Annotated in this window: 51 protein-coding genes, 1 other RNA gene and 1 pseudogene (2 of these 53 cut by a window edge); 29 read left to right on the forward strand and 24 right to left on the reverse strand. The window is 71.8% G+C overall.

The features are described from left to right. A protein-coding gene (locus ACBJ32_RS15795) for a DUF6351 family protein (RefSeq protein WP_375127336.1) crosses the window boundary here: on the forward strand, positions 1–1,415 show its 3' portion. Its footprint begins 742 nt before the window's first position; only the last 1,415 of its 2,157 coding nucleotides appear in the window; its start codon lies off the left edge, out of view; the stop codon is at positions 1,413–1,415. Positions 1,416–1,466: 51 nt separating this feature from the next. On the opposite strand, the gene ACBJ32_RS15800 is transcribed toward ACBJ32_RS15795, so the two are convergent. Further along, entirely contained in the window at positions 1,467–2,696 is a 1,230-nt protein-coding gene (locus tag ACBJ32_RS15800) for an MFS transporter (protein ID WP_375127337.1), read from the reverse strand. Between the two features lie 57 nt (positions 2,697–2,753). Here ACBJ32_RS15800 and ACBJ32_RS15805 point away from each other — a divergent pair, with 57 nt between their 5' ends. Further along, positions 2,754–3,272: an ArsR/SmtB family transcription factor gene (locus tag ACBJ32_RS15805; protein ID WP_375127338.1), complete on the forward strand. Its 519-nt coding sequence runs from the start codon at positions 2,754–2,756 to the stop codon at positions 3,270–3,272. 34 nt (positions 3,273–3,306) lie between these two features. Here the strand turns inward: ACBJ32_RS15805 and valS are convergent, their stop codons facing one another. Then, positions 3,307–5,820, reverse strand: a complete 2,514-nt coding sequence (gene valS / locus ACBJ32_RS15810; protein ID WP_375127339.1) for a valine--tRNA ligase — start codon at positions 5,818–5,820, stop codon at positions 3,307–3,309. Between the two features lie 78 nt (positions 5,821–5,898). Here valS and ACBJ32_RS15815 point away from each other — a divergent pair, with 78 nt between their 5' ends. Next, entirely contained in the window at positions 5,899–6,183 is a 285-nt protein-coding gene (locus tag ACBJ32_RS15815) for a DUF4235 domain-containing protein (protein WP_357868393.1), read from the forward strand. On the opposite strand, the gene ACBJ32_RS15820 is transcribed toward ACBJ32_RS15815, so the two are convergent. From ACBJ32_RS15820 to ACBJ32_RS15830, 3 genes are read right to left on the reverse strand one after another with little or no spacing between them, the layout of a single operon-like run. Next, a complete protein-coding gene (locus ACBJ32_RS15820) occupies positions 6,116–7,549 on the reverse strand; it encodes a trehalose-6-phosphate synthase (protein ID WP_357868390.1) in 1,434 nt (477 codons plus the stop codon). The two genes, ACBJ32_RS15815 and ACBJ32_RS15820, sit on opposite strands and share 68 nt — an antisense overlap. An 18-nt stretch (positions 7,550–7,567) precedes the next feature. Then, positions 7,568–9,103, reverse strand: a complete 1,536-nt coding sequence (locus ACBJ32_RS15825; protein WP_375127340.1) for an FAD-dependent monooxygenase — start codon at positions 9,101–9,103, stop codon at positions 7,568–7,570. Continuing rightward, positions 9,100–10,047, reverse strand: coding sequence for an MBL fold metallo-hydrolase (locus tag ACBJ32_RS15830; protein WP_375127341.1), 948 nt, complete (start codon positions 10,045–10,047; stop codon positions 9,100–9,102). Before ACBJ32_RS15830 ends, ACBJ32_RS15825 begins: the two co-directional genes overlap by 4 nt. A gap of 179 nt (positions 10,048–10,226) precedes the next feature. Between ACBJ32_RS15830 and paaI the strand changes: the two genes are divergently transcribed. Genes paaI through ACBJ32_RS15845 form a run of 3 tightly spaced genes read left to right on the forward strand, consistent with a single transcriptional unit; the run spans position 10,227 to position 12,494 of the window. Further along, entirely contained in the window at positions 10,227–10,595 is a 369-nt protein-coding gene (gene paaI / locus ACBJ32_RS15835; RefSeq protein ID WP_375127762.1) for a hydroxyphenylacetyl-CoA thioesterase PaaI, read from the forward strand. Further along, the gene (paaK, locus tag ACBJ32_RS15840) at positions 10,592–11,887 is read left to right on the forward strand and encodes a phenylacetate--CoA ligase PaaK (protein WP_375127343.1); all 1,296 of its coding nucleotides are present in this window, start codon (positions 10,592–10,594) and stop codon (positions 11,885–11,887) included. Before paaI ends, paaK begins: the two co-directional genes overlap by 4 nt. A 4-nt stretch (positions 11,888–11,891) precedes the next feature. Beyond that, on the forward strand, positions 11,892–12,494 hold the full coding sequence (locus ACBJ32_RS15845; RefSeq protein ID WP_375127344.1) for a TetR/AcrR family transcriptional regulator: 603 nt from the start codon (positions 11,892–11,894) through the stop codon (positions 12,492–12,494). Here ACBJ32_RS15845 and ACBJ32_RS15850 read toward each other — a convergent pair. From ACBJ32_RS15850 to ACBJ32_RS15865, 4 genes are all read right to left on the reverse strand, one after another. Further along, positions 12,491–13,297, reverse strand: a complete 807-nt coding sequence (locus ACBJ32_RS15850) for a hypothetical protein (protein ID WP_375127345.1) — start codon at positions 13,295–13,297, stop codon at positions 12,491–12,493. The two genes, ACBJ32_RS15845 and ACBJ32_RS15850, sit on opposite strands and share 4 nt — an antisense overlap. A gap of 79 nt (positions 13,298–13,376) precedes the next feature. Beyond that, positions 13,377–13,676: a DUF4193 domain-containing protein gene (locus ACBJ32_RS15855; RefSeq protein ID WP_020542847.1), complete on the reverse strand. Its 300-nt coding sequence runs from the start codon at positions 13,674–13,676 to the stop codon at positions 13,377–13,379. A gap of 310 nt (positions 13,677–13,986) precedes the next feature. Then, positions 13,987–15,252: a sensor histidine kinase gene (locus ACBJ32_RS15860; RefSeq protein ID WP_375127763.1), complete on the reverse strand. Its 1,266-nt coding sequence runs from the start codon at positions 15,250–15,252 to the stop codon at positions 13,987–13,989. Positions 15,253–15,290: 38 nt separating this feature from the next. Then, positions 15,291–15,944 (reverse strand): response regulator transcription factor, encoded by a 654-nt coding sequence (locus ACBJ32_RS15865; protein WP_375127346.1) that lies wholly within the window; start codon positions 15,942–15,944, stop codon positions 15,291–15,293. 233 nt (positions 15,945–16,177) lie between these two features. On the opposite strand from ACBJ32_RS15865, the gene ACBJ32_RS15870 reads away from it, so the two are divergent. Continuing rightward, complete coding sequence (locus ACBJ32_RS15870; RefSeq protein WP_181449058.1) at positions 16,178–16,342, forward strand: hypothetical protein; 165 nt, start codon at positions 16,178–16,180, stop codon at positions 16,340–16,342. Positions 16,343–16,390: 48 nt separating this feature from the next. On the opposite strand, the gene ACBJ32_RS15875 is transcribed toward ACBJ32_RS15870, so the two are convergent. Both ACBJ32_RS15875 and ACBJ32_RS15880 read right to left on the reverse strand, forming a co-directional pair. Further along, positions 16,391–17,179 (reverse strand): inositol monophosphatase family protein, encoded by a 789-nt coding sequence (locus ACBJ32_RS15875; protein ID WP_357868373.1) that lies wholly within the window; start codon positions 17,177–17,179, stop codon positions 16,391–16,393. Beyond that, positions 17,179–19,200 carry an alpha/beta fold hydrolase gene (locus tag ACBJ32_RS15880; RefSeq protein ID WP_375127347.1) on the reverse strand — a complete coding sequence of 674 codons (2,022 nt, stop codon included), beginning with the start codon at positions 19,198–19,200 and terminating at the stop codon, positions 17,179–17,181. The genes ACBJ32_RS15875 and ACBJ32_RS15880 overlap by 1 nt, the downstream gene beginning before the upstream one ends. 11 nt (positions 19,201–19,211) lie before the next feature. Here ACBJ32_RS15880 and ACBJ32_RS15885 point away from each other — a divergent pair, with 11 nt between their 5' ends. Continuing rightward, positions 19,212–20,162: a ferrochelatase gene (locus ACBJ32_RS15885; protein WP_375127348.1), complete on the forward strand. Its 951-nt coding sequence runs from the start codon at positions 19,212–19,214 to the stop codon at positions 20,160–20,162. Here ACBJ32_RS15885 and ACBJ32_RS15890 read toward each other — a convergent pair. After that, positions 20,153–21,346, reverse strand: coding sequence for a lytic transglycosylase domain-containing protein (locus ACBJ32_RS15890; protein ID WP_375127349.1), 1,194 nt, complete (start codon positions 21,344–21,346; stop codon positions 20,153–20,155). The two genes, ACBJ32_RS15885 and ACBJ32_RS15890, sit on opposite strands and share 10 nt — an antisense overlap. A 91-nt stretch (positions 21,347–21,437) precedes the next feature. Here ACBJ32_RS15890 and ACBJ32_RS15895 point away from each other — a divergent pair, with 91 nt between their 5' ends. The 3 genes from ACBJ32_RS15895 to ACBJ32_RS15905 all read left to right on the forward strand — a co-directional run bounded on the left by ACBJ32_RS15895 (position 21,438) and on the right by ACBJ32_RS15905 (position 24,743). Further along, positions 21,438–22,640: an MFS transporter gene (locus ACBJ32_RS15895; RefSeq protein WP_375127350.1), complete on the forward strand. Its 1,203-nt coding sequence runs from the start codon at positions 21,438–21,440 to the stop codon at positions 22,638–22,640. A 150-nt stretch (positions 22,641–22,790) separates the two neighbouring features. Continuing rightward, on the forward strand, positions 22,791–23,417 hold the full coding sequence (locus tag ACBJ32_RS15900; protein WP_357868361.1) for a polysaccharide deacetylase family protein: 627 nt from the start codon (positions 22,791–22,793) through the stop codon (positions 23,415–23,417). 45 nt (positions 23,418–23,462) lie between these two features. Then, entirely contained in the window at positions 23,463–24,743 is a 1,281-nt protein-coding gene (locus tag ACBJ32_RS15905) for a D-arabinono-1,4-lactone oxidase (protein ID WP_375127351.1), read from the forward strand. On the opposite strand, the gene ACBJ32_RS15910 is transcribed toward ACBJ32_RS15905, so the two are convergent. Next, positions 24,740–25,540: a hypothetical protein gene (locus ACBJ32_RS15910; protein ID WP_375127352.1), complete on the reverse strand. Its 801-nt coding sequence runs from the start codon at positions 25,538–25,540 to the stop codon at positions 24,740–24,742. The two genes, ACBJ32_RS15905 and ACBJ32_RS15910, sit on opposite strands and share 4 nt — an antisense overlap. Before the next feature lie 113 nt (positions 25,541–25,653). Here ACBJ32_RS15910 and ACBJ32_RS15915 point away from each other — a divergent pair, with 113 nt between their 5' ends. Together ACBJ32_RS15915 and sepH are read left to right on the forward strand one after the other, a co-directional pair. Then, positions 25,654–26,601, forward strand: a complete 948-nt coding sequence (locus ACBJ32_RS15915; RefSeq protein WP_375127353.1) for a S8 family serine peptidase — start codon at positions 25,654–25,656, stop codon at positions 26,599–26,601. Positions 26,602–26,761: 160 nt separating this feature from the next. Continuing rightward, positions 26,762–29,557: a septation protein SepH gene (gene sepH, locus ACBJ32_RS15920; RefSeq protein WP_375127354.1), complete on the forward strand. Its 2,796-nt coding sequence runs from the start codon at positions 26,762–26,764 to the stop codon at positions 29,555–29,557. A gap of 143 nt (positions 29,558–29,700) precedes the next feature. On the opposite strand, the gene ACBJ32_RS15925 is transcribed toward sepH, so the two are convergent. Both ACBJ32_RS15925 and ACBJ32_RS15930 read right to left on the reverse strand, forming a co-directional pair. After that, entirely contained in the window at positions 29,701–31,164 is a 1,464-nt protein-coding gene (locus tag ACBJ32_RS15925) for a PH domain-containing protein (RefSeq protein ID WP_375127355.1), read from the reverse strand. Positions 31,165–31,508: 344 nt separating this feature from the next. After that, entirely contained in the window at positions 31,509–32,021 is a 513-nt protein-coding gene (locus tag ACBJ32_RS15930; protein ID WP_357869650.1) for a PH domain-containing protein, read from the reverse strand. A gap of 657 nt (positions 32,022–32,678) precedes the next feature. Here ACBJ32_RS15930 and ACBJ32_RS15935 point away from each other — a divergent pair. The 4 genes from ACBJ32_RS15935 to ACBJ32_RS15950 all read left to right on the forward strand — a co-directional run bounded on the left by ACBJ32_RS15935 (position 32,679) and on the right by ACBJ32_RS15950 (position 38,218). Further along, positions 32,679–33,218, forward strand: a complete 540-nt coding sequence (locus ACBJ32_RS15935; RefSeq protein ID WP_375127356.1) for a YbhB/YbcL family Raf kinase inhibitor-like protein — start codon at positions 32,679–32,681, stop codon at positions 33,216–33,218. 184 nt (positions 33,219–33,402) lie between these two features. Continuing rightward, a complete protein-coding gene (locus ACBJ32_RS15940; RefSeq protein WP_375127357.1) occupies positions 33,403–34,887 on the forward strand; it encodes a hypothetical protein in 1,485 nt (494 codons plus the stop codon). 105 nt (positions 34,888–34,992) lie between these two features. Further along, the gene (locus ACBJ32_RS15945) at positions 34,993–37,200 is read left to right on the forward strand and encodes a SulP family inorganic anion transporter (protein ID WP_375127358.1); all 2,208 of its coding nucleotides are present in this window, start codon (positions 34,993–34,995) and stop codon (positions 37,198–37,200) included. Between the two features lie 4 nt (positions 37,201–37,204). Continuing rightward, positions 37,205–38,218 (forward strand): NAD-dependent epimerase/dehydratase family protein, encoded by a 1,014-nt coding sequence (locus ACBJ32_RS15950; RefSeq protein ID WP_375127359.1) that lies wholly within the window; start codon positions 37,205–37,207, stop codon positions 38,216–38,218. 251 nt (positions 38,219–38,469) lie between these two features. On the opposite strand, the gene ACBJ32_RS15955 is transcribed toward ACBJ32_RS15950, so the two are convergent. Both ACBJ32_RS15955 and ACBJ32_RS15960 read right to left on the reverse strand, forming a co-directional pair. After that, on the reverse strand, positions 38,470–38,604 hold the full coding sequence (locus tag ACBJ32_RS15955) for a hypothetical protein (RefSeq protein WP_375127360.1): 135 nt from the start codon (positions 38,602–38,604) through the stop codon (positions 38,470–38,472). A gap of 19 nt (positions 38,605–38,623) precedes the next feature. Next, positions 38,624–39,064 (reverse strand): hypothetical protein, encoded by a 441-nt coding sequence (locus tag ACBJ32_RS15960; RefSeq protein WP_375127361.1) that lies wholly within the window; start codon positions 39,062–39,064, stop codon positions 38,624–38,626. A gap of 506 nt (positions 39,065–39,570) precedes the next feature. Here ACBJ32_RS15960 and ACBJ32_RS15965 point away from each other — a divergent pair. The 3 genes from ACBJ32_RS15965 (at position 39,571) to ACBJ32_RS15975 (ending at position 41,574) form a co-directional block, all read left to right on the forward strand. Continuing rightward, a complete protein-coding gene (locus ACBJ32_RS15965; RefSeq protein ID WP_375127362.1) occupies positions 39,571–40,377 on the forward strand; it encodes a serine hydrolase in 807 nt (268 codons plus the stop codon). Positions 40,378–40,422: 45 nt separating this feature from the next. Next, positions 40,423–41,058 (forward strand): class I SAM-dependent methyltransferase, encoded by a 636-nt coding sequence (locus tag ACBJ32_RS15970; RefSeq protein WP_375127363.1) that lies wholly within the window; start codon positions 40,423–40,425, stop codon positions 41,056–41,058. A 327-nt stretch (positions 41,059–41,385) separates the two neighbouring features. Next, positions 41,386–41,574 (forward strand): hypothetical protein, encoded by a 189-nt coding sequence (locus ACBJ32_RS15975; RefSeq protein WP_225267930.1) that lies wholly within the window; start codon positions 41,386–41,388, stop codon positions 41,572–41,574. Between the two features lie 99 nt (positions 41,575–41,673). Here the strand turns inward: ACBJ32_RS15975 and rnpB are convergent. From rnpB to ACBJ32_RS15995, 4 genes are all read right to left on the reverse strand, one after another. Further along, an RNA gene (gene rnpB / locus ACBJ32_RS15980) (RNase P RNA component class A) lies at positions 41,674–42,065 on the reverse strand. Positions 42,066–42,212: 147 nt separating this feature from the next. After that, a complete protein-coding gene (locus ACBJ32_RS15985) occupies positions 42,213–43,529 on the reverse strand; it encodes a bifunctional RNase H/acid phosphatase (RefSeq protein WP_375127364.1) in 1,317 nt (438 codons plus the stop codon). After that, positions 43,526–44,266, reverse strand: a complete 741-nt coding sequence (locus ACBJ32_RS15990; RefSeq protein ID WP_357868262.1) for a C4-type zinc ribbon domain-containing protein — start codon at positions 44,264–44,266, stop codon at positions 43,526–43,528. Before ACBJ32_RS15990 ends, ACBJ32_RS15985 begins: the two co-directional genes overlap by 4 nt. 2 nt (positions 44,267–44,268) lie before the next feature. Continuing rightward, positions 44,269–45,069: a Nif3-like dinuclear metal center hexameric protein gene (locus ACBJ32_RS15995; RefSeq protein WP_375127365.1), complete on the reverse strand. Its 801-nt coding sequence runs from the start codon at positions 45,067–45,069 to the stop codon at positions 44,269–44,271. Between the two features lie 121 nt (positions 45,070–45,190). Between ACBJ32_RS15995 and ACBJ32_RS16000 the strand changes: the two genes are divergently transcribed. From ACBJ32_RS16000 to ACBJ32_RS16010, 3 genes are all read left to right on the forward strand, one after another. Continuing rightward, positions 45,191–46,639, forward strand: coding sequence for a flavin-containing monooxygenase (locus ACBJ32_RS16000; RefSeq protein WP_375127366.1), 1,449 nt, complete (start codon positions 45,191–45,193; stop codon positions 46,637–46,639). Positions 46,640–46,871: 232 nt separating this feature from the next. Next, the gene (locus tag ACBJ32_RS16005; protein WP_375127367.1) at positions 46,872–47,900 is read left to right on the forward strand and encodes a dipeptidase; all 1,029 of its coding nucleotides are present in this window, start codon (positions 46,872–46,874) and stop codon (positions 47,898–47,900) included. A gap of 181 nt (positions 47,901–48,081) precedes the next feature. Further along, on the forward strand, positions 48,082–49,176 hold the full coding sequence (locus ACBJ32_RS16010) for a M20 family metallopeptidase (protein ID WP_375127368.1): 1,095 nt from the start codon (positions 48,082–48,084) through the stop codon (positions 49,174–49,176). A 155-nt stretch (positions 49,177–49,331) separates the two neighbouring features. Here the strand turns inward: ACBJ32_RS16010 and ACBJ32_RS16015 are convergent, their stop codons facing one another. Together ACBJ32_RS16015 and ACBJ32_RS16020 are read right to left on the reverse strand one after the other, a co-directional pair. Then, on the reverse strand, positions 49,332–49,523 hold the full coding sequence (locus ACBJ32_RS16015; RefSeq protein WP_375127369.1) for a hypothetical protein: 192 nt from the start codon (positions 49,521–49,523) through the stop codon (positions 49,332–49,334). After that, positions 49,513–50,496: a helix-turn-helix transcriptional regulator gene (locus ACBJ32_RS16020; RefSeq protein ID WP_375127370.1), complete on the reverse strand. Its 984-nt coding sequence runs from the start codon at positions 50,494–50,496 to the stop codon at positions 49,513–49,515. Before ACBJ32_RS16020 ends, ACBJ32_RS16015 begins: the two co-directional genes overlap by 11 nt. Positions 50,497–50,618: 122 nt before the next feature. Here ACBJ32_RS16020 and ACBJ32_RS16025 point away from each other — a divergent pair, with 122 nt between their 5' ends. Beyond that, entirely contained in the window at positions 50,619–51,167 is a 549-nt protein-coding gene (locus ACBJ32_RS16025) for a DinB family protein (RefSeq protein WP_375127371.1), read from the forward strand. 151 nt (positions 51,168–51,318) lie between these two features. Here the strand turns inward: ACBJ32_RS16025 and ACBJ32_RS16030 are convergent, their stop codons facing one another. Beyond that, positions 51,319–51,717 (reverse strand): SSI family serine proteinase inhibitor, encoded by a 399-nt coding sequence (locus tag ACBJ32_RS16030; RefSeq protein WP_375127372.1) that lies wholly within the window; start codon positions 51,715–51,717, stop codon positions 51,319–51,321. A gap of 179 nt (positions 51,718–51,896) precedes the next feature. Between ACBJ32_RS16030 and ACBJ32_RS16035 the strand changes: the two genes are divergently transcribed. The 5 genes and pseudogenes from ACBJ32_RS16035 to ACBJ32_RS16055 form a co-directional block, all read left to right on the forward strand. Continuing rightward, positions 51,897–52,670: a GNAT family N-acetyltransferase gene (locus ACBJ32_RS16035; RefSeq protein ID WP_375127373.1), complete on the forward strand. Its 774-nt coding sequence runs from the start codon at positions 51,897–51,899 to the stop codon at positions 52,668–52,670. 65 nt (positions 52,671–52,735) lie between these two features. Continuing rightward, the gene (locus tag ACBJ32_RS16040; RefSeq protein ID WP_357868236.1) at positions 52,736–54,169 is read left to right on the forward strand and encodes an Nramp family divalent metal transporter; all 1,434 of its coding nucleotides are present in this window, start codon (positions 52,736–52,738) and stop codon (positions 54,167–54,169) included. 34 nt (positions 54,170–54,203) lie between these two features. Beyond that, positions 54,204–55,118: pseudogene (locus ACBJ32_RS16045) on the forward strand (zinc-binding dehydrogenase); the annotation flags it as partial. Between the two features lie 15 nt (positions 55,119–55,133). Further along, positions 55,134–56,042, forward strand: coding sequence for an NADP-dependent oxidoreductase (locus tag ACBJ32_RS16050; RefSeq protein ID WP_375127764.1), 909 nt, complete (start codon positions 55,134–55,136; stop codon positions 56,040–56,042). 17 nt (positions 56,043–56,059) lie between these two features. Then, on the forward strand, positions 56,060–56,247 hold the 5' portion of the coding sequence (locus tag ACBJ32_RS16055; RefSeq protein WP_375127374.1) for a helix-turn-helix transcriptional regulator. Its footprint extends 769 nt past the window's final position; 188 of the gene's 957 nt are visible here — the first part of the coding sequence; it begins with the start codon at positions 56,060–56,062; the stop codon falls past the right edge of the window.

A 56,247-nucleotide genomic window follows, 5' to 3' on the forward strand; every position in this document is an offset into this window, starting at 1 on the left:
ACGGCCTGGGCCAGGGCTACGCGATCCTGCACTCGTCGGGCACCCGTACCTCGACCCACTACAACCTGATCCTGGGCGGCGAGACGGCCCTGATGGTCAAGGAGCGCTTCGTCGAGCAGCACGGCCTGCCGCTCTACACGGTCGGCGTCGGCGGCTCCGGCGGCGCCATCCAGCAGTACATCTACGCCCAGAACCACGGCGACCGGGTGATCGACGCCGCGATCCCGCAGTACTCGTACCCGGACATGGTCACCCAGACCATCCACGTGGGCGACTGCGAGCTGCTCGAACGCTACATGGACGCCCATCCCCGCTGGGCGCGGTGGGACGAGCGCACGGCCCTGATCGGCATGAACGCCAGCGACACGGTCGTCAACCCGACCACCGGCAGGCCGGGCTCCGACGAGTGCGTCAGCGGCTGGCGCGGCCTGACCCCGCTGACCATGAACCCGCTGTGGACGAACAACGACGACCCCGAGTGGCAGCGTATGGACCCGCCGGGCGTCAAGGACACCGTCCAGTGGACGCACTGGGACGACCTGCGCAAGGTGTACGGGGTGGACGAGCACGGCTACGCCCGTTCGACGTGGGACAACGTGGGCGTCCAGTACGGGCTGGAGGCGCTGACCGGCGGCGTGATCACCCCGGAGGAGTTCCTCGACCTGAACGCCGAGGCGGGCTCGTGGAAGGAGGCGGCCGACATGGTGCGGGAGGGCTGCCCGTTCGTGCCGTCCGCCTGCCCGGCCGACTTCGACCCGTGGAGCGCCCGCAACGCTAACCTGAGCGGCGATCCCGCCCCGAGGCGCACCGGCGACCCGGAGGCGATCAGGAACGTGCGGAGCAGCGGCCTGGTGTTCGGCGGCGACGTCGACCTGCCGGTCATCGACTGGCGGCACTACCTGGAGGAGCAGCTCGACATGCACAACGCGCACCAGTCGTTCGCCTCCAGGAAGCGCATGCTGGACCACGACGGCCGGGCCGGGAACCAGGTCATCTGGTTCACCGACGCCCGTCCTGACGGGCCGAGGTCCGACCAGACGCCCGAGGCGCTGCGGGTGATCGACGCCTGGATGGCGAATATCCGGAAATATCCGGCGCGCGGCGTCGCCGGGAACAGGCCGCCCCAGGCCGTGGACCGCTGCTTCGCCACGGACGGCACCGAGCTCGCCGCCGGCCCGCACGTCTGGGACGGCATCCTCGACCGCCGCGCCCCCGGCCCGTGCACCCAGCGCTTCCCGCTCTACGGGACCTCGCGCACGGTGGCGGGCGGCCCGATCGAGGGCGGCGTCCACAAGTGCCGCCTGCAGCCGGTCGAGCGGGCCGTCGCCAGGGGCCTGTACGGCTCGTGGCGCCCGACCTCCGAGGAGCAGGCCAGGCTGAAGCAGATCTTCCCGACGGGTGTCTGCGACTACTGAAAGCCGTCGCCCGCCCGGGCCACGGCTGGCGCGCCGCCACCCGCCGGGCGGCTACTGACGGTCCTCCAGCACAGGCAGCTCGCGCATCGTCCGCATGGGCGAGCTGAACACCCACAGGAACGCCAGGCAGGCCCCGACGCCGGCGACCACCAGCGTGTTCCTGATGCCGATCACCTCGCCCAGCACGCCGCCGAGCACCCCGCCCAGCGGCATCGTCCCCCACACGAGGAAGCGCATGGTGGCGTTCATCCGGCCGAGCAGCTCCTCAGGCGTGGCGGCCTGGCGGAAGCTGAGCTGGGTGACGTTGTAGACGACCACGCCCGCCCCCGCGAAGAACTCGTACCCGACGACCAGCCCGAGCCGCCAGTCGGCCTGCACCCACGGCAGCAGGAACGTCAGCGGCGCGGGGATCGCGATGGCCAGCCACATCGTCGGCCCCTGCCCCAGCCACCGGGCCAGCCGCGCGTTGAGCACCGCGCCCACGATGCCGCCGAGCCCGCCCGCGGCCATGAGCAGCCCGATCGTGCCCGCGCCCACGTCCAGCTCCCCGGCCAGCAACAGCAGCAGCATGGGGTGGGCGATCGCGGAGAACAGGTTCGCGGTGCCCGTGCAGCCGGCGATGCGGCGCAGCAGCGGGTGCCCGAACACGAACCTGACGCCCTCGCCGATCTCCTTGCCCAGATGCGCGCGGGGCCGCTCCTGGCGCGTCTCCCGCTTGCGGATGGTGCCCAGGCACAGCGCCGACCAGGCGAATCCGGCCACGGTGATGACCAGCGCGAACGGCGCGGTGAGGAACTGGATCAGGTAGCCGCCCACGCTCGGCCCGCCGAGCTGCGCCACCGTTCGCACGATCTCCAGCGTGGAGTTGCCCTCGACCAGCCGCTCGCGCCCGACGAGGTGCGGCAGGTAGCTCTGGTACGCGGCGTCGAAGAACACGGTGAACACGCCGAGCACCAGCGCCACGGCGTAGAGCTGGTAGATCGTCAGCACGTCCAGCCACCAGGCGAGCGGCACGGAGGCCAGCGCCAGCGCCCGCGCCCAGTCGCTGACCACCATCACCATGCGCTTGCGCCGCCGGTCCACGATCGCGCCCGCGGGCAGCCCGATCACTACGAACGCCAGCGTCTCGCACGCGGTCAGCAGCCCCAGCTCGAACGGCGAGACGTGCAGCGCGGTCACCGCCACCAGGGGCAGGGCCAGGAACAGGAGCTGGGTGCCGACCTGGCTGGCGGTGTCCGCCAGGAACAGCCCCCGGAAGTCGTGCTCGCGTAAGAGGCTCACCAGCCGAACCTCTCATAACCGATTGGCGAATTTCAACCGGTTGTAGGGTGACCTGCCATGGGCACCAGACGCCGCCCCGCGACCGAGGCCGAGGCCCGCGCGCTGGCCTCCGCCATCCGGCTGCGCATCCTGCGCCTCTGCCTGGACCAGGCGCTGACGAACAAGGAGATCGCCGACCGGCTCGGCGCGAACCCCGCCACGACCCTGCACCACGTCCGCAAGCTGGTGCACACCGGGTTCCTGGTGGCCGAGCCGAGCAGGCCCGGCCCGCGCGGCTCGACCGAGATCCCCTACCGGGCCACCGGCAAGTCGTGGGAGATGGACGTCCGCGAGAGCGGCGTGGCCGGCGGCAGAGCCGCCATGCTCGACGCCTTCCTGGAGGAGATCAGGCTGGTGGACGTCGAGGAGGGCAGCTTCACCAGGCTCGGGCTCAGGCTCACGCCGCAGGGCCATGCCGAGCTGCTCGAACGGCTGCATGAGGTGTTCGACGACTTCGCGCGACGGCAGCCGCCGCCGGGCGGCGAGGCGTACTCGCTGTTCGTCGCCCTCCACAGAGACGTGTCCAGAGACGCGTGATGCCGGGCGCGCGTGCGCCCGGCATCACGACGGGTCAGCCGAGGTGGACCTCGACCTTGAGCGTGTCACCGTAGTCGAGCACGAACTCCTCGACGTTGCCCGCCGCGCACAGGTCGTCCTGCGCCTGCCGCACCAGCTCCACGTCCGGCGCCCACACGGTCAGCCGCGACACCTCGGCCCGCATCGACTGCTTGGCCTCGGACTTGGCCTTGCGCACCTGCCCGAGCACCTCCGAGGCCACGGCCAGCACGGCCGGGTCACCCGCGCCGCGCTCGGCGGCAGGCCAGGAGGCGCGGTGCACGGAACCCTCGCGCCACCACGACCACACCTCCTCGGTCACGAACGGCAGGAACGGCGCGAACAGCCGCAGCAGCACGTCCAGCGCCTGCCGCAGCGCCGCGTGCGCCGAGGCGGAGGCGGCGCCGGACTCGTACGCCCTGGCCTTGACGAGCTCCACGTAGTCATCGCAGAACGCCCAGAAGAACCGCTCCACGGCCTCGATGGCCCGCGTGTGGTCGAAGGCCTCGAACGCCTCCGTGGCCTCGCGCACGGCGTCGGACAGCGCCGCCAGCATGGCCAGGTCGAGCGGCTCGGTCACCTCGGCGGCGGACTCCTCGGCGGCCAGCCCCAGCACGAACTTCGAGGCGTTCAGGATCTTGATGGCCAGCCGCCGCCCGACCTTGAGCTGCCCGGCGTCGAAGGCGGTGTCGACGCCGTAGCGGCCGTTGGCCGCCCAGTAGCGCACCGCGTCGGAGCCGTGCTGCTCCAGCAGGTCGATCGGGGTGACGACGTTGCCCTTGGACTTGGACATCTTCTTGCGGTCGGGGTCGAGGATCCACCCCGAGATCGCCGCGTCGCTCCACGGCAGCGTGCCGAACTCGCAGTGCGACCTGACCACGGTCGAGAACAGCCAGGTACGGATGATCTCGTGGCTCTGCGCCCGCAGGTCGGCGGGGAAGACGCGCCGGAACAGCTCGTCGTCGCTGCCCCACCGGCCGGCGATCTGCGGGGTCAGCGACGAGGTGGCCCAGGTGTCCATGACGTCGGGGTCGGCCATGAACCCGCCGGGCACGCCGCGCTGCTCCTCGGTGTAACCGGGCGGCACGTCGGAGGACGGGTCGACCGGCAGCATGTCCTCGGTGGGCAGGATCGGCGCGTCGTGGACGGGCTGCCCGGTCTCGTCGATCGGGTACCACACCGGGAACGGCACGCCGAAGAAGCGCTGCCGCGAGATCAGCCAGTCGCCGGTGAGCCCCTCGACCCAGTTGTCGTAGCGCACCCGCATGTGCGGCGGGTGCCAGGTGAGCTCCCGCCCGCGCGCCAGCAGCCGCTCCCGCAGCTCTTCGTCGCGCCCGCCGTTGCGGATGTACCACTGACGGGTGGTGACGATCTCGAGGGGCTTGTCGCCCCTCTCGTAGAACTTTACCGTGCGCTGCACGGGCCGGGGCTCGCCCTCCAGGTCGCCGGACTCGCGCAGCAGCTCCACGATGCGCTCGCGGGCGCTGTGCACGGTCTTGCCGGCCAGCTCCTTGTACGGCTCCGCCTCCACGCCCTCGGGCGGCTCGGGCAGCAGCCGCCCGTCCCAGCCGATGACCGGCCGGGTCGGCAGGTGCAGCTCCCGCCACCAGGTGACGTCGGTGATGTCGCCGAAGGTGCAGATCATCGCGATGCCGGTGCCCTTGTCCGGCTCGGCCAGGCGGTGGGCCAGCACCGGCACCTCGGCCCCGAACAGCGGCGTCAGCACCGAGGTGCCGAACAGCTCCTTGTAGCGCTCGTCGTCGGGATGCGCGACCAGCGCCACGCAGGCGGGAATCAGCTCGGGCCGGGTCGTCTCGATCCAGACCGGGCCCTTCTCGCCGTAGAAGGAGATCTTGTGGAAGGCGCCGGGCCACTCCCGGTCCTCCAGCTCGGCCTGGGCCACGGCGGTGCGGAAGCTGACGTCCCACAGGGTCGGCGCCTCGGCGAGGTAGGCCTCGCCGCGCAGCAGGTTGCGCAGGAACGCCCGCTGCGAGACCGCCCGCGACTCGTCGCTGATCGTGGTGTAGAGCAGCGACCAGTCCACCGACAGGCCGATGCGCCGCCACATCTCCTCGAACGCCTGCTCGTCGACGGCGGTCAGCTTGTGGCACAGCTCCACGAAGTTGCGCCGGGAGATGGAGATCTCCCGCTTGCCCGGCTTGTCCGGCGGCACGAAGTCGGGGTCGTACGGCAGCGACGGGTCGCAGCGCACGCCGTAGACGTTCTGCACGCGGCGCTCGGTCGGCAGGCCGTTGTCGTCCCAGCCGATCGGGTAGAACACCGACTTGCCGAGCATCCGCTGGTAGCGGGCCATGATGTCGGTGTGCGTGTAGGAGAAGGCATGGCCGACGTGCAGGGAGCCGGACACGGTGGGCGGCGGCGTGTCGATGGAGTAGACCCGCTCGCGCGGCGCCGACCGGTCGAAGCGGTAGGTGCCCTCTTCCTCCCAGCGAGCTACCCATACCTGCTCCAAGCCGTCAAGAGTCGGCTTTTGGGGCATGGATGGACGGCGTAGTCGCTGTTGAGTCATGCCTCCTTATGGTACGGCTTCGCAGGCCCGGCAGGCGTTAGAGACTAGTGTTCGTTACAAAGGGGAAGGGAGATCGACATGACGGAGGACAAGCCCGATATCGCCTGGCGAGTCGTCGGCGGCCTGGTGGGGTTGGTGACGGCATGGGCGGCCAGGAAGATCCTCGGGTTCGCCTGGAAGAAGGCGACCGGCAAGGAGCCGCCCATCGACACCGACTCGCCCGAGGTCAGCATGGGCGAGGCGATCGGTTACGCCGTCGTCATGGGGGTCGGTATGTCGGTGGCGCAGATCGTGGTCAACCGGACCGCCAAGAAGCGCTACGACGCGTGGAAGTCACTGAAGCAGGTGACTCCAGGGCAGTGAGGAACTCGCTCGCCCAGCGGTCCACGTCGTAGGTGGCGACCCGGCGGCGCATCGTGCGCATCCGCCGGGCCAGCTCGTGCGGCGTGGCCCGCATGGCCGCCAGCATCTGCCGCTTGACGTCCTCCACGTCGTACGGGTTGACCAGGTACGCCTGCCGCAGCTCGTCGGCGGCCCCGGCGAACTCGCTGAGCACGAGCGCCCCATGCAGGTCGTGGTGGCAGGAGATGTACTCCTTGGCCACCAGGTTCATCCCGTCGCGCAGGGGCGTGACGACCATGACGTCGGCGGCCAGGTAGAGCGCGGCCAGCTCGTCGTGGCCGTACGACTGGTGGAAGTACCACACCGGCTGGTAGCCGAGCTGCGCGTGCTCGCCGTTGATCCGGCCGACCTGCAGCTCGATGTCGTCGCGCAGCTTCCTGTACTCGTCCACCCGCTCCCTGCTCGGCGTGGCGATCTGCACGAACACGGCCTCGCCCGGCTGCAGCCGCCCGTCCTTGAGCAGCTCGCCGAACCCTTCCAGGCGCTGCCCGATGCCCTTGGTGTAGTCGAGCCGGTCCACGCCCAGCAGCACGTGCTCGGGGTCGCCCAGCTCGACCCTGATCTCCTTGGCCCGGTCCACGATGCGCGGCTCGCGGACGAGCGAGTCGAGCTGCGCGAAGTCCACGGAGATCGGGAACGCCTGCGTGGTCACGACGCGGTCGTCGAGGAAGATCTCGTTCCCCTTGTACGGCAGCCCGAGCAGCCGCCGGCACAGCCTGCGGAAGTTCGAGGCCCCGCCCGGGAGCTGGAAGCCCACCAGGTCGGCCCCGAGCAGCCCTTCGACCAGCTCCTTGCGCCACGGCAGCCGCCAGAACAGCTCCGTCGGCGGGAACGGGATGTGCAGGAAGAACCCGATCCGCAGGTCGGGGCGGAGCTTGCGGAGCATCGCGGGCACGAGCTGGAGCTGGTAGTCCTGCACCCACACGACCGCGCCCTCCTCGGCCGCCTCGGCGGCGGCCTCGGCGAAGCGCTGGTTGACGCTGCGGTAGGTCTCCCACATCTCCCTGTCGAACACCGGCGTCGCGACCACGTCGTGGTAGAGCGGCCACAGGGTGGCGTTGGAGAAACCCTCGTAGTAGAGCTCGACCTCACGGGCGGACAGCGGGATCGGGATGAGGCTCATCCCGTCCTGTTCGAACGGCTCGAGCTTCTCGTCGGGCGCCCCGTGCCAGCCGGCCCAGGCTCCGTGACGGCGCTGCATCACCGGCGCGATCGCGGTGACGAGGCCGCCAGGACTCCTGCGCCACGAAGCCGTTCCGTCAGGCTCGATCGTGCGATCGACCGGCAACCGGTTCGCGACGATCAGAAACGAGCTACGGCCACTCAACGCAGTCCTCCTATGGGGTCATGTGTCAGGAAAGCCGCCAAGCGCACGGCTAACGGCGGCCACCACCGACTCCGGCCCCGCATGGGGGATGATCGCGGCGATGTGGGAATCGGGCCTGATGAGCCATGCCTCATCCGGCCCGGCGCCGAGCCTCTCAGCGAGCGAGCCAGTCCCATCCATCTCCGCGAGCCCGCGTACGGCGAGCGGCGCCGGTATCACCTTGCCCAGGACCTGCACAAACAAACTCGAATCACACATATCGCCCAGCATGACGAGGAATCCATCCCGGGTGTACTCGCGCAGCCTGCCCCCCGGCAGCGGCAGATCGGGCAGGATCACGCCGGGCGCGGGCGTGCACAGCGCCCCCTTCGGCGGCCGGCCCAGGAAGGGCCGGGCCGGCTCCGGCGTGGTCAGCGGCGAGTCCACGTACCAGAACGGCTCGGCGAACCGCCCCGAGTCCACCTCCTCGATCCGCCCGCCCTCCAGCGCCGCGCGCCTGCGCATCCGCTCCTCGACGGTCCTGGGGGCGAGGAAGCGCATGGTGGCGGCGGTGATCTCCAGGTTCTCCAGCGCGGCGGCGTGCCGCTCGGCATGGTAGGACTCCAGCAGCTCGGGCCCCGCCCAGCCGTTGAGCGCGAAGGCCAGCTTCCAGGCCGCGTTCTCGGCGTCCGGCACGCCCGAGTTCAGCCCTCGCGCCCCGAACGGGGCCACCAGATGGGCGCAGTCACCCGCCAGGAGGACCCGCCCGACCCGCATGCGGGAGGCGATGCGCGAGTGGAAGCGGTACGTGCTGTGCCACAGCAGCTCGTACGGCCGATCCCCAATGATTTGCCGGATTTTCCGCGATATTTCAACATCCGTTGGGATAAAGTCCGGCGCGATCTGCCAGTCGATCCGGTACGTGCCCCCGGGGCAGGGATGGATGAGCACCTGGCGGCCCGGGTTCCAGACGGGGTCGAAGTAGAAGCGCCGCTCGCTCTCCCAGCCGGGCAGGTCCGCCTTGATGTCGCAGATCAGGAACTGGTCCTCGAACGTCTCCCCGGAGAACGACACCCCCAGCGACGCCCGGATCCCCTGCGCCCTGGCCCCCGCGCAGACCAGCACGTACGGCGCGCGCAGCAACCGCTGACCGCAGTGCACCGTCACCCCCGAGGCGTCCTGGCTCAGCCCCGTGACCTCGTGGCCCCAGCGCACCTCGATGAGCGGCTGCCCGGCGATGGCCTCGTCGAGGATCTGCTCGGTGCGGGTCTGGGAGATGTTCACGCACGGCGGCAGCGGCCCCTCGCGCTCGAACGTCCAGGAGAACAGCTCGCGGTCGCGGTAGTAGGTGCGGGCCGTGGTCCAGGCCAGCCCCTCCTCGGCCACCTTGCCCGCCCCCGCGGCGGCCCAGACGTCGAGCACGTCGCGCTGCTGGCAGATGGACTTCGACCCGCCGCGCCCCCGCCCCTGCCGCTGGTCCAGCACCAGCACCTGCACACCCCACCGGGCCAGCAGCAGCGCGGCGCTCTGCCCGACCGGCCCGGCCCCGACCACGATGACCTGCGGCTCGCTCATGACTGCAGCTCGTCCCACACCTGACGGTCGCGCTCGGCGGTCCAGACGCGCGGGCGCTCGACGCCGTGCAGCTCGTCCCAGAGCCTGGAGACGTTGAACGGCAGGCAGTGCTCGAAGATCGGCCAGCGGCCGTAGCGGGGCTCCAGGGCGCGGTGCGTGCGCTCGAACGCCTCCTTCAGCGACCCGGCCCCGCCCACCTCGCGCAGCATCACGGCCAGGAAGTCGCGCGTCTGCCCGATGGCCGCCTCGACGCCCGCCTTGCCCCTGGCGACCGCGCCCCTGCCGCCGACCAGGGTCTCGGCGCCGAACGAGGCGACCCGGTCGAGGGTGCCCGAGGACCAGTCGCGGTGGAAGGCGTCGCCGGTGTAGAGGGCGGCCTGCGACTCGACGAGGTCGCCGGCGAACAGGATCCGGTGCTTCGGCAACCACGCCACCAGGTCGCCCTCGGTGTGGCCGCGCCCGCAGTACTGCAGCACCAGGTCGCCGCGCCCGCCGCCGAGGTCGATCGTGAAGCGGTCGCCGAACGTGGCCGTCGGCCAGGTCAGGCCGGGGATCGAGCCGGGGTCCTTGAACAGGCGGGGCATCCTGGCGTACTCGCTGGCCCAGTCCTGCTCGCCGCGCTCGGCGATCAGCTCGCGGGTCTTCTCGTGCGTCACGATCACGTCCGCGCCGAACGCCGACGCGCCCAGCACGCGCACCGCGTGGTAGTGCGACAGCACCAGGTACCGGATCGGCTTGGCGGTGTGCTCGCGCAGCCTGGCCAGCCACTCGCGGGCGGCCACCGGGGTGGCCAGCGCCTCGAAGCAGACGAGGAAGTCCTCGCCCTCGATCGCGCCCACGTTCGGGTCGCCCTCGGCGGTGAGCGCGTACACGCCCTCCGCGAGCACCTCCAGTGTCTGTTCCTTCTCGCCGAGATCCGCCGACGAGGCGAACGGTCTGGCCATCGCTTCTCCTCCCGCTCAGACGCCGGAGCCGGCCCGCGGGCGGCTCCGTCACAGGCATACCCCGCGGTGCTGCTCGAACCGGCGGCTCGCCCTCTTGACAGGGAAGTCAGGACGGTGATTTGTTTACCGAACATTCGGTCAGTTGACAAGGGAGATCTGCGTTGGAGAGCGCGCGCCGCATGATGGCCGCCGACACCGCCTCCGCCGCCCTGGGCATCGAGCTGGCTGAGCTGGGCGAGGGCCGGGCGGTGTGCCGCATGACCGTGACCCGCCAGATGATCAACGGCCACGACCTGTGTCACGGCGGGTACGTGTTCCTGCTGGCCGACACGGCGTTCGCGTGCGCGTGCAACACGGACGGCCCCGTCACGGTGGCGGCGGGCGCGGAGATCGCGTTCGTGTCCCCGGCGCGGGCGGGGGACGTGCTGGAGGCCGAGGCGGCCGAGCGCACCCGCTACGGGCGCAGCGGCATCTACGACGTCACCGTGCGGCGTCCCGACGGTCAGGTGGTCGCGGAGTTCCGCGGCCGGAGCCGGGAGTTGAAGTGAGACTTGGCGATCCCCCCGCCGCGCACGAGCTCGACCCGATCGAGCGCGTGTCCCGCGACGAGCTCATGGCGCTCCAGCTCGAACGCCTGCGCCGAACCCTGCGCCGCGCCTACGAGAACGTCCCGCTCTACCGGGACAAGTTCGACCGGGCGGGCGTGCACCCGAGCGACTGCAAGGAGCTCGGTGACCTGGCGAAGTTCCCCTTCACCACCAAGCAGGACCTGCGCGAGTCCTACCCGTTCGGCATGTTCGCGGTGCCGCGCGAGCATGTCGTGCGCGTCCACGCCTCCAGCGGCACCACCGGGCAGCCCACCGTGGTCGGCTACACCAGGAACGACATCGACGTCTGGGCGGAGGTCGTGGCCCGCTCGATCCGCGCCTCCGGCGGGCGGCCCGGCGACATCGTGCACGTCGCCTACGGCTACGGCCTGTTCACCGGCGGCCTGGGAGCGCACTACGGGGCCGAGCGGCTGGGCTGCACGGTGGTGCCCGTCTCCGGCGGGATGACGCCCCGGCAGGTGCGGCTCATCCACGACCTCCGGCCCGACGTGATCATGGTGACGCCGTCGTACATGCTGGCCCTGCTGGACGAGTTCGCCGCCCAGGGCCTCGACCCGCGCGAGTCGTCGCTGCGCGTCGGCATCTTCGGCGCCGAGCCGTGGACCGAGAAGATGCGCGCGGAGATCGAGGACCGCTTCGACCTGCACGCCGTGGACATCTACGGGCTGTCGGAGGTGATGGGCCCCGGCGTGGCCAACGAGTGCGTCGAGACCAAGGACGGGCTGCACATCTGGGAGGACCACTTCTACCCGGAGACCGTCGATCCGTTCACCGGCGAGCCCGCCCCCGAGGGCGAGCTGGTCTTCACCAGCCTCACCAAGGAGGCCATGCCGGTCATCCGCTACCGCACCCGCGACCTGACCCGGCTGCTGCCCGGCACCGCGAGGCCGGCCTTCCGGCGCATGGAGAAGGTGACCGGGCGTACCGACGACATGATCATCCTGCGGGGCGTGAACGTGTTCCCGACCCAGATCGAGGAGCTGGTGCTGGGCGTCGAGGGCCTGTCGCCGCACTTCCAGCTCCACCTGACCCGCCCGGAGCGGCTCGACGTGATGACGGTCAAGGTCGAGGCGCGCCCGGGCTTCTCCGGCCGGGTGGAGGCGGGCGAGGCGCTGCGCAAGGCGGTCAAGGACACCGTGGGCGTCAGCGTCGAGATCGACGTCGTGGACCCGGAGACGCTGGAGCGGTCGGTCGGCAAGCTCAGGCGCGTCATCGACAGGCGGGGCGGCTGACACCGTGGTCACCCGGAACCCCGCTCGTCCGGGCAGGCGCGGCCACGACCCCGAGTCGGTGCTGTCCATCGCCGTCAGCGTGTTCAACGAGCGCGGCTACGACGGGACCAGCATGGAGGACCTCGCCAGGGCGCTCGGGGTCACCAAGTCGGCCATCTACCACCACGTGCCGGGCAAGGAGCAGCTCCTCGCCCGCGCGCTGGACCGGGCGCTGGACGGGCTGTTCGAGATGGTGACCGACCCGCGCGCCGCCTCGGGGGCCGCGATCGACCGGCTGGAGTGGGTCGTGCGGCAGAGCGTGCGCATCCTCGTCGGCCGGCTGCCGTACGTGACGTTGCTGTTGCGGGTGCGCGGGAACAGCGTGACGGAGCAGGCGGCGCTGGAGCGGCGGCGGGAGTTCGACCGCTTCGTCAGCCGCCTGGTCAAGGAGGCGGCGGCGGAGGGCGGCATCCGCGCCGACGTGGACCCGGCCCTGGTGACGCGCCTGCTGTTCGGCACGATCAACTCGATCACGGAGTGGTACCAGCCGTCGCGCGGCGCCTCGGCGGACGACCTGGCGGACACGCTGCTCACCATCACCTTCGACGGCCTGCGCTCGGACGCCTAAGGGCTGAGCTCGTCGCGGCCCGGGTCCTGGGGCAGCGAGGGACGCTTGACCCGCAGATCGTTGCGGATGGCCTCGCCCAGTTTCTTGGTGGCCATGCGATTGAGCGCGCCCCCGGCGACGGCGCCGGTCAGGAACGGCCCGAAGGTGGTCAGATGCCGCCCCAGCGTCCGCATGAGACGGTTGCGCAGAGCGGTCTTGGTGGCGGCTCCCAGGGCCAGGGAGACGGACGCGGGCGCGAGGGGGTCGATGCCGCGCTGTTTGGCCCAGGCGGCGGTGAACGCGATGGCACGCTGGGTTCCGGACCCCTGGACGTGCACGCCGTAGACCTCGTGCAGCTCGGCCAGCAGCTTGACCTCGATGGCGGCGACGACGATGGTCTCGGCGACGAGCTGGGCGGGGGCGGAGAGCAGGAGGGGTGGCGCGGCGAACTCGGCCGCTGCCAGTGCTCCGCCGATGGCGCCGACCGTCATCGTGGCCTTCTGCGCGGTGCGCACCAGGTCGTCGGCGAGCTCCTCGCCGGTCAGGCCATGATGATGTTCGGCAAGGGTGTGCAGATCCCTGATCGGGATGCGCGGCGCGATGTTGAGGAAGACGTCGGCCAGCCAGCGGCCCCGGCCCGCGCCGGTCTCCCGTGCCTTCTTGGCCCCGGCGGACAGCGCCCGGGCTAGTCGGCCGAGCAGCCTGCGCCGCTCGGCCGGCTCGAGTTCACCGGGAGCGGTGAGCCTGCCAACGAGCTCGCCGACCTCACGATCGGGGTCGGCGATCTCACTGCCTGGTTGCTGGTCTTTCTCTGGTACGGCCACGCGGTGCCTCCGTGTCTCTTGGTCGCGATCGCCCAGGGTGTGCGGTTCCTGCCCGCCCCGGGCTCCTTCGCTCCAGGAATTAGGCGGCGCACTCCCGGCAGACCTGCTGGCCGTTCTTCTCGGAGGCCAGCTGGCTGCGGTGATGCACCAGGAAGCAGCGCGAGCAGGTGAACTCGTCGGCCTGACGGGGGATCACCCGCAGGGAGAGCTCTTCGTTCGACAGGTCCGCACCGGGCAGCTCGAGAGACTCGGCCAGGTCGGTCTCGTCGATGTCGATGCTGCCAGACGACTTGTCGGTGCGCCGCGCCTGCAGCTCCTGGAGGCTGTCCTCCCCCAGGTCGTCGTCTGTCTTGCGCGGGCTGTCGTAGTCGGTAGCCATTGTGCTTACTCCATCCCCCTCATCCATATGTGTTCGCGCTCATCGCGCGTCTTCTAACGTCCGGGAAGCCCATCTTGTGCCCGTTCCGTCGGGGAGATTTCCCATCGGTACCCCGCGGAAACGGACAACGAACCTCCCAACACGTCAGGGCCTGCTGCCGACGGCAATGGTTAGCCAAATATGGCGAAACCCACAGCCTTGGCGTCATGCACCACCGTGTTCGACGGCACATCCAACCACATGTGCGGCGTGGATGAGACGCCCCCCGTGACTCAACACGCGCACGAACGCGCCACGGCGGCACAGCCGTTCATCGCCTCGGAAGCCGAATGGTCACGACCAGCCCTCCACCATCGCGCGGCACGGCGGCCACATTCCCGCCGTGCGCCTGCACCACCGCACGGACGATGGACAGCCCCAGACCCGATCCCTTGGCCGATTCCACGCGGTCCGCGTGGAGCCTCCTGAACGGCTCGAACAGGCTGTTCACCTCGTACGCCGGCACATGCTGTCCTGTGTTGGCCACCTGAACAACCAAGGCACCGTCCGCCATTCCCGTTCGGATCCAGACTTTTCCGTTTTCGGGAATGTTGTACTTGACGGCGTTCTCCACCAGGTTGCTGACAGAGCGTTCCAGCAGCACGGGATCGCCTGTGGTAGGCGCGCTGACCAGTTCGGTGGAGACGGTTACGCCGTGCTCCTCGGCGAAGGGCGCGAGCTGTTCCACGGCTGTCTGGGCGACTTCCATGACGTCGAGGGGTTTGCGCACGGCGAGTTCGCGTTCGCTCCTGGCGAGCAGCAGCAGCCCTTCGATGAGCTTCTCGTTGCGCGCGTTGACCTCGAGCAGGGTACGGCCGAGCGCCTTGAGGTCCTGCGACGCCTCCGGGTCCGACAGGGCGATCTCCAGGACCGTCCTGTTGATGGTGAGGGGGGTGCGCAGCTCGTGGGAGGCGTTGGCCACGAACCTGCGCTGGGTGTCGAAGGCGACGTTGAGGCGGGTGAGCATGGCGTCGAAGGTGTCGGCCAGCTCCTTCAGCTCGTCGTTGGGGCCTTCCAGGGCGATGCGCTGGTGGGCGAGGGTGCTCTCCGACAGCTTCTTGGCCGTGGCTGTCATCTGCGCCACGGGCCGCAGCGCCCGGTCGGCGACGAAGTAGCCGATGATCAGCGCCAGAATGCCGACGCCCACCAGCGCCATCACGGAGCTGGTGAGCAGAGCGTCCCTGGCGTTCTGCACCGCCAGCTTCTGGAAGCTGTTCATGTAGTCCTGGAACTGCGCGTCCACGGTGGGCGGCAGGTTGGTCTCGAAAATGGGCCATGCCGCGCTGATGGCGTTGCCGACGATGGCGTAGACGGAGAACAGCAGCGCGGCGGCCGCCGCGAAGACCAGCGCGCTGTAGGTGATCGTCAGCCGCCAGCGGATGCTCACCTTGCCGGGAAGCTCCTTCACACGATCCATGGTGGAGCGCGGAGCCATCGTCTGCGCCGGCGGGGGCGGGCCGTCCCAGGCGGGCGGCCCGCTGGGCGGCGGGGCCTCCTGCACGCGCGTCGCCTTCCTCGCGGAGTGCGGGCTGATCATCGGATGCGTCGGCCCCGCCTCACGCTCTGGCCGTTCACTCACAACTTGTACCCAACCCCGGGCACAGTCTCGATCACCTGAGGCTCACCCAGCTTCTTCCGCAGCGTCATCATGGTCACGCGGACCACGTTCGTGAAGGGATCGATGTTCTCGTCCCACGCCTTGTCCAGCAGGTCCTCCTGGCTGACCACGGCGCCTTCGGCCCGCATCAGCTCCTCGAGCACCGCGAACTCCTTCTTGGTCAGCACGACCTCCCTGCCGTCGCGCTCCACCAGCCGCTTGCCGGGGTCGAGCTTGATCCCGGACCGCTCCAGCACGGGCGGCAGGGCGGGCGCGGAGCGGCGGCCGAGCGCGCGCACCCTGGCGACCAGCTCGATGAACACGAACGGCTTGGCCAGGTAGTCGTCGGCCCCCAGACCGAGCCCCTCCACCTTGTCGTCCACGTCGCCGGAGGCGGTCAGCATGAGGATCCGCGAGGCCGTACGCTGCTCGACCAGCCGCCTGCACACCTCGTCGCCGTGCACCACCGGCAGGTCGCGGTCCAGCACGATCACGTCGTAGTCGATGTAGGAGGTCCGCTCCAGGGCGCCGCCACCGTCGTAGGCGACGTCCACCGCCATGGCCTCGCGCCGCAGCCCCGTCGCGATCGCGTCAGCGAGCACCCGCTCATCCTCTACAACCAGCACGCGCACGCCGGTACACCTCTCTCCGATTCTGGGCACTCATTCTGCCCACAGGCTCGATAAGCGCACGGTAAGGCATGTTCAGGGCTCGGTGACCCCGGCGTGAGGCAGAGCGGCGCGAAATTCATGTTTCGGAGGGCGACAGGCCGGGGTATGCCTGCGGGACACCCCTTGCCCGGTCTTCGTCCGGCAACGGGAGACTTCGCCCCCTGCACGAGTCGAACCCCCAGAGAGTAGGTGAGATGGGCGAGTTCACGACCACGATCGAACACCGCCTCGACCAGGCTTACAAGGGCCTTCGGGAGGCCCGTAGCGCCGGCGACGACTACCTCGCCGACACCCTCACCGCCGAGATCGAGGACCTGCGCCGCCTGGCCGACGATCACGGCATCCCGTTGCCCCGCTAGCCCGTGCGAAACGGCCGGAGCCGGCGCTCCGGCCGTTTCGCCCCCAGATCAGGAGTCGCGTGCCGGGTTCAGCGGCGCCAGCAGGTCATGCAGCTCCTCGAACAGCCCCTGAGCCGCGCACAACGCGTAGTCAGGGCTGGCCGGCCGCCCGTTCAGCCCGCCGAACCTGGCGCCGGACTCGGTCGCCACCAGGCCCGCCGCGGCATAGTCCCACGGGTTGATGCCGCGCTCGTAGTAGGCGTCCACCCGTCCCGCCGCCAGCGAGCACAGGTCGACGGCGCACGATCCGCCCCGCCGGATGTCACGGACGCGGGGCAGCACCTGGGCGACCACCTCGCCCTGCACCGCGCGCCGGGCCTTGGAGTAGCCGAAGCCGGTCGCCACCAGCGCCTGGGCCAGCGGCACCCCCGTGTTGCAGCGCAGCCGCGAACCGCCCAGCCAGGCGCCCTCGCCGCGCGCCGCGGTGAAGACCTCGCCCCGCGACGGCACGTTGACGACGCCGGCCACGACCTCGCCGCGTACCTCGACGGCGATCGACACCGCCCAGTCCGGCAGGCCGTACAGGAAGTTGACGGTGCCGTCGACGGGGTCCACGATCCAGCGCACGTCGGACTCGCCGGGATCCTCGCCGCCCTCCTCGCCGAGGATGCGGTCGCCGGGCCTGGCGGCCAGGATGCGCTCGCGGATGAGCTCCTCCGACTCCTTGTCCAGCGCGGTGACCACGTCGGTGGGGCTGGACTTGGTCTCGATCTCGCCGGACATCGTGGGCCGCTTGGCCAGCAGCATGTCGCCGGCCTCGCGGGCGATGTCCTCGGCGAGCCTCAGGAAGTCCGTCATCACGCCACCGAGTCCGGGCGCTTCCACTCCTGGCCGAGCACGTGCTGGCCGAGGAAGGCCAGGACGGTCTCGTACCAGGCGACGATGTTGCCGGGCTTGAGTATCCAGTGGTTCTCGTCGGGGAAGTACAGGAACTTCGCGTCCACCTCGGTACGCCGCAGGTCCCACCACAGCCGCAGCGCCTCGCCGATCGGCACCCGGTAGTCCTTGTCGCCGTGGATGACGAGCATCGGGGTGGTGATCCGGTCGAGGGCGTTGTGCGGCGACAGCAGCGAGTAGCGCTCGCCGCCGGGCAGGCCGAACTCGCGCTGCCAGTACATCGCGGCGTCGGTGGTGCCGGCGAACTGGTCGAGGTTCCACAGCGAGGCGTGGGTGACGATGGCCTTGTAGCGGTCGGTGTGGCCGGCGAGCCAGTTGGCCATGTAACCGCCGAACGAGCCGCCCATCGCGGCGACGCGCTCGCTGTCGATGTCGTCCCTGGCCAGGGTGGCGTCCACGATCGCGTCGAGGTCGGCCTGGGTGCGCGGGCCCCAGTCGCCCCAGCCGCGGTCGATCATCTCCTGGCCGTAGCCGGTGGACATGCAGGGGTCGGGCATGAGCACGGCGTACCCGTGCTGGGCCAGGATCCACGACTGCCAGCGCCACTGCCAGTCGTTCCAGGAGCCGAGCGGGCCGCCGTGGATGAACAGCACGAACGGCGCGGGGCTGGCGGCGGAGGCGCCTTCCGGCAGGGCCAGCCAGCCGCGGATCGTGGTGCCGTCGTCGGCGGTGGCGGTGACCTCGGTGAGCGTGCCGGTCACCTCGGGCCGCGGCGCGGGCGAGAGCAGGTCGGCGATCTCGCCGGTGGCGGCGTCGATCCTCGCCGGGGCGGGGGCGAGGTTGACGGCGCTGCGCAGGGCGTAGATCCAGCGGCCGTCGGGCGACGGGTTGAGGCCGAGGTAGGAGGCGTCGTCCTGGGTGAGCCTGGCCGGCTCGCCGTCCAGCGGGACGCGGAAGACCGGGCGGCGGCCCTGGTGGTCGGCCGCGATGTAGACGGCCGAGGAGTCCGGCGCCCAGTCGATGTCCGAGGGCCACAGGTCCGGTGCGTAGGCGCGGCCCTGACCGGTGGCGAGGTCGGCGATCCACAGCTCGCTGTGGGCCGAGACGTCCAGCCCGGTGAGCCTGTCGCGCGAGCAGGCCAGCTTGGTGCCGTCGGGGGAGATCGCCAGCGGCCCGGTGAAGTCGTAGGCCTCGTCGGACAGCAGCACGCGCCGCTCGCCGGTGGCCACGTCGATGGTGACCAGCTCGGTGCGCGACTCGCCCTTCGGCAGGTACACGCGCCAGGTGCTGATCACGGTGGTGCCGTCGGGGGTCAGCTCGAATCCGCCCTCGCGCAGCGCGTCGCCGGCGTCGGGGGTCAGGTCGCGCACGTCCTCCAGGCGGTCGGCGCCGAGCCTGGCCGCGAACAGCCTGGGCCGGCCCGGCCCGAGGTCGTGGTCCCAGTAGCGGACGGGGTAGCCCTCGTGCAGGATCGCGCTGATGCCGGCCTCCTTGCGGGCCTTGCGCTTCTCCTCGTCGGCCGACTCCTCGCCGTCGAGCACGTCGGAGACGAACACCACCACGTCGCCGGCCGTCCGCACGCCGCCGATGCCGCCGGGCCTGGTGGCCACCTGGCGGGCCTCGCCGCCCGCCCGGGGCAGCAGCCACAGCGCGGGCACCTCCTCGCCGGGGTCCTTGACGGTCGGGTCGGGGCGGGCGGAGGTGAACAGCACGTCGCCCGCGTCGGTGAAGACCGCGGCGGACTCGCCCTTGGCCGAGCGCGTCAGCCGGTACGGCTCGCCGTCCAGCGGGACGGCCCAGAGCGCGGTGCCGAACGACTTGCCGTCGGGATTGAGGGACTGAACGGTCGAGATCAACCTGGAGCCATCAGGCGAAAGCCGTAGAGAAAGGACCCGGGGAATGGCCACATAGTCACGAATGTCGTTGAATGCGCTCACTCGATCGAACCTACCTCGCGGGGAGGACCGCCGACACTCCCCCATAGGGTTGTCACGTGGGAATTTACGACGCCTTGCTGGTCCTGTCGTTCGGCGGTCCCGAGGGCCCGGACGACGTGATGCCGTTCCTGGAGAACGTCGTGCGCGGCCGTGGCGTGCCGCGCGAACGCCTGCTCGAAGTGGCCGAGCACTACCAGAGCTTCGGCGGGGTCAGCCCGATCAACCAGCAGAACCGCGACCTGGTCGAGGCGCTGCGCCCGGTCCTCGACGTGCCGGTCTACTGGGGCAACCGCAACTGGCACCCGTTCGGCGAGGACACCGTGCGCCGGATGCGGGCCGACGGGATCAGGAAGGCCGCCGTCTTCGCCACCTCGGCGTTCGCGGGCTACTCGAGCTGCCGCCAGTACTACGAGGACATCGAGCGGATCTCGATCGAGGGCGGCCCCGAGCTGGTCAAGATGCGCCACTACGGCGAGCACCCCGGCTTCGTGGCGGCGATGGCCGACCACACGCGGGCGGCGCTGGAGCGGCTCGGCCGCGACGACGCCAGGCTCGTCTTCACCGCCCACAGCATCCCCGTCTCCATGGCCGAGACCGCGGGCCCCGAGGGCGGGCTCTACGAGGCGCAGCTGCGCAGGAGCGCCGAGCTGGTCAACCAGGCGCTGGGCCGCACCGAGCCGTGGGACCTGGTGTGGCAGTCGCGCAGCGGGCCGCCGCAGGTGCCGTGGCTGGAGCCGGACGTCTGCGACCACCTGCGCAAGATCGAGGCGCCGGCCGTGGTGCTGGTGCCGATCGGGTTCGTCTCCGACCACATGGAGGTCGTCTACGACCTCGACACCGAGGCCAGGGCCGTGGCCGCCGAGCTGGGCCTGCCGCTGGAGCGGGCCGCGACGGCGGGCACGCATCCGCGGTTCGTGGGGATGGTGCGCGAGCTGATGGCGGAGCCGGAGCCGGTGCCGTGCCCGCTCACCTGCTGCCCGGCCCCGAAGCGGCGGCCTCAGGCGTAGGTCTTCGCGTACGCGTCGGCGATCGACATGACCTTGTTCACGTAGTCCCACGAGTGGTTGTAGAACCAGATCGCCTTGCGCAGCCTCTCGCCGCCCTGCCCGGCCTTGTTGGCGCACAGGTAGTTCGCCGCGCCGGGCACGGCGTCGTACGGGCTCCAGATGTCCTTCTTGCCGTCCCCGTCGCCGTCCACGCCGTAGTGCTTCCAGGTGGCGGGCATGAACTGCATGGGCCCCAGCGCGCCCGCGCTCGACGGCCCGTTGTTGCGCCCGTGCCCGCTCTCGACCTGCCCGATCGCGGCCAGCACCGTCCATGACAGCCCGGGGCAGCGGGTGGCGGCGGCCTTGTAGAGCTCCAGGTAGCTGCTCGGCCGGCCCACGCTGACCTGCTGCGGCTGCTCGGGCTGCTGGGCGGGCTGCTGCTGCTTCGCGGCGCGCGCGGCGGCGTCGAGCACCACGACCTGGGCGCCCTGGCCGAGCGCCTTGCGCACGCCCGCCTCGCCGATCTTGCCCTCCTTGCCGTGCAGCAGCACCGCGACGCCCTGCGCGAACCCCAGGGACCTGCCGAGGTCGGCGCTGATCAGCCCGTCCACGCCGGTCAGCCCGAGCGGGGCCGAGGCCGCGACGCGGAGCCTGGGCCCGCCGTCCACCTGGTACTCGGCGCCCAGGATCATCCCGAACTTGCGCATCGAGGCCGCCTCGGCGACCAGCTCGCCCCTGGCGAGCGCGCTCCACACGGCGGGCTGGTCGGCGACGGGCTGCGGCGTCCAGGAGCGGAAGCCGGACGGGTCCACGGCCAGCAGGTTCAGCCCGGTGCCCGAGATCTTGACGGCGCCCGCGTCGACGACGGTGACCTTCTGCACGTGCTTCAGCCTCGCCAGCTTGAGCCTGGTCTCCCTGGGCACGGTGCCCGCGGCGATCGCCAGCACGCGGGCCGGCGTCGGGGTGACGCCCGGGCCGCCGGCGCCGAAGTCCTTGACGGGCTCGGCGGTGGGCACGATCTGGTCGAGGCGGGGTGCGGCCGACTGCTGCTGCGGGGTGGCGCGGGGCCGGCTGCGTACGGGTTCCTGAGCGCTGCTGAGCAGGTCACCGTCCAGGAACACCACGACGCCGCCGGCCGCGACGGTGACCGCGAGCACGGCGACGAGCATGAGCATGACCGCGCGGACAGTGGGAAGACCGGACACTCGGGACACGTTAACTCACGCCAGCCCGAAACCACTTGCGATCCAGACATATGTGCGCAATGGTTAGCTGCTTGAGTAAGGGGGAAACAGCGTGGTCGGGCCTTACCGGGGGTTGTTCGAGAGGCCCGGGACGAAGGGGTTCGTGCTGGCGGGGCTCGTCGGCCGGATGCCGATGTCGATGCTCGGCATCGGCGTCATCCTGCTGATCACCGCGCTGACCGACAACTACGCCACCGCCGGCGCCGTCGGAGCCGCCTCCAACCTGGCCTTCGCCGCCGCCGCCCCGCTGTCGGGCCGGCTCGCCGACAGGTTCGGGCAGGGCCGGGTGATCCCCCCGTTCGCCGTCGTCAACGCGCTGGCGCTGGCGGCCCTCATGCTCTCCGCCGGGTCCGGCCTGCCCGAGTGGACGCTGTACGCCTCGGGGCTGGTCATCGGCGCCACCTCGCTGTCGCTCGGCTCCATGGTGCGGGCCCGCTGGTCGGTCATCCACGGCGGCACGGACCGGCTGCACGCCGCCTTCGCGTTCGAGTCGGTGGCCGACGAGGTCGTCTTCGTCACCGGGCCCGCGCTGGTCACGGTGCTGGCCACCACCGTGAACCCCTACGCCGGCCTGATCGTGGCGCTGGTCTGCATGCTGGCAGGCTCCCTGGCGCTGGCCGCGCAGCGGCGCACCCAGCCGCCCGTGCAGCTGGTCAGGTCGTCGGGGGGCACGCCGATCCTGATCCCCGCCGTCGCCCTGCTGGCCGCCGTCTCCCTGGCGCTGGGCGCGATCTTCGGCTCCGTGGACCTGATCACGGTGGCCTTCGCCGAGGAGCAGGGGGTCAAGTGGGCCTCGGGGTTCCTGCTGGCCTCGTTCGCGGGCGGGTCGATGGTGTCGGGGCTCTGGTTCGGCTCCCGGAGCTGGCGGATCTCGCTGCGCGCGCGGTTCGTGCGCGCGCTGGCCCTGTTCGTGGTGGGGCTCCTGCCGATCCTGTTCATCGACACCACGGGCATCATGGCGGCGGCGCTGTTCCTGGCGGGGTTCGCCATCTCGCCGACGCTCATCACCTGCTTCTCCCTCACCGAGCGGCTGGTGCCGCAGTCGCTGCTCACCGAGGGCATGGCGTGGATCTCGACCGCGATCACGCTCGGCGTGGCGCTCGGCTCCTGGGCGGGCGGGCAGCTCACCGAGACGTACGGGGCCTCCGACGCGTACGTGTTCTCCATCGCCGCGGCGGCCGTCGCCGTGATCGTGGGCATCGGAGGTTCGGGTTTGCTGAGACTTCCCGAGGCTCCTTCACCCTCGCGGAGCTGATCCGCTACGGTCGGGACATCCCTCGCAACACCCATCACACTGGAAGCACTAGTTATGTCCCGACAAATCAGTTCACTTCTAGCTATCGCGGCTGTTTGCGTGACCCTTGCTCCGGCGCCGGCCTTCGCGCAGGCTCCGAAGAAGGAGCCCGTGGATTGCGAGCAGGTCAAGTGCATCGCGCTGACCTTCGACGACGGGCCGGGCAAGTATGCGGGAACGCTGCTCGACACGCTCAAGAAGTACGACGCGAAGGCGACGTTCTTCCTTGAGGGCCAGTACGTGAAGAGCCGCCCGCAGTACGTCAAGCGCATGGTCGCCGAGGGCCACGAGCTCGGCAACCACAGCTACAGCCACCCCGACTTCACCAAGAGCGAGGCGGGGACGATCCGGAGCGAGATCCAGAAGACCCAGGACGCGGTGAAGAAGGCGGCGGGCGTCGAGCCCAAGCTGCTGCGCCCGCCGTACGGGATGGCCGACCTGCAGGTCTCCGACATCGCCGCGGAGTTCGGCATGCCGATGATCCTGTGGACCGCCGGCTCCCAGGACTGGAGCTCCAAGAACGTCGACGCCATCCAGAAGCAGACCCTCGCCGTGGCCAAGCCGAACTCGATCATCCTCATGCACGACTGGGTGAAGCAGACGGTCGACGGCATGCCCGCGCTCATCAAGACCTTGCAGAACAAGGGCTTCCACCTCGTCACGGTCTCCGACGTGGTCAAGAACGAGGACCTCAAGCCCGGCGACATCTTCCCCGTTCCCGAGGGCTGGGAGAAGTGAGTATCGTTCGCGTTTAGCCGGAACGATGCTCTGAAGGGGTGCCCCGTGGCCTTCGTGAACTGGGCGCGCAACCAGTCGGGCACCCCCGCCGAGGTGCGTGCCCCGTCCTCCGTCGAGGACGTCGTACGCGCCGTGCGCGACGCCGCCGCCTCCGGGCGGCGGGTCCGCATGGTCGGCACGGGGCACTCCTTCACCGGGGTGGCGCTCACCGACGGCATCATGCTGCGGCCCGGCGCGCTGACCGGGATCAGGACCTGGGCGGACGACCGCGTCACCGTCCTGGCCGGCACGCCCCTGCGAGTGCTGAACGAGCTGCTCGCCCGGCGCGGCCTTGCCCTGGCGAACATGGGCGACATCACCGAGCAGACCGTCGCGGGCGCCGTCCAGACCGGCACCCACGGCACCGGCCGTGACAGCGGCGGCCTCGCCGACCAGGTCACCGAGCTGGAGCTGGTGCTGGCCGACGGCACCGTGGCCACCGTCGCCCCGGGCGAGGACCTCTTCGACGCCGCCCGGGTGGGGCTCGGCGCGCTCGGCATCCTGACCGCGGTCACCTTACGCGTGGAGCCCGCGTTCCTGCTGCACAACCGGCGGCGCAGGCTCCCGCTCGGCGACATCCTCGGCACGCTCGACGAGCTGACCACCGCCAACGAGCACCTGGACTTCTTCTGGCTGCCGCACACCGAGGCGTGCCTGGTCAAGACCAACAACCGCAGCCCTGGACCGGCCGACCCGCCCGCCCCGTTCCGCCGCTGGCTGGACACCGTCTTCCTGGAGAACACCCTCTTCGGCGCGGCCTGCGCGCTCGGGGCCCGCGTGCCCACCCTGATCCCGCGGATCAACGAGCTCAGCGCGGCGGCGCTCGGGGACTCCGCGTCGGTGGACGTGTCGTACAGGGCGTTCACCGCGCGGCGGGACGTGCGCTTCCTGGAGATGGAGTACGCCGTGCCGCGCGAGCGCCTGGCCCAGGCGCTGCGCGAGACGCGCGACCTGGTCGAGCGGATGGACTGGAAGATCACCTTCCCGGTGGAGGTGCGGGTGACGCCGCCCAGCGACGCGTGGCTGTCCACCGCGTACGGGCGGCCGTCGGCGTACGTCGCCTGCCACATCTACCGTCCGACGCCGAACCCCGCCTACTTCGAGGGCGTCGAGGAGATCATGACCCGCCTCGACGGCCGCCCCCACTGGGGCAAGCTGCACACCCGCGACGCCGCCTACCTCGCCAAGGTCTACCCGCGCTTCGCGGACTTCGTCGCCCTGCGCGACCGCCTGGACCCCGGCCGCCTGTTCGCCAACGCCTACCTGGACACCGTGCTGGGCGCCTAACCCGGCGGCGTGCCGTACTCCGGCTCGGCCCGCTCGGTGTCGCGCGACGGCGCCTCCTCCACCACGTCGGGCTCCTCGTGCACGGGCGGCGCGCTGGGCGTGGCCTCCTGCGACGGCTCCACCGTGTCCGACGGGGTGGGCGCCGGGGTGGGCGTCGGCTCAGGGGTGGGGCTGACGGTCCTGGTGGGCGTGGGGGTCGGCGTCGGAACGGCCTCCGGCGTGTCCTCCGGGGTGGCCCGGGGATCCGTGTACGCGGGCGGCGCCTGCGTACCGGTCTCCCGCGGGGCCGGCGCGCGCTCCTCCTCCTGCTGCTTCTGCTGCGCCTTCGCCGGAGTCCTGCCCGTGACCTGCTCGTGCACGGTCTGCTGGGCGGCCGCCTGGTAGACCAGGATGCTGCCCATGCTCACCCCGAACACCAGCGCCGCCGCCGCGCCGACCTTCAGCCACGGCAGCCGCCACCTCGACGGGGCGGGGCGCACGGCGGGCATCACCAGGGTGACGTCCCCGCCCTCCCGGTGCTCCACCCGCTCCTCTGGCTGGTCCTCCGCCCGCTCCTCCTGCGGCTCCTCCCGCCGGACGACCAGCGGTGTGCGCTGCTTGACCCGCTCTCCCGTCTGCTTGAGATAGTGCGTGTAGACGGCCGTGGCCACCGTGCTGGCGACGCTGACCACCGCCGCGCCGATCACCGTTCCGGCCACGCCCAGGTACGACGCCGCCACCGCCGCGGTGACCGCGGCCAGCGCGCTGCCCAGGATCTGCGGCATGCTCAGCTCGAACTTCCGCTGCTCGCCGCTCATCCCCCGGATCAGTCCTTCCTTGCCCCGCGTTCGGTAAAGACCTGTCTCGTGAATAGACGCGAGTGCGTGTCCCGTTGTTCCTGTGACCTGCGTGACAGGCATCCTTGCCGATCGTGCCCCGACGACTCGGCCTGCCCTCCGTGTACCTCGCCGCGGCCGTGGCAACCGCCGCGGCGACCGCCGCCCCTCTCGCCATGACACCCGCCGCGGGACTCTCCCTGCACCCCGACCATCCGGAGCCCGCCCGGCCCTACATCGTCACCGCGCGCGACCGGAAGGCCGCCCGCGACCTCGTCGGCGAGGTGCGCTGGCGGGTGCGCCGCTACTACACCTCGGCGCTGCCGGGATTCGCCACCTTCCTCACCGCCTCCGAGCTGGACGAGCTGCGCGCCGACCCGCGGGTGCGCACCATCGAGCCGGACCGCCAGCTCCATCCCATGGCCGTGCGCGCCCCGGAACGCCCGCCCTCGGTGCGGGCCGGCGGCGCGGGTACCACCGTGTACGTCCTGGACAGCGGCGTCGCGATCCGCCGCGCCGAGTTCGGCGACCGGGCCTGGCGCGCCTTCGACGCCACCGGCGGCACCGGGCGCGCCTGCGGCCGTCACGGCACGCGCGTCGCCGCCCGCGCCCACGCCGTCGCCCCGAAGGCGGGCATCGCCTCCGTACGGGTGCTCGGCTGCGGCGGCTCCGGCACGCTGGCCGACATGCTGGCGGGGCTCGACTGGATCCACCGGCACGCCCGCGGCCCCTCCGTGGCGCTCCTGCCGACCGACGGCGCCGACTCCCCCGCCCTCGCCAGGTCCGCGCGTTCCCTCGTACGCTCGGGCGTGTTCGTCATCGGCGCCGCCAACGGCGGCGCCTGCCGGCTCACCCCGGACGGCCGGGCGTTCTCCGCCCACGCCCCGCACCTCGCCGGCGCCGCCGCCCGCCACCTCGAACGTCATCCGGACGCCGACCCCGCCACCCTTTCCGCCTGGCTGGACTGCACCACGGCCCGAGGCGCGATTCGCCAGAACCCGTCGAGGCCAAATAACCTCCTGGTACGCAACGGCGGGCTCTAGAGGGATGGATAGCTCAAATGTGACCGGCGTCACATCGCCCCGGGGCTATCCCAGGAAGGCGATGTTCGGACATGCCGGGTACGGTGCTGGCAGGCAACCGGCACACGCGAGAGACTCAAGGGTCCGGGGGAAGAATGGCGACGCTGACGAAGGGACTCGCATGCAGGAGCTCCGACTCGTCGCGGTGAGTGAGGACGGCACCTACCTCGTGCTGGCTACTGCCGGACGGGGTACGCGCTTCACGCTTCCCGTGGACGACCGGCTCCGTGCTGCCGTCCGCGGCAACTTCTCCCGTCTCGGCCAGTACGAGATCGAAGTGGAGAGTCCGTTGCGCCCCAAGGAGATCCAGGCCCGCATCCGAGCCGGAGAAACGGCAGAGGAGATCGCCGCGACCGCCGGGATCCCGGTCGAACGAGTCCGCTGGTTCGAGGGGCCGGTGCTCCAGGAACGGGAGTACGTCGCCCAGCAGGCGCAGCGCGTCGCCGTCCGCATGCCGGGCGAGTCCGCCCCGGGACCCACGCTCGGCGAGCTCGTCGCGGAGCGGCTGACCAGGCGCGGCGTGCCCACCGACGAGATCGACTGGGACAGCGCCAAGCGCGACGACGGCCTGTGGCGGGTCAAGCTCGGCTACGTCTGGAACGGTCACACCCGCCACGCCGAATGGCTCTTCGACCCGCGCAAGCGGCACGTCACCCCGCACGACGACGAGGCCATGCGCCTGTCGGCCGCCGACTTCGACCCCGAGCCCGCCGTGGTGGAGGACACCACGGTGACGCCGTTCGCGCCGCGGGTGGCCAAGCTGCAGCCGGTGCCGCCGCTCCCCTCCTCCGACGCGCTGCCCTTCCCTTCGGTGGTGCGGGGCGAGCCCGAACCCTTCACCTCCTCGGAGACGGCCTACCCGCCCTCGCGCGAGGCGCCCTTCGACCCGCCGGGCAGAGAAGAACCTCCGTCACGCGAGCCCTTCCGGCCCGAACCGCCCGCCCGCGAAACCGGCTACACCCGCCCCGGCGACACCTCGTCCCGCCGCGGCGGGTCTTCGCCATGGCTGCCCGACTTCGGGTCGGGACGGGCGGAGCACGAGTCCATCTACGCCCCGGCCACCCCACCGCCATCCCGCCCGGACTCCCGCCCCGACACCCGCCCGGACTCCCGGCCGGCGGTGCAGCCGGTAGCCGAGGAGCCCGCACCCGCGGCCAGGCCGGTCTCCGCACCCGCCACCCACGCCGGCCCCGCGGCCGGGCCGCTCACCGCGCCCGCCACTCAGGCCGGCCCCACGGCCGGGCCGCTCACCGCGCCCGCCACTCAGGCCGGCCCCACGGCGGAGCCCGTCGCGCAACCTGCCTCCGGCACCGGTCCGGTCGCCGGGCTTCAGACGCCTCCGGCGCCGGCGGCCCCGGCCAGGCCGGAAGCTCCGCACGCCGAGGTGGCCGCCACCGCTGCGGAGGCGGCCGGCGCGCCTGTCGCCGACCTCAACTCGCCCGCCGCTCCGGCCCCCGCCGCCACCGAGCCGGGCCCTGCCGCGCTGTCCTCCGTCCAGCCGGACGCGCCCACGGCCACCGCCGGTTCGCACCAGGCCGCCACGCCGGGCACCGCCGCCGAAGCGTCGTCCCAGACAAGCACCGCTTCCGAGGCATCCACCCAGGCGAGCACTACTCCCGAGGCATCGTCCCAGACGAGCAGCGCTCCCGAGGCATCCACCCAGGCGAGCACCGCCGCCGAGGCGACCTCGCAGACGAGCACCGCCGCCGAGGCGACCGTCGCCGGGGCATTGCCCGCGACGGAAGCAGCGGGCACCGCCGTCACGTCCGACGCCGCGGCCACCGCACCGAGCCCGGCCGCCGCATCGGGTGCCGAAGACACCCAGGTCGCCGCGTCGAGCGCCGCAGACGCCCAGGTCACCGCGTCGCAGGCCGCGGCACCTCCGTCGCCCGCCGAGGCGGCCCCGGCAGCTTCCGCCGCCGCGGTCGCCGACACGGCAGTCACTGACACGGCCCCGGCCGTCGCCGGCGCGGAAACAGCCAAGGAGCCGGCAGCCGTTGCGGAGCCCGCAGCGGCAACTGCCGCCCCGGCCCAGCCGCAGGCGGCGACCGCCACGTCGAGCCAGCCGCAGGTGGCGGAGGCCCCCGCTGCGCAGGCCGAGGCGCCCAAGGCCGAGCCGGTCCCAAGCCCAGCACCAGCGGCGAGCCCAGCACCGTCGGCGAGCCCCGCACCGGGTGAGAACTCCGCACCGGCAGCCGGCTCCGTGCCGGCGGCCAGTTCCGCGCCGGGCAGCAGCCCCGCATCGGCCACGAGCTCCACACCGGCCGGCGACCCCGAACTCGCCGCCAGCCCTGAACTGGCCGCGAGCACGCAAGTCTCCGCAAGCACGCAACCGGCTGCGCAGACGGAATCCGTCGAGAAGGCGGAGGCCGTCGCGGGCGGTGACGCCACCACGGCCCAGACCACCACGGCCCCGGCCGCCGAGTCCCAGGCCACCGCCGCCTCTGAGCCCGCATCCACCGCGGCCGAGGAAGCCCCGGCAGAGGAGTCCACGACCGAGGAGTCCGCGTCCGAAGAGGCGACGGCGACCGTCGCCGAGCAACCGGCGGTGGCCGAGCAGGCGACCGCGACCGCCACCGAGCAGGCCGTGGAGGCCGAGCCGGAGCCGGTCGTCCCCGAGAAGCCCGCCGTCCCCGAGCCCGCGCCGGCCGCCGAGAAGCCGGCCGCGCCCGAGAAGAAGGCGACGCAGCCGGAACCCGTCCAGGAGAGCAAGCCTCCCGCGCCCAAGCCGAAGCCCGCACCCGCGGTGCCGGCGGCGCGGGCGGGCAAGGACGAGGGCAAGGAGGAGCCGCCCGTGCCGGTGCCGTCTCCGCCGCCCGCCCCGGCCGCGCGTCAGGCGCGCAAGGGTTCGAGGGGTCGCCGGGCGTCCGTACCGACCTGGGACGAGATCATGTTCGGCGCCCGCCGCCAGGACTGACCACAGGAGACGACACCACTGAGCACGCCGTAACCCCCCGGGCACGCAGCGGCCGCGCGCCGGGAAACCCCTCCATGGCCGCCCCGCACCCGTCCGAGAGCGACCGGCCGGAGTCCGCCGAAAGCCGTGTCAGGCCGAGCCCGTCAAGACTCGCGGCGCTCCAGGAACGGCGCCAGCCACTCGGGCGTCACCTCCGCGGCGAACTCCACCCCCTGCGCCTCGGCGACGTCGATCGCCGCATAACCCCCCTTGCCGGCCCCGACCCCGGCGATCAGCGTGAGCACCCCCGCCTGCCGCTGGAACCAGGTCTGCCGCAGCCGCCACCCCACCACGGCCCGGCGTTCGACCACGGCCTGGGCCCGCCGCAGCGACCCCGACCGCACCGCCAGGCGTCCGCCGTCGTAGCCGTGCCCCAGCGAGGCGTACCTGTCGAGCCCCAGCGGCACCCCACCACCGGCCAGGAGCAGCGCCAGCACCAGCAGGACCCACCAGAGGGCGCCCCCGGTGGCCCAGAGGACGGCGGCGCTCGCGGCGGCCAGCACCAGCCAGGGGAAGACGGCCCGGAACAGGCGGCGCCTGCGGGCCACGGGCGGGTGAGGGCGGAGGGCGGCGTCGTAGGGGCCGATCGCGTCGCCGGTCACCTGGAACGCGATCGTCCGCGGCACGTCGGGCAGGAGCTGCCCGCGCGTCTCCGAGTCGCCGAGCCCCGTCACGATGGCCCACACGCGTACGACCCCGGCCCACCGTTCTGCCAGGCCGTCCACGATCTCGTAGCCGCGCACCCGCTTCGACTCCAGCGACACGCTGCGCCGGTTGATCAGCCCGCGCTCGGCCACCAGGTAGCCGTCGCGGCGCTTGAGCACGAAGTCCCAGTTGAAGACCGCGTACATCAGCCCGCCCGCGAACGGCATCGCCAGCACGAGAAGTACCGCCACGGCGATCAGGAGGTAGGGGTGCCCCCAGAGCCACTCCCCCGCGCTCAGGGCGTCGTCCTGGCTGAGCCCCAGGTCGTCCCCCCACTGGAAGGCCAGCCCGATCGCACCGCCGACGAAGGCGAAGGGGGTGAGCAGGTACGCGCCGGACAGCGGCCCGTACAGGAGCCATTTGCGCGGCACGCCGATGATCGGCCGCTCGGCGGCGGCGTCGGGGACGTGCGCGTCCTCGGCGGGTTCGGCCGTGCGGCGCAGCAGGAGCGCCTTGAGGCGTTCGGCCTCGTCCAGGGAGACGCCGGCGAGCTTGGCCTCTTCCTCGTCGCCGCTCGCCCCTGTGTCGATCTTGAGGATGGTCAGGCCGAGCAGGCGGTGCATGGGCGGGTTGGAGACGTCGACGCCGCGGATGCGTTCCAGCGGGATGGTACGGACGGAGCGGCTGATCAGCGAGCGCTTGGTCTCCAGACGGTCGCCGACGATCTCGTACGTGAAGGTGGCCCACCTGACTGTCGCGAACACCACGGCGGCGAAGACGCCGACGGCCGCGTAGGCGTACGACCTTGCCGAGAAGCCGCCCACGAACAGGACCCCGACCAGGGGGAGGAGGAGTGAGGGCAGCATCCGCACGGGGTCGATGAGCAGCACTTTCGGGCTGAGCCGCTGGGGTGCCCGCGCCACAGGCGGCGGCCAGGGAAACGGCCCCCCAGGCCCCGGATACGGCCCGCCCGCCCCAGGATGCGGCCCGCCCGAAGGATGCGGCCCGCCTGTCCCAGGATGCCCCCCGCCGGGCCCAGGATGCGGTCCGACCGGCCCAGGCCCGGGGTGGGGTCCGCCGGCTCCGGGATGCGGTCCGCCGGGCCCAGGTGGCGGTGCCCCGTGCGTGGGGAACCCTCCCTCGTGGCCATGTACCGGGCCTCCTGGCGGCGCGGGCCGCTCGCCGCCGGCCGGAGGAGGGGGCGGCGTGGGCGGGGCCCAGCCGCCGTCCGGCGGGGCCGGTGCGGGGTCGTCGGGGCGGGGTTCGGTCATGTGGCGTCGTCCCTGAGCTCTTCCGCCCGGCGCGCGAGCTGCTCGGCCAGCTCCGCCGCCACCCGGTAGTCGAGCCCCTTGATCGTCGAGGACCCGGCGTGGGAGGCCGTGCGGATGTCCAGCGTGGCCAGCCCGAGCAGCCGCTCGAACCACCCCTGCCCCTTGTCGACGGTCTGGATGCGGCTCACAGGCACGAACACCCACTCCCTGGTCAGGAATCCCGACCTGGCGTAGACGACGTCCCCAGAAAGCTCCCAGCGATGTACGAAGTACCGTACGAACGGCTCGGCCACCAGGAACGGCAGCGTCACCGCCATGACCGCGACGGGCAGCAGCCACGCGTCCTCGGCCAGCCACCTCGGCACCCACGACCACTCGCTCCCGTCGAGCCACCGCGACACGAGCAGCGAGCCTCCCAGGAAGAACACGAAGGCGACCAGCGACTCCAGCAGCCACATCCGGATGGCTTTGGGCGAGACGCGGTTCGCCGGATCACGCAGAGCGCCCATTGACGTCACAAGGCCAGCTTATGGCGCGAACCCGGCAGGCGATCTGCCAGCGGGCCGGGAAAGGAGCGGGCCGGCGGATTTCCGCCCGGCGGGGCGGGCAAAGATCCGCGGGCCGTCCCGGCGTGTCTGCCGACTCCCGGCTCGGCCTCGGTGCCATGCTCGATGGCGGCCGGCCGCAGGCTGTCGAGCTTGGCCACGTCGGCGGCGCCACGTACGTGCCAGCCAGGTTCGGCCAGCGCGTCGTGACCGCACCACTGCGCGAGCGCCTCACGCAACGTGGCAGCCGCCGTCCGCATACAGGGGCCCGCGCGGTCGCCTCTTTTACTCGAAACCACGATCTGGCGCACCTGGTTTTTGCGGGTCCGCCGGTCCGAAACCTATGTCCGTTTCGTTGGGGTGGCCGCCCGCGTTCCCGCCCCTGCGCGCCATCGCATAGCAGCAGGCGGGCGACACATCCCCGGTGGGGGCGGATCCGGGCGACGAGAGCGCTTGAGCGGGCGCCGATGTGGCCAAGCTCACTACACGAATGCCCGCATTCTCGGGCTTTTCGGATCCTTTACCGACCACCGACCATCGAGAAACGGTCTGCGCACCGCCGAGAGCCGCGTAGCATCATCCGGCATGGGGCTGTGTAACGCGGCATCGCGCATGCGACGCTTGGCTGTCAGTGTGACGGCGGCGGCTGTCGCGTTGTCCCTGTCGGGTTGCGGCAGCCTCAGCTTCATCGGCAGATCCCAGGCTCAGGACATCGCCGAGATGAACGTCACGAGTCCTGAGCTGCGCGAGGGCAAGCCGCTGCCCAGCGAGTACTCCTGCGGGAGCGACCAGGGCAGCCCGCCACTGCGCTGGTCCAGCCAGCCACTGCCGGGGGCCAAGTCGATCGCCATCGTGGTCGACAGCCACACGTCCGCCAAGTCGGCGGTGCACTGGGTGCTCTACGACATCCCGGCGACCACGACCGAGCTGGGCCCCAACGCCGCCGCCGACCCTCCAGAGGGCACGGGGCAGGCGAGGGTCACCAGCGGCAGGGTGGGTTACGAGCCTCCTTGCGAGAAGGACGCCAGCTATCGGTTCACGGTGTACACGCTGAACGGCAAGGTAGGTCTCGCGGCGGGCTCCCCGCTGCCCGCGGTCCTGAAGAAGATCGCGGAGCAGACCATCGCCCGCGGCCGTCTCACGGCGGTGTACATCCAGTGAGAGGCCGAACACGGCAGGTAGTGCCGGTGTACCAATTATTCACGTAGGGTGTGACAACTCTCATAGTGGTCCGACACAATCAGATCCAATTGTTAGGCACTGGTGATCAAAGGGGGCAGATCGCGTCGATGGCCGCGCGATCTCATCGGTGCCAGAGGGAGGCCATGGCTTTGAGGGTGGTGCAATGATCGCGGTCGTAGTGAGCTTGGTCGCTGTCGTGCTCCTCGTGCTCGTCGTCGTGGCACTGGGCATGCGCTCGATGAACCGCAGGGAGAGCTCGCTTCCTCCAGAACGGCTGAAGGAGATGGCCGAGAAGGAGGAGCAGACACAGACTCGTTCGACGGACCAGTTCGCGGCGCACGAGCCGCGGATGGCCAATTTCAGCCCGGACTTCAGTCCCATCGATGAGGTCAAGCCCAAACCGGTGCGCACCGGTCAGCGTGGCAGGCGTGGCGTCGACGAGTGGGGCAACCCCACCAATGACGACGATGACGAGGAGTTCTGGGCGAACATCCGCAGCGATGCGGAGGAGGGCGAGTTCGGCGCCGGGGGCACCGTGGCCGCCAGGAAGGCCGCCTCCCGCCCGGTCGAGCGCGAGCGCCCCGCCGCCGCCGAGGCCGAGCGTCCCGCTGAGCGCCCCGCCAAACGTTCCGGGCGCGCCGCAAAGCCGCGGCCCGCTGCCGCCTCCACCGCCGCCTCCACCGGCGTCGACCCCAACGCGGCCACCGTCCAGGCCCCCCTGCCGCAGCGCCAGCCCGCCGCCGCGTCGGCCAACCTCGCCGACCTGGTCGAGCCGCAGAAGCGCACCCCCAGCCAGTCCGATCTGGCCGACCAGCGCACCGTGACGTTCGCGGCGCCGACGGCCGACGTGCTGAGCATCCTCGGCGCGGGCGCCCAGCCGGTGCCCGCCCCCACCCGCCCCGAGCCGTCCCCCTCGCCCAGGCCCGCCTCCGTCTCCTCCAACTCCGTCTCCTCCAACGCGGTCCCGTCCAACTCGGTCTCGTCCAACAGCGCCTACCCGGCCGCGGCGAACGGCAGCGGCTCCTTCCCCGCGGTGAGCCCGACCTCCAGCGGCAACTTCCCGGCCGCTCCCGCGGCCATCCACGGCGCGCCGACGAGCGACCCGTTCCCCGCGTACAGCGGCGGCGCGGCCGACCCGCTCGAGACCACCTGGACCCAGCAGCCCGCGGGCACCACGTCCGGCTCCTGGGCGGCCTCGGCCGACATCCTCGACGACCCGGCCCCCGCCCCCTCCACGCCTTACGGAGGGGCGAGCTCGTGGCCGGCCTTCGAGCAGCCCGCCGGCCGCTCGTCCTACCCCGCCACGTACGAGGTGCGCGCCGGCTGGGCCGTGGCCGACGACTCCGACGCGCTCACCGGCCCCTCCCCCGCCTCCGGCACGCCGACCGTGCCCGGGCGGGCGGTCTCCAACTACGACGTGCTGTCGGCCCCCACGCCGCCCGTGCCGCCGGCCTCCCCGTTCGCCGCGGGCGCGTACGAGACCGGCGACATCACGACCAGCCCCGCGGCCTGGCCCGAGCCGCCGTCGGCGGCCAACGGCGCGCACGGGACCTGGCCGGGCCAGCCCTCGCAGCCGCCGGCCAACGGCCGCGGCAACCACCGGCGTGGCCCGGAGCAGCAGGACCTTCCGCACGACTACTATCGGTGATCTTCAGCAACCATTAATGCGTAAAACCAGCGCGACGCCCCCTTAAAGCGAGGACGTCGGAGCAATAGGGTTTGCTCCATGTTCCGCGACACGCAGAGTAGCTGGATGAGCACCCTCCGGCATGATGTGCCAGCCTCGCTCGTGGTCTTCCTCATCGCGGTGCCCCTCTCCCTGGGCATCGCGATGGCCTCCGGAGCGCCGCTGGCAGCCGGATTGATCGCCGCCGTGGTGGGCGGCATCGTCGCAGGTGCGCTGGGCGGCTCGGCCGTCCAGGTGAGCGGTCCCGCCGCCGGTCTGTCCCTGGTGGTCGTGGACCTCGTGCACACGTACGGCTGGCGCGCCACATGCATGATCACCCTGCTGGCAGGGGCCGTACAACTCGTGCTGGGGGTGTTCAAGGCCGCCAGGGCGGCGCTGGCGGTCTCGCCGGCCGTGATCCACGGCATGCTGGCGGCCGTCGGCATCATCATCGCCCTCTCCCAGCTCCATGTGGTGCTGGGCGGCAGCTCGCAAAAGTCGGCCATCGCGAACGTGATGGAGCTGCCCGGCCAGATCGCCGACCTCCACGGGCACAAGGTGGCCGTCGGCATCCTCACGATCACCGTCCTGGCGTTGTGGACCCGGCTCCCCAAACGGATCAAGGTGGTCCCGGCGCCGCTGGCGGCGCTGGCCGCGGCGGCGGTCACGGCGTGGGCGTTCGGCTGGGACGTCACGCGGGTGGACCTGTCCGGCAGCTTCACCGAGTGGGCCTTCCCGGTGCTGCCGCAGGGCGACTGGCATCTGGTGGTGTCCTCGGTGCTGCTGGTGGCGCTGCTGGCCGGCTGCGAGTCGCTGCTGTGCTCGGTGGCGATCGACGGGATGCACGGCGGGCGCCGGGCGGACCTCGACCAGGAGCTCACCGGTCAGGGCGTGGCCAACATGGTCACCGGCGCGCTCGGCGGCCTGCCCGTCGCCGGGGTGATCGTGCGCAGCACCGCGAACGTGCAGGCGGGCGCCCGTACCCGCTGGTCGACGATCCTGCACGGGGTGTGGGTGCTGGTGTTCGCGCTCGGTTTCGGCTGGACGATCACGCTGATCCCGCTGGAGGCGCTGGCCGCGCTGCTGGTGCTCATCGGCGTGCAGATGGTGAACCTGGGTCACATCAGGAAGGTGCACGGGCACGGCGAGGTGCCGGTGTACGTGGTGACGATGGCCGCCGTGATCCTGATCGGGCTGGCCGAGGGGGTGCTGGCGGGGCTGGCGCTGGCCGCGCTGCTCGCGCTGCGCCGCCTGACCTGGGTGACGGTGCTCAAGCGGGAGGACCGCGACGGCCGGCTGCACGTGACGATCTCGGGTTCGCTGACGTTCCTGGGCGTGCCGAGGCTGACGCACGAGCTGCGGACGATCCCCGCCGGCGCGACCGTGGACCTCGACCTGAACATCGACTTCATGGACAACGGCGCCTTCGAGGCCATCCATTCGTGGCGGCTGGACCACGAGCGGATGGGCGGCACGGTGGTCATCGACGAGCTGCACGACGAGTGGTACGCGCTGGCGGCCAGCGGGGCGCGCATGTTCCCCGCCAAGTCGCCGCCGAAGGCGCCGGACCGCTGGTGGCTGCCGTGGGCGCACCGGCGCCGCGAGGTGGAGCCGGTCACCGTATCGCCCGACGGCGCCTCTGAGTGCCTGCTCACGGCGGGGGCGCGCGAGTACCACCGGCACACGGCGCCGCTCGTCCGGCCCATCTTCACCGAGCTGGCCCGCAAGCAGCAGCCGTCGCACCTGTTCATCACGTGCGCCGACTCCCGGATCATGCCCAGCCTGATCACGGCGAGCGGGCCCGGCGACCTGTTCACCGTGCGCAACATCGGCAACCTGGTGCCGCGCAAGGGCTCGGAGCCGCACGACGACTCGGTGGTGGCGGCGATCGAGTACGCCACGCAGGTGCTGGGCGTGCACACGATCACGGTGTGCGGGCACTCGGGCTGCGGCGCGATGGCCGGGGTGCTGAGCGGCGGGGTGCAGGCGGGCAGCCTGCCGGGGCTGCGCAGGTGGCTGCGGCACGGGGACCACAGCCTGGCCACGTTCATCGAGACCGAGGGCGACCGGCTGCACGCCGGGGCGCTGGACGTGCTGTGCCGGGTCAACGTGCAGCAGCAGCTGGAGAACCTGCGCACGTACCGGAAGGTCGACGAGCAGGTGCGCGCGGGCAAGCTGGAGCTGGTCGGGCTGTACTTCGACATCGGCTCGGCCAGGGTGCACATGGTGCCGCCGCTGCGTCCTACGCTCTCCGTGAAGACGTTCGAGCGCAGGATGGTCACGAGCGAGGATTGAGCCCATGAAGGTTCTGGTCATGGGTGGTTCGGGGTTCCTGGGGCGCGCCGTCGTGGAGGCGGCGCTGGCCCGGGGGCATGAGGTGACGACGTTCAACAGGGGCCGCAGCGGGGCCGACGTGCCCGGCGTGGAGGCGGTGCGCGGCGACCGTGAGGTCCGCGCGGACCTGGCGCGGCTGGCCGCGGGCCGCTCGTGGGACTTCGTGGTCGACACCTGCGGTTACGTGCCCCGGGTGGTGGGCGAGTCGGTGCGGGTGCTGTCGGGGCGGGCGGCCACGTACGCGTTCGTGTCCAGCGTCTCGGCGGTCGACGGCTTCCCCGCCAAGCCGGCCGCGGAGGAGGCTCCGGGCTGGGCGTGCGCGCCGGACGCGGGGCCCGACGACGGCGACTACGGCGTGCTCAAGGCGGGCTGCGAGCGGGCGGTCGAGCAGGGGTTCGACGGCAACGCCCTGATCGTGCGGCCCGGCGTCATCCTCGGGCCGCACGAGGACGTGGCCAGGCTGCCGTGGTGGCTGACCAGGATCTCCCGGGCCGGCAAGGTGCTGGCGCCCGGCGACCCGTCCGCTCCCCTGCAGCTCGTGGACGCGCGCGACGTGGCGGCCTTCACCCTCGACCAGGCCGCGCTCGGCACGTCCGGCGGCTTCCTGGTGACGGGCCCGGCGGGCGAGACGACGTACGGCTCCTGGCTGGCCGCCTGCGCGTCGGCCACGGGGTCCGGCGCGCAGTTCGTGTGGGTGGACGACGCGTTCCTGGTGGAGCGGGAGGCGGGGGCGTTCGTGGAGCTGCCGCTGTGGAGCCCGCCGTCGGAGGTCAGGGACAACTTCTGGAGCGTCCCGACGGCCAAGGCCGAGGCGGCCGGGCTGCGTACCCGGCCGGTGGCGGAGACGGTGCGCGACACGTGGGCGTGGCTGCGCGAGATCCCGGAGGACAAGCGCAGCTACGGCAGGACCAACCGGCACGGCATGGACGCGGAGAAGGAGGCGGCCATCCTGGCGGCATGGGAGTCGCGTTCTGCGTAATCCTCCGCAGAACGGGCGGCGTGGGCGGGGTTAGGGTCGCTTTGCCAGCGAGGTTCTCCACCTGCCCATGGCGCTCCTCGCGACGCCGGTCCTCACTCCCAGGGGCCGGAGGGGCGGAGGTGCCCGCCGGCGAGCCATAGCCCTCTGGACGGGGCCGCCGATGATGGCTCGCCGGCGGGACGCATCACCTCCGCCCCTCACCATGAGTACGGCGGCCTGGTCCGGGCCGCCTCGCCGTCGCCGGTCCTGCCTCAGGTCATCGAGGACGCCGCGCGCCCCGGCATGGCTACCTCGGCCGGGTTCTCGACGCCCTCTGCACCGCCCACCGCACCGTTCACCGCGCCGCCCACCGCGCCGTTCACCGCGCCGCACTCCGTGCTGTGCACAGCGCCGTTCACCGTACGGTCAGCGGTTGAAGCCGGTCGAGTGATCGCCCGTGACGATCGTGCCGCTGTTGTCGCGCCCGATCGCCACCGACCGCTCGCCTGACGCGGTCACGGTCGCGGTGCCCGTGCCGGCCGTCTCGGCCCGCGCCTCCGCGAGCATGGCACGCAGCCGCGCCGCCAGTTCCTCGTCCGCCGCCAGCACCCTGCGGATCTGCACCCGCAACGCCGCCTGAAGATCGGGATCGTCCGGAGCCTGCGCCAGCTCGATGACCGTCTCCGGAACCTCGTCCTCGTCCGGCCGCACGCCGAAGATCTGCTGGAGCATGCGCCGTCCCCACCCCACCGTGACGTCGGCCACCTCCTCGTGCGCCCGTGCCAGCACCGCGGCCCCGTACGCACCCACGGCGGCCGTCACGTACGGTGACAGCTCACCGACCAACGTGGCCAGCTCAGCGGCCATCGCTCCACCCCCACATGGCACCCGGCCGCGATCGATGTGACCGCCGCATCCAGCCTCGCGAAAAATCTAGCGCCCCCCTCCGCTTCGGGCTCCGGCTCTCACGAACCCGTCACCCCACGGCTACGCCCTCCCTGCCCTCCAGCCCCGGCTAACACCGTGGAAACACCGGGACAGGAATGCTGCCTGCCATGCATTTCATGGCATGGCACGACATATCCCCTTTCCTGCCTGCTTTCCGCTCTGCGCGCGGGTAGGGCGGCGTGCTGCCCGCGAAGCTCGGTGCGCGGCTGCCGAGGAGGCTCGGGACGTGGCTGCCCGCGAAGCCCGGAACGTGGCTGCCCGGGAGGCTCGGAGCGCGGTCACCCGCGAAGCCCGGGGCGCGGTCGCCCGCGAAGCCGGGAGCGTGGCTGCGTCGGCGGGTCGCTCTGGCGAGTGCGCTCGCGGCGCTGGCTCTCTTCGCGTCGAGCGGCGTTCCTCAGTCCGCGTCCGCGCCCGTGCCCGCGTCCGTGCCCATCCTCCTCGCCCCCGCCCCCGTCGCCGTCGCGTCCGCTCCGGAGCCGGCGAAGCAGCCCGCGCCCAAGCGGCCCTCGTACAGGAAGGGGCTGACCCGTTCGCTCGACCGCTACCTCGGCGACCTGCCGGGCGATCTCTCCGTGTCGGTGCGGGAGCTGTCGTCCGGGCTGTCCTACTCCTACAACCGCGGCCTCAGGACGGCCACGGCCAGCATCGTCAAGGTGAACATCGTGGTGGCGCTGCTGCTCCGGGCCCAGCGGGAGCGCCGCAGGCCCGCGGGTTGGGAGAAGCGGGCGGCAGCGCAGGCGATCAAGGTCAGCGACAACGGCGCCGCGTCCCGGTTGTGGGCGGCGATCGGGGGCGCCTCGGGGCTGGCCGCGGCCAACAAGAAGCTCGGGCTGCGCGACACGCGTCCGGGGCCCGGCGGCTCGTGGGGGTCGACCACGACGAGCGCCGCCGATCAGGTACGGCTGCTTGACGCGCTGGTGTCGGCCGACAGCCCGCTGTCGCCCCGGCACCGTCGCTACGTGCTGGGGCTGATGAGGAACGTGGCGCCGGAGCAGGCATGGGGCGTGAGCGCGGCCGGCGGGGGCGTGGAGGTCAAGAACGGGTGGCTGCCGCGGGAGCGCGACGGGGGGCGGTGGACGGTCAACAGCATCGGACGGGTACGGGAGCGGGGGCGTACGTACCTGATCGCCGTCATCTCGCGCCGGCATCACTCGCTGGGGGCGGGGATCAAGGCGGTCGAGCACGCGAGCAAGCTGGTCGCCAAGGTCATCGGCAAGGCCGCGAAGAAGTGATCTCGTGGTGAGGCATGCTGGAAAGAGCCGTTCCGAGGGGATTCGATGACGCGACAGGCCGATTTCCAGCATCCGCGCTTCGCCCAGGCGTACGCCCGGGTGGCCGAGCTCGTGGACCGGCGGGGCGCCTACGAGCACCGGCGGCGGCTGCTGGCCGGGGCCGAGGGGCGGGTGATCGAGGTCGGGGCCGGCAACGGCCGCAACTTCGCCCACTACCCGCCGGCGGTCACGCAGGTCGTGGCCGTGGAGCCGGAGGACACGCTGCGCGAGCTGGCCGGGGCGCAGGCCGCGTCGGCGCCGGTGCCGGTGTCGGTGGTGTCCGGGCACGCCGAGGAGCTGCCCGCCGACGACGGTGCCTTCGATGTCGTGGTGGTGTCGCTGGTGCTGTGCTCGGTGCCGTCGCAGGCGCGGGCCCTGGCGGAGGCCGCCCGGGTGCTCAGGCCCGGGGGGCAGTTGCGGTTCTACGAGCACGTACGGCCGGCCAACCCGGCGTTCGGCCTGCTGGCGGACATCGTGACGCCGGTGTGGCGGCGGGTCGCGGGCGGCTGCCGCCCGAACCGGGACACGCTCCGGGCGATCCGGCGGGCCGGGTTCGAGGTCGTCGAGGCCGACACGTTCGGGTTCGCGCCCCAGCCGGGGGTGCCGCGATTGACGCACGTCCTGGGGTATGCCCGGAAATAGCGCACAGCTCCGGAAACACGTCGTGGTGAACGATCTCTCCGTCCGTTGGGCGTCACGCGCCCGGCGCTCCTCCTCGACCTGGCGGAGCCGTTCCCGAGCCCAGCTTGACGGCGTGTCCGCCACCGGCAAGGCCGCTTTCATCAAGACACGCTGGCACCAACGTCAATAACCACGATCACCCTGGTCAGGGGCCGTAAACTGACAACGTACCGGTCAGTAGCAGCGCAGCTATTCACACCCGCTCGCCCTCACACCCGTTGCGCGGGCCGAGCATGCTTCGCAGACACGCCACTCGAAACGGCGTGCTCCCCAACGGAGGTAGGCGGGATGGACAGTCGCTGGCATGTGACGCTCGCCCTCGGCGTAGCGGCCATCGTGGCCTTGTTCGTGGCGATCCTGGTTCTCGTGGACACCAAGGCCGAGCTGATGGCCGCGGGAACAGCGGCCGGAGCCTCCTTCGTGGGGGTGGCCGGGCTGGCGCTCACGATCGTCGGCCTCAGCCATAGGAAGCCTTAGCCCGCGCGAGCCGGACGCGGCCGGCCGGCAGCGGGAGAGATCGGCTGTGGTCCGCCTGATCATCCGGCGACTGTTTCCCCAGGTAGGCACCAGGGATGGGTGACGAGTCGGCCTGTAGGCCGGGTTCTGTCCTTCGTACGAAGGGGCGACCATCCATCTAGGACCGCCGTTGCCGGCGGCCTCGAGCGGTCTACCCGCGCGGCTCGGGCGGGCAGCCCTCGAACGTCGCGCGCGGAACGCTCCGAAGAGCGTCCCTTCTTGACCTTGCTCCGGGTGGGGTTTACCTAGCCGCCCACGTCACCGTGGGCGCTGGTGGTCTCTTACACCACCCTTTCACCCTTACCTCCCGGCCAGGCCGGGAGGCGGTCTGCTTTCTGTGGCACTGTCCCGCGGGTCACCCCGGGTCGGCGTTACCGACCACCCTGCCCTGTGGAGCCCGGACCTTCCTCGGCGGGCCTGATGAGGCCCGACGCGGTCGCCCGGCCGACTCGTCTGGTGGACTGTATCAAATCTCAAGCCGTTCCCAACCCAACGACAAGATCGATTCGCTGGAATGGCGGAGTCATCGCCTGAGGGGGGCGGTGGCGACGCGGCGGTCGTGCCGGGTGCGTCACTGGTGGCGCCCGGCACGGCTCCGCTCAGCGCAGGTGCGAGGTGTCGTTGAAGGACTTCACCACGGCCGGCCCGTCGGCGTAGTACTCGATCAGCGACAGGCATGCCAGGTCGAGATGCATGCGGTAGAGGGACTGCAGTGGCGCCAGCAGGGCGTCCCTGAGGAGCAGCTTGATCGGCGTCACGTGGGAGACGGCCAGAACCGTCTTGCCTTCGTACCGCTCCACCAGCCGCTCCCTGGCCTCCTGCACGCGGCGTGCGGTCTCGGCGAAGCTCTCGCCGCCCGGCGGGGCCACCTCGGGGTCCGCCAGCCAGGCCGCCAGCTCGGCGGGCCAGCGGCGCTGGACCTCCGTGAACGTGTGCCCCTCCCAGGCGCCGAAGTCGGCCTCCCTGAGCTCTTCGAACACCTCGACCTCGACGCCCGCCTGCTCGGCGACCGCCTGCGCGGTCTGCCTGGCGCGTTTGAGCGGGGAGGTGACGACCACGTCCAGCCGGTACGGCTCGCGCGACAGCCGTGCGGCCGCCGCCGCGGCCTGGGCCAGGCCGTTCGCGGTGAGCTCGGCGTCGCCGCGGCCGGAGAACCTGCGTTCGAGCGACAGCTCGGTCTCGCCGTGCCTGAGGAGGAGCAGGGAGGTGGCGACGCGGGTGGGCGGGGCCCAGCCGGTGCCCTTGGCCGTGCCCGTCGCCCTGGCCTGGGCGGTGGCCACGGAGGCGGTGGGGGCCGACAGTTCGGGGATGTCGCCCGCGTCGAGGAGGTCCGTCTGCCGGCCGGCCGTCGGTGCGGGGCGGGCGGCGCCGGTCCTGGAGGCCCGCGCGCCGGGCGCGCCCGTACCGGCAGGCCCCGGCCCGTCGGCGCCGCCCGTACCGGTAAGTCCCGGCGCGTCGGCGCCGCCCGTACCGGTCGTGCCGCCCGCCTTCCAGGTCAGCCCCTTGGCGGCGGCGTCCATGGCCTCGTTGGCGAGGCGGTCGGCGTGGGAGTTGCGTTCGCGGGGGATCCAGGTCCACTCCGTCACCCGCAGCCGCCTGACGAGGGTGCCGGCCTCGGCCGCCAGCGGGCGCAGGCCCTCGTTCTTGATCTTCCAGCGGCCCGCCATCTGCTCGACGACCAGCTTCGAGTCCATCCGTACGGCCACCCGCGCCCCGTCGCCGCCCAGGTCGAGCACGGCCCGCAGGCCGGCGATCAGGCCGCGGTACTCGGCGACGTTGTTGGTCGTGACGCCGATCGCCTCGGCCGCCTCCGCCAGCACCTGGCCGTCGGAGGCGTCCTTGACGACCGCGCCGTAACCGGCCGGACCCGGGTTGCCGCGCGAGCCGCCGTCCGCCTCGATGACGTACGAGGTCACAGGCCGGACTCTGCGGTGCGGACGAGAATGCGGCGGCACTCCTCACACCGGAGCACCTCGTCGTGCGGGGCGGCCTTGATGCGGTTCATCTCGGCGATGGACAGGGCCACCTTGCAGCCCTGGCACCGGCCGCCGTGCAGCATGGCGGCGCCCACGCCGTACTGCTCCCTGAGCTTGTCGTAGAGCTTGAGCAGGTCGGCGGGGATGTCTCCGACGACGCCCGCGCGGCGGCCCTGCACCTCGCCCGCCTCCTTGTCGATCTCGTTCAGCGCGGCGTCGCGGCGGTCCTCCGCCGCCGAGAGCGCGGCGCGTTCCTCGTCGCGCTTGGCCGCCAGGTCGGTGACCTTGGTGTCGGCGGCCTCCCTGCGCTCCATGATCTCCAGCACGACCTCCTCCAGGTCGCCCTGCCGCCTGTGCAGCGAGGCGATCTCGGACTGCAGGCTCGCCAGGTCGCGCGGCGAGGTCACGGCTCCGGAGTCGAGGCGCTTCTGGTCGCGGTCGGCGCGGGTGCGCACGGCGTCGACGTCGCTCTCGGCCTTGGCCTGCTCGCGGGCGAGGTCGCCGGCCTCGGTCTCGGCCTCGATCACCTGGGTGGCGAGCTTGGCGAGCGTCTTGGAGCGCCCGTCGATCTCGGCCAGCTCGGGCAGGGTGCGGCGGCGGTGCGCCAGCCGATCGATCTTGGAGTCGAGCTCTGCCAGGTCGAGCAGTCGCTTCTGTGCCTCAGGGGCTGCTTTCATGATCAATATCCTCTTGTCCAAGCATCGGTGACCGTGGCGGAGACACGTGTTTCAACGGTAACGCCACTCTCGCGCAGGATGGACGCCGCGCTGTCCAGCCAGGGCCACTCGGTCGCCCAGTGCGCGGCGTCGATCAGCGCGGGCCCGCCCGACTCCACGAACTCGCTGGCAGGATGATGCCGCAGGTCCGCCGTAAGGAACACGTCGACGCCCGCGGCGGCGGCCGTGCCGAGGAGCGAGTCGCCCGCGCCGCCGCTGACGGCCACGCGCAGGACCGGGCGGGACAGGTCGCCCGCCACGCGGATCCCCCACGACGTGCGCGGCAACCCCTCGGCCGCCCGCCGCGCGAACTCCCCCAGCGTCGTCTTCTCCGGCAGCTCCCCGATGCGGCCCAGCCCGCGCCACGGGTCGTCGGGGAACGGCCGCAGCGGGACCAGGTCGCCGGCCAGCCCGACGGCTCTGGCCAGAGCGTCGGACACGCCCGGGTTCGCGACGTCGGCGTTGGTGTGGGCGGTGTAGAGGGCGATGTCGTTCTTGATCAGGCTGTGCACGAGCCTGCCCTTGGGCGTGGTCGTGGCCACGGAGGTGGTGCCGCGCAGGTAGAGGGGGTGATGGGTGACGATCAGGTCGGCCCCCCAGTCGAGCGCCTCCTCGGCCACGGCGGCGACCGGGTCGACCGCGAGCAGCACCCGGCGCACCTGCTGGGCCGGATCGCCGCTGACCAGCCCCACCGCGTCCCACGACTCGGCCCGGGCGGGCGGGTAGGCCGCCTCGAGCACCTCGATCACGTCAGTCAACGTCACAGCAGCCACCTGCGCAGACTACCGGCCCGCGGAGCGCCTCGCGGCGGGCGCGGCGAGGGGTGTCTTCAGAACGGGGTTCGGCGTAATGTAAGTGAATCCTGACTTGCGTTCGGAGGGCGGCATGGCACCAAGCGTCGCGATCGTCGGAGCGGGTTTCGGCGGGCTGTGCATGGCGATCCAGCTCGAACGGGCAGGGATTCGCTCGTACACGGTCTTCGAGAAGGCCGGCGATCTCGGCGGCACCTGGCGGGACAACAGCTATCCCGGGGCGGGGTGCGACATTCCCTCGCATCTGTACTCGTACTCCTTCGAGAAGTATGCGAGCTGGACCCGCCGCTACCCGGAACAGCCCGAAATTCTCGAATATCTCGAACATTGCGCCGACAAATACCACGTCAGGGAAAAGATCCGCTTCGACACGGAGGTGCGGCAGGCCGCTTTCGACGGCGCGCAGTGGCAGGTCACCACGCCGGGCGGCACGGAGGCGTTCGACGTGCTGGTCATGGGAGTGGGACAGCTCAACCGTCCCCGCCTGCCGGACATCCCCGGCATGGCGGAGTTCGAAGGGATCTCGTTCCATTCCGCCCGCTGGAACCACGGGCACGACCTCACCGGCCGGCGCGTCGCCGTGATCGGGAACGGGTCCTCCGCGGCCCAGCTCATCCCCCGGGTCGCGGAGCGCGCCGAGCACCTGCACGTCTTCCAGCGCACGCCCAACTGGGTGATCCCGAAGCCCGACGCCACGTTCGGCCCGCTGACCCGGCTCGCCTTCCGCTTCGTCCCCGGGCTGCAGCGGGCCTACCGGGAGTGGATCTACCGGTACGCCGAAGGCACCCTCTACCCCGCGCTCTCCCAGGGGTGGAGCGCGGGGCTGCTCAAGCAGCGGGCGCTGCGGCACCTGCGCGACCAGGTTCCCGACCCCGGCCTGCGGGCCAGGCTGACGCCCGACTACCCGCCGGGCTGCAAGCGGGTCGTCATCGACAGCAGCTTCTATCCGGCGCTGACCAGGCCGAACGTGTCGCTGGTCACCGACAAGATCGTACGGGTCACGACCAAGGGCATCGAGACCACCGAGGGGCCGTACGAGGTGGACACGATCGTGTACGCCACCGGCTTCAAGAGCACCGAGTTCCTGGTGCCGATGGAGGTCGTGGGGCGCGAGGGGCGGTCGCTGGAGGAGCGGTGGGCGGACGGGGCCGAGGCTTACCTGGGGATCTCGGTGCCCGGGTTCCCGAACATGTTCGTGCTGTACGGGCCGAACACGAACCTGGGGCACAACTCGATCGTCTTCATGATCGAATGCCAGGTGGAGCATGTCATGGCCTGCCTGCCGTACCTGGCGGGGAGCGGCCCCATCGAGGTGCGGGCCGAGGTCATGGCGGCCTGGCGCAGGCAGCTCGACGCGGCGATGGCCAGGATGGTGTGGGGGGCGGGGTGCCAGAGCTGGTACAAGACCGCGTCCGGGCGCGTCACGAACAACTGGCCGGGGAGCACAACGCTGTACCGCAGGCTCACGGCCCGTCCCCCGCAGCCGGCCTACCGGGCGGCCGGTTCGGGCAGAGCCTCGTAGGCGGCCGGTCCGGGTGAGCGGCCGGTCCGGGTGAGCGGCCGGTCCGGGTGAGCGGCCGGTCCGGGTGAGCGGCCGGTCCGGGTGAGCGGCCGGTCCGGGTGAGCGGCCGGTCCGGGTGAGCGGCCGGTCCGGGTGGGCGGGCAACCCGTCAAACCCAGGTCGTACAAGTGATCCAAAAGATCGGACCTAAGACGCATTGGAGCAGGTCCCAGGGTCGCGATACCGTCCTGCCATGACGCTTCCCCTGCACCAGCGCGCTGTCGTGGCCGACACTCACAACGACCTGCTGATGGCGGTCTCCGCCAGGCCGCCGCACCAGTGGGCCTCGTTCTTCCGGGAGAGATGGCTGCCGCAGCTCCTCGACGGGGGCGTCAATCTGCAGGTGCTGCCCGTCTTCATCGACGACCAGTATCTCCCGGAGGGCGCGCTGCGGCAGACCCTGCGCATGATCGAGTGCGCTCACGTGCTGGCGGAGGGCAACCCCGACCACGTACGCCTCTGCCTCGACGCCTCCGACATCGACCGGGCGCTCGACGACGGCAAGATCGCCCTGGTGCTCGCGATGGAGAGCATGCCCGGCCTCGACGCCAGCGTCGAGCTGATCCCGACCATGCACCGCCTGGGCGTCCGGGTGGCCTCCATCGCCCACTTCGGCCGCACGCCGCTGGCCGACGGCAGCGGTGAGGACGCGACGGGCAGCGGCCTGACCTCCGCCGGCGTCGCGGCCCTGCGGGAGATGGAGCGCCTGGGCATCGTCTTCGACGTCTCCCACCTGGGCGCCTCGGGCGTCGCCCACGTGCTGGAGCTGGCCACCCGACCGGTCATCGCCACCCACTCCTCCGCCCGCGCCCTGCGCGACCACCACCGCAACCTCACCGACGACCAGCTCAGGGCCGTGGCCGCCACCGGCGGCGTCATCTGCGTCAACTTCTTCGCCCCGTTCCTCGCCGAGCGCGAGGAGGACATGACGCTCGACCGCCTGCTCGACCACATCGAGCACATCGTGTCCGTCGCCGGCATCGACCACGTGGGCCTCGGCCCCGACTTCATCCGCGAGGTGATGGACGACCTCACCCCGCCCTGCTGCGAAGACCTGCACACCAGAGGGGTGGACCCGAAGCAGGCGGTCCCGGGCCTGGAGGGGCCGCGCGGGCTGCCCATGGTCACGGAGGGCCTGCTCGCGCGCGGGTTGCCGGAGAAGGACGTCATGCAGATCATCGGCGGCAACGTGCACCACCTCTTCGGCGAGCTCCTCTCATGACGTCACCGGTCCCGGTCACCCTCCCACCACCAGGCCCTGGCGCCCTACCGCCACGGAGCCGCGACGCCCTATCGCCGCGGAGCCGGGACGCCCTTCCGCCGCAGGGTCGTCCTGGCGCCCTTCCGCCGCAGGGCTCGAACACCAGGCCGACGACTCTTCTCGGGGGACGCCCATCATGAGCATGACCGACAACGCTTCCCGGCAGGCCGCCGGCATGGTCGAAGACCTGGAGGAGCTGGTCCTGTGCGAGTCCTTCTCCAGTGACCTGGAAGCCGTGGCCCGCAGCGCGAAGGTGGTGGCCGCGATGGGGACCCGCCACCTGGGCACCGGCCCGGAACTCCTGGTGGTCGACGGCGTCACGCACCTGCGCTGGTCGTTCGGCACGCCCAGGGTCCTGCTGCTCGGTCACCACGACACCGTCTGGCCGATCGGCACCCTCACCACCCACCCGTGGTCCGTGGTGGACGGGGTGGCGCGAGGGCCGGGGGTGTTCGACATGAAGGCGGGGCTGGTGCAGACGTTCCACGCGCTGGCCGGGCTCGACTCGCTCGACGGCGTCACGTTGCTGATCACCGGCGACGAGGAGGTCGGCTCGCTCACCTCCTCACCCCTGATCCAGGAGACCGCCCGCGGGCTGGCCGCCACCTTCGTCATGGAGGCCAGTGCCGACGGCGGGGCCCTGAAGACCGCCCGCAAGGGCACCTCCAACTACACCGTCAACGTCCACGGCAAGGCCGCGCACGCCGGGCTCGAGCCGGAGAAGGGCGCCAACGCCGGCATCGAGCTCGCCCACCAGATCCTGGCCGTCGCCGCCATGGGCGCGGGGGCGACCACGGTCACGCCGACGGTGCTGTCGGGCGGCACGTCCTTCAACACGGTGCCGGCCGCCGCCTCGGTGGGCGTGGACGTACGGGTCGCGGAGGTGGCGGAGCAGGCTCGGGTGGACGCGGCGATGCACGCGCTGCGGCCCGTGGTGCCGGGCACCCGCCTGGAGGTCCTCGGCGGCCCCAACCGGCCGCCCCTGGAGGGCTCGATGTCGGCCGGTCTCTTCGCGCTGGCCCAGGAGCTGGCGGCGGGGCTGGGGCTGGGAACGCTGGCGTCGGCCTCGGTGGGCGGCGCCTCCGACGGCAACTTCACGGCCGGAGTGGGCTGCCCGACCCTCGACGGGCTGGGCGCCGTGGGCGGCGGAGCCCACGCGGATCACGAACACGTCATCGTCGCCGAGATGCCGGCACGCGTGACCCTGCTCCGAGCACTCATCGAAGCGGTCCGGTAGGGGCGAGCGCCAACGCGCGGCGGCGTGAAGGTCCTGGATGGGCCGGGTGGTGAGCGGGGGTGAGGGCGTGGCGCCACCGCGTGCCGGGGTGTGGTCGGCGAGCGGTGTCGTGGACGTGGCGCGCCGCTCAGGGGGCGGCCAGGTCTGCGCCATCCTCAGGGGCTTCGGCGTCGAACCCCGGACATCCAGGCCTGGGAGTGCGCCTGAACCAGGTGGGTGACGGGGATGCCGAGCATCGTGCCGAGCCGGTTGGCCAGCACGGTCTTGCCGCTGCCGCCGCAGCCGAGCACCGCGATCCTGCACGGGCTTCGGCCCGCCCGCCACGTCATGCCCGCGTCACCGGCCACCGGTGCCGTCTCCTGCCGTGCCGGCCCTGGTGAAGCGGGCTCCCCAGCTGCGGATCTGGTCGAGCAGCTCGGGTGGTTCGATAACGTGGAAGTCCGCGTCGAGCACGCCCAAGGCCATGATCGGCCATTCCAGGGAGTCGACGACCATCCGTACCCGGCACTGCCCCGCATCGATCTCCTCGACCGTGCACCACCTGCCGATCCGCTCCCGCACCGCCGCCGCAGGGGCGTGCACCAGGACCTCCACCTGGTGGGAGCGGGGCAGGCCGTCCAGTCTGGCGCGGACGAACTCGGCGGCGTCGGCGGTGGGCAGCGTACGGGGCCGGAAGCGGGCGCCGGTGCCCTGCGCCGCGGACAGCCGGTCGACGCGGAAGCTGCGCCAGTCGTGCCGCTCCAGGTCGTAGGCGACCAGGTACCAGCGGCGGCCGAGTGACACCAGCCGGTGCGGCTCGGTGTGCCGCTCAGTGTGCCGGCCGTCGGCGGCGGTGTAGGAGAAGCGGAGCCGTTCGTTGTCCCGGCAGGTCAGCGCGATCGTGGTGAGGACGCCCGGGTCGACGCCCGCCCTGGCCTGGCCGGCCCAGCCGGCGGAGACGGTCATCGCGCGCAGCGCGTCGATGCGCCGCCGCAGCCGGACCGGCATCACCTGCACCACCTTGGCCAGCACCCGGATCGAGGACTCCGCGATGCCCTCCACAGGGTCCTGCGCCGCGGCCTGCATGCCCACGGCCAGGGCCACCGCCTCGTCGTCGTCGATCACCAGCGGCGGCAGCGCGGCGCCCGCGGCGAGCTGGTATCCGCCGTCCACGCCGCGCTGTGCCTGCACGGGGTAGCCCAGCTCGCGCAGCCGGTCGACGTCCCTGCGCAGGGTACGGGCGGAGACGCCGAGCCGCTCGGCCAGCTCGGCGCCCGGCCAGTAGCGGTGGGTCTGGAGCAGGGACAGCAGCCGCAGCGTCCGGGTGCTGGTGTTCGCCATGTCTCCGATTCTTCCGTCATTCAGGTCAGAAAGTGACCGCTATGGCTGGCAGTCTGTTCTTGAGCGACAGGAACACCTCACCGTTCTCGAGCGGCAGAACATCCCAACGGAAGGCAGTGATCATGACCGTCAACACGCCGAACACCCGCAGCACCAGCGACGTGACCGGAGAGCGCGCCGACCTGCTGGCGGCGCTGGCGCAGAGCCGTCACTTCCTGCGCTTCACCACCCGCGACCTCACCGACGAGCAGGCCGGGCTGCGGACGACCGCCAGCGAGCTGTGCCTGGGCGGCCTGATCAAGCACGTGGCGCAGATGGAGCGGAGCTGGGTGGACTTCATCCTGCAAGGCACGTCGGCCATGAAGGACTTCACCGCGATGACCGAGGCCGACCTGGCCGAGTTCACGGACGGGTTCCGGATGCTGCCCGGCGAGACGCTGGCCGGGGTGCTGGCCGAGTACGACGAGGTGGCCCGGAGGACCGATGAGGTGGTCGCCACCCTGCCCGACCTGGACGTCGACCACCCGCTGCCGGCCGCGCCGTGGTTCCAGCCCGGCGAGCGCCGGTCGGCCCGGCGGGTGCTGCTGCAGATCATCGCCGAGACGTCCCAGCACGCCGGGCACGCCGACATCATCCGCGAGTCGCTGGACGGCGCGAAGAGCATGGGCTGAGCGGAAGCAGGGGCTGAGCGGAGGCAGGGGCTGAGCCGACGACCGCGCGAAGAGTACGGGCCGAGGGGCGAACGACCGCGCGAAAGGCACGAGGTGAGCAGCAGGGCAACGCCTGCCCGCGAGGCAGGCGTTGCCCTCACGGCTCGACCGGCTAGCCGGCGACCGGGCCGAGCTTCCGTTCCAGCGCGCACCGGTTCGGGAACTCCTCGTAGTACGACTCAGGCCGGCCGTACCAGTACCCCTGCGCCTCTACCTCCACCGGATCCCAGACCAGCGGACACGGCCCCGGATCGACCTCCAGGTCGTGCAGGTACCCGTCCACCGAGCGGAGCGCGTCGCAGGCCGCCCCCGGGTACGGGTGCAGCCCCCCGTCCGGGCCGCAGGTGAGGCGCATCGAGTACGCGCCGCCGTCGCGCGGGGTGACGGTGATGTAGAGGTTCGCCCCGGCGGCGGCGTGGGCGGGGAGCGTCGTGAACGGGCCGGCGAGTGCCGCGGTGGCGCACAGTCCGAGCGCGGCCAGCCTGCGGGCGGCGGTCAGCACGAGCGACATGATGTCCTCCCTGGTCAACGGGCGTCCCGGCATGGGACGGCGCACCCACCATGACTACAGGGAGTGAGGTGGCGGGGACCAGCAGCAACGCGGACATCAGTCCGTGATGGATCAGATACGCACGGCTATCCCGACAGCTCATAGGCAGCGCACCGGTGCCCGCGTGCGTAAATGGAGGGATGGAGCATGAGGAGGCGGCGGCCAGGGCCGGCGTGGTGATCAGGGAGTTGCGGGAGATCGGCGAGTTCGAGCAGGTCTACCGGCTCTTCGACGAGATCTGGCATCCGGAGCCGGCGAACGTCCCGGTGACCGTGGAGCTGATGGCCGGGTTCGCGCACACGGGCAACTACGTCGCCGGGGCGTTCGCGGGTGACGACCTGGTGGGGGCGTCCGTGGGGTTCCTGGCGTCGGGCGAGGCGCTGCACTCGCACGTCACGGGGGCCGTCATCGGCAAGGGCGTCGGGTACGCGCTGAAGCTGCACCAGCGCGCCTGGTGCCGCGAGCGAGGGCTGGGGCGGATCACGTGGACGTTCGACCCGCTCGTCCGGCGCAACGCCCACTTCAACCTGGTCAAGCTGGGCGCGCGGCCGGAGGCGTACCTGACGGAGTTCTACGGGGCGATGGCGGACGCGATCAACGAGGGGGACGCCTCGGACCGGCTGCTCGCGGTGTGGCGCATCACCGGCGAGCAGGAGCAGAAGGCGGGCCTCGACGAGGCGTACCCGCTGGTACGGGAGGCGGACGACGGCCGCCCCCTGATCGGGGACCCGGGCGGGCACCGGGTGTTGCTCGTGGGGACGCCGCGCGATGTCGAGCGGCTGCGGCGGCAGGACGCCCGGAAGGCGATGGCGTGGCGGATGGCGGTGCGGGAGGCGCTCGGCGGCGCCATGGCGGCTGGGGCACGGGTGGCGGGATTCACGGAACGGGGCGAATACGTGGTGGTAATTAACTAGGTATTCCACGGATGTTTCGGGTCTCTGTAATGTGGCGGGCAAGCAAGCTGAGCAAGGAGATCCGCATGGCGGAATTCACCCCCACCGTTCCAGCGCGAGTCCTACCCGCCGTCGCCGTGCGCGACCTTCCGGAGCCGCCCAGATCGACGTGGCGTGTCATCGGCCCCGGCCTGGTCGGCGCCGGTGTCGGGCTGGCGTCGGGCGAGTTCATCCTCTGGCCGTACATCGCCTCGCAAGTCGGCCTCGTCTTCATCTGGGGAGCCGCGATCGGCATCATCACCCAGTGGTTCCTGAACATGGAGATCGAGCGTTACACCCTGGCCACCGGCGAGACCGCGCTGACCGGTTTCAGCCGCATGTGGAAGCACTGGGGCCTGGTCTTCGTGATCATGACGCTCTGCTCGAACCTCTGGCCGGGCTGGGTGACCACGTCCGCCACCATGGTCACGTACCTGACCGGCTCGGGCGAGGGCTCCGTGCGGTGGATCGCGATCGGCATGCTGCTGCTGATCGCGATCAGCCTGACCATGGCGCCCGTGATCTACATCCTGCTCGAACGGGTCATCTTCGTGAAGATCGCGCTGGTGGCGACGCTGATCGTGGTGGCGATCCTGTTCGCGATCAACGCGGACAGCTGGCTGGCGCTGGGCCAGGGCCTGACGGTCGGGGCCAGGTTCCCGGTGCCGCCGCTGGAGTTCGCGGTGCTGATGGGCGCCATCGCGTACGCCGGAGCGGGCGGCGGCCAGAACCTGTGCCAGAGCAACTGGATCCGCGACAAGGGCTTCGGCATGGGAGTGTACGTCCCGCGCCTGGTCAGCCCCGTCACGGGTCACGAGGAGGCGGTCTCCTCGACCGGTTACCAGTTCGCGCCGACGAAGGAGAACCTGGCGCGGTGGAAGCAGTGGTGGCGCTTCGCCAACATCGAGCAGGCGTGGACGTTCGCCATGGTGTCGTTCGTGACGATCGCGCTCATGTCGATGCTCGCCCACTCCACGGTGTTCGGCCGGCCGGGGCTGGAGAACAGCATCGGTTTCCTTCAGGTCGAGGGCCAGGTGCTGCAGAGCACGGTCGGCACGTGGTTCGGCCTGCTGTTCTGGGTGATCGGGGCGCTGGCCCTGTTCGCCTCTGCCATGGGCATCGTCGACTACACCTCGCGGCTGGCCTCCGACACCATCAAGACGGTCTACCTGCGTGACAAGTCCGTCACGGTGAACCGGGTCTACTTCTACACGGTGTGGGCGATGGCGCTGATCGGCACCGTCATCCTGCTGGCGGGCCTGGACCAGCCGCTGATCCTGCTGGTGTTCTCGGCGTGCTTCGCGGCCGTGATGATGTTCGTGTACTCGTTCCTGCTGATCATCCTCAACCGGCGGGCGCTGCCCGAGGCCATCAAGGTGCGGTCGTACCGGCTGGGGGCGCTGATCTGGTCGGTGGCGTTCTTCGGCACGCTGACCGTGATCGTGGTCACCCAGCAGGCTCAGCGGCTCATGGGAGGTTGACCTCAACCGAACTTGAGGTACCACACTCGGCGGCATGAAGATTGTCGAGGTGACGAGGTTCGGCGGTCCCGAGGTGCTCGTGGCCGGGCGGGCGCCCGACCCGGAGGCGGGGCCGGGGCAGGTCGTGATCGGCGTGTCGGTGGTGGACGTGATGTCCATCGACGCGCAGCTGCGTGCCGGGTGGGGGCGTGACTGGTTCCCCGCCCGGCCGCCGTTCGTGCCGGGCACCGGCGTGGCCGGGCGGGTGGTCTCGGTCGGCGACGGCGTCGAGCCCGGGTGGGCGGGGCGGCGGGTGGCCGCGCTGCTCCCCGGCGGCGGAGCGTACGCCGAGCGCGCCGTGGCGGGCGTGGAGACGGTCGTCGCGGTGCCCGACGAGGTGCCGCTGTGGCAGGCCGCGGCGCTCATCCAGGTCGGGCCCGCGGCGCTGAGCCTGGTGGCGGCGGCGGAGCTGCGGCCCGGTGCGCGGGTGCTGGTCACGGGGGCCGGTGGCGCGCTGGGGCTGCCGCTGGTCCGGCTCGCGAGCGCGGCGGGCGCCCGGGTGACGGCGGCGGCGCACGGCCCGGCCAAACGCGCGGCGGCCCTGGCGGCGGGGGCGGCGCAGGCCGTGGACTACCTCCAGCTCGCGGGGCCGTTCGACGTGGTGTTCGACGGGGTAGGAGGCGAGGTCGGCGCGGCGGCGTTCGAGCTGGTCGCGCCGGGCGGGCGGTTCTTCGCGTACGGGGTGCCCAGCGGTTCGACGGCGCCCGTCGATCCGGCGGAGGCCGAGCGGCGCGGCGTGCGGGTGATCGGCATGGAGCAGGTCCAGTTCGCGCCCGACGAGTTCACGCGGCTGGCCGAGCAGGCGCTGAAGGAGGCGGCGGCGGGCCTGCTGGCGACCGACGTGGGCCTGGTCGTGCCGCTGGAGCGGGCGGCCGAGGCGCACGCCGCGCTGGAGGCCCGCGAGCTGGTCGGCAAGGCCCTGCTGGTGGCCGGCGCGCAGGCCGTCCGGTACAGCAGGCACGGCGGCCCGGAGGTGCTGGAGCTCGCGGAGATCCCGCTGCCCGAGCCGGGTCCCGGCCAGGTACGGGTGGCGGTCAGGGCGGCGGGCGTGAACCCCATCGACTGGAAGCTGCGCCGAGGCATGCGCGGCGGCTCGCCCGGCGGGCCGCAGGGCGTCGGCATGGAGCTGGCGGGCACGGTCGACGCGCTCGGCCCCGGGGTGACCGGGCTGCGGCTCGGCGACCCGGTGTACGGGCAGGTGGCGCCGGGCGCCGTGGCCACGCACGCGATCGCCGAGGCGGACGCGCTGGCGTACAAGCCGGACGATCTCACCTACGAGGAAGCCGCCGCGCTGCCCGTGGCCGTCGAGACGGCCCGCCGCGCGCTGCGCGACCTCGCGTTGCAGGAGGGCGAGACGCTGCTGATCCACGCGGTCGCGGGCGGCGTCGGCCTGGCCGCCGCGCAGCTCGCCCTCACCCGGGGCGCCACGGTCATCGGCACGGCGAGCGAGCGGCATCACGCGTTCCTGCGCGGGCTCGGCGTCCGGCCCGTGAGCTACGGCGAAGGGCTGGAGCGGCGCCTGCCGCCGTCCGTCGATCGGGTGCTGGACGCCTCGGGCAGGGGCGAGCTGGACCTGTCGGTCGAGCTCACCGGCGACCCGGACAGGGTGATCACGATCGCCGACCGGGCGGGTGCGGAACGGCTCGGGGTGCGCTTCTCGACCGGCGACGGGGCCGCGGCAGCGGCGCGGGCGCTGCGAGAGTCGCCGCACGTACGGCTGCCGGTGGCCGAGGTGTTCCCCCTGGAGCGGGCGGCGGAGGCCCACCGCCGCAGCGAGGAGGGCCACTTCCTCGGCAAGCTGGTCATCAACACGGAAGCGTCCTTGCCGCATTAGCGGGCACACTGGTGCCCATGCTGGAAACCTCGGCCCGCCTGCTCAAGCTCCTCTCCCTGCTCCAGGCGCACCGCGACTGGTCGGGACCCGAGCTGTCAGCCCGGCTCGGCGTCTCGACCAGGACGATCCGCAACGACGTGGAGCGCCTGCGCTCGCTCGGCTATCCGGTGCACGCGACGCCGGGCGTGGCGGGCGGCTACCGGCT

This window comes from Nonomuraea sp. GTA35 (assembly GCF_041950525.1).
Classification (GTDB): Bacteria; Actinomycetota; Actinomycetes; order Streptosporangiales; family Streptosporangiaceae; genus Nonomuraea.

Bases quoted from the DNA above. Each gene is read 5' to 3' on its own strand.
- ACBJ32_RS15910 (WP_375127352.1), bottom strand. From the start codon at position 25,540: ATGAGCGGCGAGCAGCGGAAGTTCGAGCTGAGCATGCCGCAGATCCTG.
- ACBJ32_RS15860 (WP_375127763.1), bottom strand. From the start codon at position 15,252: ATGATCAGCCCGCACTCCGCGAGGAAGGCGACGCGCGTGCAGGAGGCC.
- ACBJ32_RS15950 (WP_375127359.1), top strand. From the start codon at position 37,205: ATGAAGGTTCTGGTCATGGGTGGTTCGGGGTTCCTGGGGCGCGCCGTC.
- ACBJ32_RS16010 (WP_375127368.1), top strand. From the start codon at position 48,082: ATGACCGACAACGCTTCCCGGCAGGCCGCCGGCATGGTCGAAGACCTG.
- ACBJ32_RS16035 (WP_375127373.1), top strand. From the start codon at position 51,897: ATGGAGCATGAGGAGGCGGCGGCCAGGGCCGGCGTGGTGATCAGGGAG.
- ACBJ32_RS16000 (WP_375127366.1), top strand. From the start codon at position 45,191: ATGGCACCAAGCGTCGCGATCGTCGGAGCGGGTTTCGGCGGGCTGTGC.
- ACBJ32_RS15830 (WP_375127341.1), bottom strand. From the start codon at position 10,047: ATGGCCAGACCGTTCGCCTCGTCGGCGGATCTCGGCGAGAAGGAACAG.
- paaI (WP_375127762.1), top strand. From the start codon at position 10,227: ATGATGGCCGCCGACACCGCCTCCGCCGCCCTGGGCATCGAGCTGGCT.
- valS (WP_375127339.1), bottom strand. From the start codon at position 5,820: ATGACTCAACAGCGACTACGCCGTCCATCCATGCCCCAAAAGCCGACT.
- ACBJ32_RS16030 (WP_375127372.1), bottom strand. From the start codon at position 51,717: ATGTCGCTCGTGCTGACCGCCGCCCGCAGGCTGGCCGCGCTCGGACTG.
- ACBJ32_RS15975 (WP_225267930.1), top strand. From the start codon at position 41,386: ATGGACAGTCGCTGGCATGTGACGCTCGCCCTCGGCGTAGCGGCCATC.
- ACBJ32_RS15855 (WP_020542847.1), bottom strand. From the start codon at position 13,676: ATGGCTACCGACTACGACAGCCCGCGCAAGACAGACGACGACCTGGGG.
- ACBJ32_RS15940 (WP_375127357.1), top strand. From the start codon at position 33,403: ATGATCGCGGTCGTAGTGAGCTTGGTCGCTGTCGTGCTCCTCGTGCTC.
- ACBJ32_RS15815 (WP_357868393.1), top strand. From the start codon at position 5,899: ATGACGGAGGACAAGCCCGATATCGCCTGGCGAGTCGTCGGCGGCCTG.
- ACBJ32_RS15880 (WP_375127347.1), bottom strand. From the start codon at position 19,200: ATGGGGGAGTGTCGGCGGTCCTCCCCGCGAGGTAGGTTCGATCGAGTG.
- ACBJ32_RS16040 (WP_357868236.1), top strand. From the start codon at position 52,736: ATGGCGGAATTCACCCCCACCGTTCCAGCGCGAGTCCTACCCGCCGTC.
- ACBJ32_RS15875 (WP_357868373.1), bottom strand. From the start codon at position 17,179: ATGACGGACTTCCTGAGGCTCGCCGAGGACATCGCCCGCGAGGCCGGC.
- ACBJ32_RS16020 (WP_375127370.1), bottom strand. From the start codon at position 50,496: ATGGCGAACACCAGCACCCGGACGCTGCGGCTGCTGTCCCTGCTCCAG.
- ACBJ32_RS15930 (WP_357869650.1), bottom strand. From the start codon at position 32,021: ATGGGCGCTCTGCGTGATCCGGCGAACCGCGTCTCGCCCAAAGCCATC.
- ACBJ32_RS15805 (WP_375127338.1), top strand. From the start codon at position 2,754: ATGGGCACCAGACGCCGCCCCGCGACCGAGGCCGAGGCCCGCGCGCTG.
- ACBJ32_RS15970 (WP_375127363.1), top strand. From the start codon at position 40,423: ATGACGCGACAGGCCGATTTCCAGCATCCGCGCTTCGCCCAGGCGTAC.
- ACBJ32_RS15945 (WP_375127358.1), top strand. From the start codon at position 34,993: ATGAGCACCCTCCGGCATGATGTGCCAGCCTCGCTCGTGGTCTTCCTC.
- ACBJ32_RS15960 (WP_375127361.1), bottom strand. From the start codon at position 39,064: ATGGCCGCTGAGCTGGCCACGTTGGTCGGTGAGCTGTCACCGTACGTG.
- sepH (WP_375127354.1), top strand. From the start codon at position 26,762: ATGCAGGAGCTCCGACTCGTCGCGGTGAGTGAGGACGGCACCTACCTC.
- ACBJ32_RS15990 (WP_357868262.1), bottom strand. From the start codon at position 44,266: ATGAAAGCAGCCCCTGAGGCACAGAAGCGACTGCTCGACCTGGCAGAG.
- ACBJ32_RS16005 (WP_375127367.1), top strand. From the start codon at position 46,872: ATGACGCTTCCCCTGCACCAGCGCGCTGTCGTGGCCGACACTCACAAC.
- ACBJ32_RS15825 (WP_375127340.1), bottom strand. From the start codon at position 9,103: ATGAGCGAGCCGCAGGTCATCGTGGTCGGGGCCGGGCCGGTCGGGCAG.
- ACBJ32_RS16025 (WP_375127371.1), top strand. From the start codon at position 50,619: ATGACCGTCAACACGCCGAACACCCGCAGCACCAGCGACGTGACCGGA.
- ACBJ32_RS15870 (WP_181449058.1), top strand. From the start codon at position 16,178: ATGGGCGAGTTCACGACCACGATCGAACACCGCCTCGACCAGGCTTAC.